At 61.2% G+C, this 56185-nt stretch carries 58 protein-coding genes (2 of these 58 only partly in view); 17 read left to right on the plus strand and 41 right to left on the minus strand.

Translation table 11 applies throughout. The features are described from left to right. The 9 genes from AC1D35_RS06355 to AC1D35_RS06395 all read right to left on the minus strand — a co-directional run. Window positions 1-748 carry the 5' portion of a DUF1513 domain-containing protein gene (locus AC1D35_RS06355; protein ID WP_113307707.1) on the minus strand. 353 nt of this gene lie to the left of the window's left edge, so 748 of the gene's 1101 nt are visible here — the first part of the coding sequence; its start codon is at window positions 746-748; the stop codon falls past the left edge of the window. A gap of 4 nt (window positions 749-752) precedes the next feature. Next, on the minus strand, window positions 753-1856 hold the full coding sequence (locus tag AC1D35_RS06360) for an imelysin family protein (protein ID WP_113307708.1): 1104 nt from the start codon (window positions 1854-1856) through the stop codon (window positions 753-755). Beyond that, a complete protein-coding gene (locus AC1D35_RS06365; RefSeq protein WP_113307709.1) occupies window positions 1856-3394 on the minus strand; it encodes a di-heme oxidoredictase family protein in 1539 nt (512 codons plus the stop codon). Before AC1D35_RS06365 ends, AC1D35_RS06360 begins: the two co-directional genes overlap by 1 nt. A gap of 47 nt (window positions 3395-3441) precedes the next feature. Beyond that, window positions 3442-4719: an imelysin family protein gene (locus tag AC1D35_RS06370; protein ID WP_113307710.1), complete on the minus strand. Its 1278-nt coding sequence runs from the start codon at window positions 4717-4719 to the stop codon at window positions 3442-3444. Window positions 4720-4947: 228 nt separating this feature from the next. Continuing rightward, complete coding sequence (locus tag AC1D35_RS06375; RefSeq protein WP_113307711.1) at window positions 4948-6237, minus strand: RsmB/NOP family class I SAM-dependent RNA methyltransferase; 1290 nt, start codon at window positions 6235-6237, stop codon at window positions 4948-4950. Between the two features lie 179 nt (window positions 6238-6416). After that, the gene (locus AC1D35_RS06380; protein WP_113298269.1) at window positions 6417-6779 is read right to left on the minus strand and encodes a septal ring lytic transglycosylase RlpA family protein; all 363 of its coding nucleotides are present in this window, start codon (window positions 6777-6779) and stop codon (window positions 6417-6419) included. Between the two features lie 409 nt (window positions 6780-7188). Further along, entirely contained in the window at window positions 7189-8058 is an 870-nt protein-coding gene (locus AC1D35_RS06385) for an SDR family oxidoreductase (RefSeq protein WP_113307778.1), read from the minus strand. Continuing rightward, on the minus strand, window positions 8058-9218 hold the full coding sequence (gene queG / locus AC1D35_RS06390) for a tRNA epoxyqueuosine(34) reductase QueG (protein ID WP_113307712.1): 1161 nt from the start codon (window positions 9216-9218) through the stop codon (window positions 8058-8060). The genes AC1D35_RS06385 and queG overlap by 1 nt, the downstream gene beginning before the upstream one ends. 12 nt (window positions 9219-9230) lie before the next feature. Then, the gene (locus tag AC1D35_RS06395; RefSeq protein WP_113298271.1) at window positions 9231-9923 is read right to left on the minus strand and encodes a glutathione S-transferase family protein; all 693 of its coding nucleotides are present in this window, start codon (window positions 9921-9923) and stop codon (window positions 9231-9233) included. A gap of 279 nt (window positions 9924-10202) precedes the next feature. Between AC1D35_RS06395 and AC1D35_RS06400 the strand changes: the two genes are divergently transcribed. Continuing rightward, a complete protein-coding gene (locus AC1D35_RS06400) occupies window positions 10203-11000 on the plus strand; it encodes an undecaprenyl-diphosphate phosphatase (RefSeq protein ID WP_113307713.1) in 798 nt (265 codons plus the stop codon). A 78-nt stretch (window positions 11001-11078) separates the two neighbouring features. Here the strand turns inward: AC1D35_RS06400 and AC1D35_RS06405 are convergent, their stop codons facing one another. The 7 genes from AC1D35_RS06405 to dnaN all read right to left on the minus strand — a co-directional run bounded on the left by AC1D35_RS06405 (window position 11079) and on the right by dnaN (window position 16026). Continuing rightward, complete coding sequence (locus AC1D35_RS06405; protein ID WP_477832425.1) at window positions 11079-11231, minus strand: hypothetical protein; 153 nt, start codon at window positions 11229-11231, stop codon at window positions 11079-11081. 284 nt (window positions 11232-11515) lie between these two features. Continuing rightward, the gene (locus AC1D35_RS06410) at window positions 11516-12496 is read right to left on the minus strand and encodes a complex I NDUFA9 subunit family protein (protein ID WP_113307714.1); all 981 of its coding nucleotides are present in this window, start codon (window positions 12494-12496) and stop codon (window positions 11516-11518) included. Window positions 12497-12605: 109 nt separating this feature from the next. Then, entirely contained in the window at window positions 12606-12893 is a 288-nt protein-coding gene (locus tag AC1D35_RS06415) for a DUF1330 domain-containing protein (protein ID WP_113307715.1), read from the minus strand. Window positions 12894-12906: 13 nt separating this feature from the next. Beyond that, complete coding sequence (gene pyrF, locus AC1D35_RS06420; protein ID WP_113307716.1) at window positions 12907-13614, minus strand: orotidine-5'-phosphate decarboxylase; 708 nt, start codon at window positions 13612-13614, stop codon at window positions 12907-12909. A 6-nt stretch (window positions 13615-13620) separates the two neighbouring features. Further along, window positions 13621-14202, minus strand: coding sequence for a histidine phosphatase family protein (locus tag AC1D35_RS06425; RefSeq protein WP_113307717.1), 582 nt, complete (start codon window positions 14200-14202; stop codon window positions 13621-13623). Next, window positions 14203-14796: a phospholipid N-methyltransferase PmtA gene (gene pmtA, locus AC1D35_RS06430; protein ID WP_113307718.1), complete on the minus strand. Its 594-nt coding sequence runs from the start codon at window positions 14794-14796 to the stop codon at window positions 14203-14205. Window positions 14797-14907: 111 nt separating this feature from the next. Next, window positions 14908-16026 (minus strand): DNA polymerase III subunit beta, encoded by a 1119-nt coding sequence (dnaN, locus tag AC1D35_RS06435; RefSeq protein ID WP_113298278.1) that lies wholly within the window; start codon window positions 16024-16026, stop codon window positions 14908-14910. Between the two features lie 248 nt (window positions 16027-16274). Here dnaN and rsmI point away from each other — a divergent pair, with 248 nt between their 5' ends. The 5 genes from rsmI to AC1D35_RS06460 all read left to right on the plus strand — a co-directional run bounded on the left by rsmI (window position 16275) and on the right by AC1D35_RS06460 (window position 21046). Next, a complete protein-coding gene (rsmI, locus tag AC1D35_RS06440; protein WP_477938360.1) occupies window positions 16275-17189 on the plus strand; it encodes a 16S rRNA (cytidine(1402)-2'-O)-methyltransferase in 915 nt (304 codons plus the stop codon). Then, complete coding sequence (locus AC1D35_RS06445) at window positions 17182-17550, plus strand: YraN family protein (protein ID WP_113307720.1); 369 nt, start codon at window positions 17182-17184, stop codon at window positions 17548-17550. Before rsmI ends, AC1D35_RS06445 begins: the two co-directional genes overlap by 8 nt. 153 nt (window positions 17551-17703) lie before the next feature. Next, window positions 17704-18207: a cupin domain-containing protein gene (locus AC1D35_RS06450; RefSeq protein WP_113298281.1), complete on the plus strand. Its 504-nt coding sequence runs from the start codon at window positions 17704-17706 to the stop codon at window positions 18205-18207. Between the two features lie 96 nt (window positions 18208-18303). Continuing rightward, the gene (gshB, locus tag AC1D35_RS06455; protein WP_113307721.1) at window positions 18304-19251 is read left to right on the plus strand and encodes a glutathione synthase; all 948 of its coding nucleotides are present in this window, start codon (window positions 18304-18306) and stop codon (window positions 19249-19251) included. Between the two features lie 262 nt (window positions 19252-19513). Further along, on the plus strand, window positions 19514-21046 hold the full coding sequence (locus tag AC1D35_RS06460) for a YifB family Mg chelatase-like AAA ATPase (protein WP_113307722.1): 1533 nt from the start codon (window positions 19514-19516) through the stop codon (window positions 21044-21046). Between the two features lie 126 nt (window positions 21047-21172). On the opposite strand, the gene cysK is transcribed toward AC1D35_RS06460, so the two are convergent. Continuing rightward, window positions 21173-22135 carry a cysteine synthase A gene (gene cysK, locus AC1D35_RS06465; RefSeq protein WP_477938361.1) on the minus strand — a complete coding sequence of 321 codons (963 nt, stop codon included), beginning with the start codon at window positions 22133-22135 and terminating at the stop codon, window positions 21173-21175. Window positions 22136-22266: 131 nt separating this feature from the next. Next, window positions 22267-22884 carry a LysE family translocator gene (locus tag AC1D35_RS06470; protein ID WP_113307723.1) on the minus strand — a complete coding sequence of 206 codons (618 nt, stop codon included), beginning with the start codon at window positions 22882-22884 and terminating at the stop codon, window positions 22267-22269. 231 nt (window positions 22885-23115) lie between these two features. On the opposite strand from AC1D35_RS06470, the gene AC1D35_RS06475 reads away from it, so the two are divergent. After that, entirely contained in the window at window positions 23116-23634 is a 519-nt protein-coding gene (locus tag AC1D35_RS06475; protein ID WP_113298286.1) for a Dps family protein, read from the plus strand. A 4-nt stretch (window positions 23635-23638) separates the two neighbouring features. Here AC1D35_RS06475 and AC1D35_RS06480 read toward each other — a convergent pair whose 3' ends face one another. After that, window positions 23639-24541 (minus strand): DMT family transporter, encoded by a 903-nt coding sequence (locus AC1D35_RS06480; RefSeq protein ID WP_477938362.1) that lies wholly within the window; start codon window positions 24539-24541, stop codon window positions 23639-23641. Between the two features lie 108 nt (window positions 24542-24649). Here AC1D35_RS06480 and AC1D35_RS06485 point away from each other — a divergent pair, with 108 nt between their 5' ends. After that, the gene (locus AC1D35_RS06485; protein ID WP_477832420.1) at window positions 24650-25117 is read left to right on the plus strand and encodes an Lrp/AsnC family transcriptional regulator; all 468 of its coding nucleotides are present in this window, start codon (window positions 24650-24652) and stop codon (window positions 25115-25117) included. A gap of 15 nt (window positions 25118-25132) precedes the next feature. Here AC1D35_RS06485 and AC1D35_RS06490 read toward each other — a convergent pair whose 3' ends face one another. After that, window positions 25133-26026, minus strand: a complete 894-nt coding sequence (locus AC1D35_RS06490) for a GNAT family N-acetyltransferase (protein ID WP_113307724.1) — start codon at window positions 26024-26026, stop codon at window positions 25133-25135. Beyond that, window positions 26023-26493, minus strand: a complete 471-nt coding sequence (gene dut, locus AC1D35_RS06495; protein WP_113307725.1) for a dUTP diphosphatase — start codon at window positions 26491-26493, stop codon at window positions 26023-26025. The genes AC1D35_RS06490 and dut overlap by 4 nt, the downstream gene beginning before the upstream one ends. A 90-nt stretch (window positions 26494-26583) precedes the next feature. Here dut and AC1D35_RS06500 point away from each other — a divergent pair, with 90 nt between their 5' ends. Beyond that, window positions 26584-28167, plus strand: coding sequence for a peptide chain release factor 3 (locus AC1D35_RS06500; RefSeq protein WP_477938363.1), 1584 nt, complete (start codon window positions 26584-26586; stop codon window positions 28165-28167). On the opposite strand, the gene AC1D35_RS06505 is transcribed toward AC1D35_RS06500, so the two are convergent. Next, window positions 28168-29064 (minus strand): LysR substrate-binding domain-containing protein, encoded by an 897-nt coding sequence (locus tag AC1D35_RS06505; protein WP_477938364.1) that lies wholly within the window; start codon window positions 29062-29064, stop codon window positions 28168-28170. It lies immediately after the preceding gene. 113 nt (window positions 29065-29177) lie between these two features. Here AC1D35_RS06505 and AC1D35_RS06510 point away from each other — a divergent pair, with 113 nt between their 5' ends. Then, window positions 29178-29885, plus strand: coding sequence for a glutathione S-transferase family protein (locus tag AC1D35_RS06510; RefSeq protein ID WP_113307728.1), 708 nt, complete (start codon window positions 29178-29180; stop codon window positions 29883-29885). Window positions 29886-29921: 36 nt separating this feature from the next. Here AC1D35_RS06510 and AC1D35_RS06515 read toward each other — a convergent pair whose 3' ends face one another. Beyond that, the gene (locus tag AC1D35_RS06515; RefSeq protein WP_113298292.1) at window positions 29922-30308 is read right to left on the minus strand and encodes a RidA family protein; all 387 of its coding nucleotides are present in this window, start codon (window positions 30306-30308) and stop codon (window positions 29922-29924) included. A gap of 82 nt (window positions 30309-30390) precedes the next feature. Here AC1D35_RS06515 and AC1D35_RS06520 point away from each other — a divergent pair, with 82 nt between their 5' ends. Beyond that, entirely contained in the window at window positions 30391-30918 is a 528-nt protein-coding gene (locus tag AC1D35_RS06520) for an Lrp/AsnC family transcriptional regulator (protein WP_113307729.1), read from the plus strand. Between the two features lie 68 nt (window positions 30919-30986). Beyond that, entirely contained in the window at window positions 30987-31490 is a 504-nt protein-coding gene (tsaA, locus tag AC1D35_RS06525; protein ID WP_477938365.1) for a tRNA (N6-threonylcarbamoyladenosine(37)-N6)-methyltransferase TrmO, read from the plus strand. 14 nt (window positions 31491-31504) lie between these two features. Here tsaA and AC1D35_RS06530 read toward each other — a convergent pair whose 3' ends face one another. From AC1D35_RS06530 to AC1D35_RS06555, 6 genes are all read right to left on the minus strand, one after another. Then, window positions 31505-31714, minus strand: coding sequence for a TOBE domain-containing protein (locus AC1D35_RS06530; RefSeq protein ID WP_025669386.1), 210 nt, complete (start codon window positions 31712-31714; stop codon window positions 31505-31507). A 61-nt stretch (window positions 31715-31775) separates the two neighbouring features. Continuing rightward, window positions 31776-33149 (minus strand): alpha,alpha-trehalose-phosphate synthase (UDP-forming), encoded by a 1374-nt coding sequence (gene otsA, locus AC1D35_RS06535; RefSeq protein WP_113307731.1) that lies wholly within the window; start codon window positions 33147-33149, stop codon window positions 31776-31778. A 37-nt stretch (window positions 33150-33186) separates the two neighbouring features. Then, window positions 33187-33984, minus strand: coding sequence for a trehalose-phosphatase (gene otsB, locus AC1D35_RS06540; protein ID WP_113307732.1), 798 nt, complete (start codon window positions 33982-33984; stop codon window positions 33187-33189). A gap of 48 nt (window positions 33985-34032) precedes the next feature. Continuing rightward, the gene (locus tag AC1D35_RS06545) at window positions 34033-35571 is read right to left on the minus strand and encodes a S10 family serine carboxypeptidase-like protein (protein WP_113307733.1); all 1539 of its coding nucleotides are present in this window, start codon (window positions 35569-35571) and stop codon (window positions 34033-34035) included. A 100-nt stretch (window positions 35572-35671) separates the two neighbouring features. After that, the gene (locus AC1D35_RS06550) at window positions 35672-36958 is read right to left on the minus strand and encodes a CynX/NimT family MFS transporter (protein ID WP_113307734.1); all 1287 of its coding nucleotides are present in this window, start codon (window positions 36956-36958) and stop codon (window positions 35672-35674) included. Continuing rightward, window positions 36955-37632, minus strand: coding sequence for a FadR/GntR family transcriptional regulator (locus AC1D35_RS06555; protein WP_113307735.1), 678 nt, complete (start codon window positions 37630-37632; stop codon window positions 36955-36957). The genes AC1D35_RS06550 and AC1D35_RS06555 overlap by 4 nt, the downstream gene beginning before the upstream one ends. 549 nt (window positions 37633-38181) lie before the next feature. Here AC1D35_RS06555 and AC1D35_RS06560 point away from each other — a divergent pair. Beyond that, window positions 38182-38994: a class II glutamine amidotransferase gene (locus tag AC1D35_RS06560; protein ID WP_113307736.1), complete on the plus strand. Its 813-nt coding sequence runs from the start codon at window positions 38182-38184 to the stop codon at window positions 38992-38994. Here AC1D35_RS06560 and coaBC read toward each other — a convergent pair. Then, on the minus strand, window positions 38981-40192 hold the full coding sequence (coaBC, locus tag AC1D35_RS06565; protein ID WP_113307737.1) for a bifunctional phosphopantothenoylcysteine decarboxylase/phosphopantothenate--cysteine ligase CoaBC: 1212 nt from the start codon (window positions 40190-40192) through the stop codon (window positions 38981-38983). The two genes, AC1D35_RS06560 and coaBC, sit on opposite strands and share 14 nt — an antisense overlap. 71 nt (window positions 40193-40263) lie before the next feature. After that, window positions 40264-41184 carry a DMT family transporter gene (locus tag AC1D35_RS06570; RefSeq protein ID WP_113307738.1) on the minus strand — a complete coding sequence of 307 codons (921 nt, stop codon included), beginning with the start codon at window positions 41182-41184 and terminating at the stop codon, window positions 40264-40266. 251 nt (window positions 41185-41435) lie between these two features. Between AC1D35_RS06570 and AC1D35_RS06575 the strand changes: the two genes are divergently transcribed. Next, window positions 41436-42299 carry an NmrA family NAD(P)-binding protein gene (locus tag AC1D35_RS06575; RefSeq protein WP_113307739.1) on the plus strand — a complete coding sequence of 288 codons (864 nt, stop codon included), beginning with the start codon at window positions 41436-41438 and terminating at the stop codon, window positions 42297-42299. Between the two features lie 63 nt (window positions 42300-42362). On the opposite strand, the gene AC1D35_RS06580 is transcribed toward AC1D35_RS06575, so the two are convergent. Together AC1D35_RS06580 and AC1D35_RS06585 are read right to left on the minus strand one after the other, a co-directional pair. After that, on the minus strand, window positions 42363-43112 hold the full coding sequence (locus tag AC1D35_RS06580; RefSeq protein WP_113298304.1) for an SDR family oxidoreductase: 750 nt from the start codon (window positions 43110-43112) through the stop codon (window positions 42363-42365). A gap of 131 nt (window positions 43113-43243) precedes the next feature. Next, window positions 43244-44008: an SDR family oxidoreductase gene (locus tag AC1D35_RS06585; protein ID WP_113307740.1), complete on the minus strand. Its 765-nt coding sequence runs from the start codon at window positions 44006-44008 to the stop codon at window positions 43244-43246. Window positions 44009-44133: 125 nt separating this feature from the next. Between AC1D35_RS06585 and AC1D35_RS06590 the strand changes: the two genes are divergently transcribed. Beyond that, on the plus strand, window positions 44134-45039 hold the full coding sequence (locus tag AC1D35_RS06590; protein ID WP_477938366.1) for a LysR family transcriptional regulator: 906 nt from the start codon (window positions 44134-44136) through the stop codon (window positions 45037-45039). Here the strand turns inward: AC1D35_RS06590 and AC1D35_RS06595 are convergent. Beyond that, window positions 45036-45911 carry a LysR family transcriptional regulator gene (locus AC1D35_RS06595; RefSeq protein WP_113307742.1) on the minus strand — a complete coding sequence of 292 codons (876 nt, stop codon included), beginning with the start codon at window positions 45909-45911 and terminating at the stop codon, window positions 45036-45038. The genes AC1D35_RS06590 and AC1D35_RS06595 overlap by 4 nt on opposite strands. 90 nt (window positions 45912-46001) lie before the next feature. Between AC1D35_RS06595 and AC1D35_RS06600 the strand changes: the two genes are divergently transcribed. Together AC1D35_RS06600 and AC1D35_RS06605 are read left to right on the plus strand one after the other, a co-directional pair. Continuing rightward, complete coding sequence (locus AC1D35_RS06600; protein WP_477938367.1) at window positions 46002-47255, plus strand: MFS transporter; 1254 nt, start codon at window positions 46002-46004, stop codon at window positions 47253-47255. 58 nt (window positions 47256-47313) lie between these two features. Next, window positions 47314-47715: a GFA family protein gene (locus tag AC1D35_RS06605; protein WP_113307744.1), complete on the plus strand. Its 402-nt coding sequence runs from the start codon at window positions 47314-47316 to the stop codon at window positions 47713-47715. A 9-nt stretch (window positions 47716-47724) separates the two neighbouring features. Here AC1D35_RS06605 and AC1D35_RS06610 read toward each other — a convergent pair whose 3' ends face one another. The 7 genes from AC1D35_RS06610 to ubiB all read right to left on the minus strand — a co-directional run. Continuing rightward, entirely contained in the window at window positions 47725-49386 is a 1662-nt protein-coding gene (locus AC1D35_RS06610; RefSeq protein ID WP_113307780.1) for a urocanate hydratase, read from the minus strand. Between the two features lie 47 nt (window positions 49387-49433). Beyond that, window positions 49434-49763, minus strand: a complete 330-nt coding sequence (locus AC1D35_RS06615) for a TfoX/Sxy family protein (RefSeq protein ID WP_113307745.1) — start codon at window positions 49761-49763, stop codon at window positions 49434-49436. A 3-nt stretch (window positions 49764-49766) separates the two neighbouring features. Then, entirely contained in the window at window positions 49767-50864 is a 1098-nt protein-coding gene (locus tag AC1D35_RS06620) for an S-methyl thiohydantoin desulfurase domain-containing protein (RefSeq protein ID WP_113307746.1), read from the minus strand. Continuing rightward, on the minus strand, window positions 50845-52125 hold the full coding sequence (locus AC1D35_RS06625; RefSeq protein WP_113298312.1) for a Zn-dependent hydrolase: 1281 nt from the start codon (window positions 52123-52125) through the stop codon (window positions 50845-50847). The genes AC1D35_RS06620 and AC1D35_RS06625 overlap by 20 nt, the downstream gene beginning before the upstream one ends. After that, the gene (locus tag AC1D35_RS06630) at window positions 52122-53489 is read right to left on the minus strand and encodes an amidohydrolase family protein (protein WP_113307747.1); all 1368 of its coding nucleotides are present in this window, start codon (window positions 53487-53489) and stop codon (window positions 52122-52124) included. Before AC1D35_RS06630 ends, AC1D35_RS06625 begins: the two co-directional genes overlap by 4 nt. 27 nt (window positions 53490-53516) lie before the next feature. Next, entirely contained in the window at window positions 53517-55100 is a 1584-nt protein-coding gene (locus AC1D35_RS06635; protein ID WP_113307748.1) for an aromatic amino acid ammonia-lyase, read from the minus strand. A 91-nt stretch (window positions 55101-55191) separates the two neighbouring features. Then, window positions 55192-56185, minus strand: partial view of a 2-polyprenylphenol 6-hydroxylase gene (gene ubiB / locus AC1D35_RS06640; protein WP_113298315.1) — the 3' portion only. Its footprint extends 581 nt past the window's final position; 994 of the gene's 1575 nt are visible here — the last part of the coding sequence; its start codon lies beyond the right edge, outside the window; the stop codon is at window positions 55192-55194.

The raw sequence follows: 56185 nt of genomic DNA on the forward strand, positions 1-56185 counted from the left end.
GGTGACCTTCGTATTGGCAGGCAAACCAGATGCGGCCGCTGGCGTCGATATCGACATGGCGTGTGGAGACTGACGACCATTGCGGCGGCAGCGTGTGTTTTTCGATCAGTGCGCCGGTCACCGCATCGATGAGCGCCAGCGACGGCTGCATATTGCCGAGATTGAGCTTGGTGCGGCCAAAGTCTGGATGGGTCTCGATACCGCCATTGGCAACTACAAGTATGCGGCCGTCATCGGAAACCGTCATGTCGTGCGGACCGACGCCATAGGTCTCATACTCGCCGATGCGGGCAAAACGGTTCGTCGCATCGTAGAGGCCGATCATGCCCCTGTTATTGTCGAAGTCGTTCTCACTGGCATAGAGCAGCCGTCCATCCGGCGAAAAGGCGCCGTGGCCGTAGAAATGCCGGTCCTCCGGCGAGGTGATGACGATGGGCTCTGCCTGGTTCCGGGGATCGAAGATCATGGCGAATGTGCCGGGCCGGCGCGCAAAGGCGACGGTGCGGCCGGTGGCGCTGCTATGGGCCATGCCGTGGGCGCGGTCGGGAAGCGTCACCTGATCGACAATCTCGCCACGCTCGGTGACCGTTGCCACGGCGAAGGAGCCGTTGGCGGCACGGATGCCGGAGGCATAGACGGCATCGGCGCGGTCGAGCGCCAACAGCGCCTGCGGCTTCAGCGCGGCCAGGAAGCCGATGCCGGCGGCCTTGATGAAACCGCGTCTGTCGATGGCGGCGCTGCGCCACACTGGCTCAGTCCCCGTCCGAGAAGGAGAAGCCGGCCGAAAGGCCGATCGCGGCGCCATACTGGTCGCTGATCGTGGTGATAAGGTCGCGGCTCTCGGTCAGCAGCGTATCGAGCTTGGCCTTTTCCGCATCGCTGACGGCGACTTCGATATCCGGGTTCAGCTTGGAGACGCTGTCGATGATCGTCTTGAGCTTGGTGTCGATCGCATCGGCAACCTGCTTCTTCTCCGGCGGCAACAGCTCGGCCATGCCGGCCTTCTGCCAGAGCGTCCGGATGCCCTCGAGATTGGCAGCCATGGACTTCCAGGTGTTCTTGGAGCGCCAGTAGATCGCCATGCGCGGGCGAGCAGGCGTATCCTTGCCCTTGTAGAACTGCTCCAGCCGCTGATCGCGGACATTCTCGGCGCCGTGGACGAGGATGCCGAGAAGGGCGGTGACGGCCTCCTTGTTGTCCATGAAATCGTCGCTCTGCGGGCCGGGATGCTTCCAGCTCGCCTGCACGCCGTCAGGCTTCTCCCAGGCGGCGACCACTTCGCCGGCCTCTCGCTGGATATTGCCGGCGACCGCTTGGCCGTAGAGGCAGCGGAAGCCGCCCTTCTGCTTGATGAGATCTTCAGAACCGCTGCCGTAAAGTACATATTCGAGCGCGGTCAGGCCCTGCAGGGCCACACTTTTGCCGGCGATGGCATCGACGGCCGTGTCCTTCGGATCGGCCTTGGCGATAAGCGCCTGCACCTGCTTGAGGCCGACGCCCTTGCGGTCGGGATAGAAGAGGATGTGTTCGAAGAGATTGTCCTGGATGACCGGGCCTGTCTGCACGATCTCGATGGTCGACCAGTAACGGATCGTATCGTCGAAAGTGGATTTGGCGCGGTCGAGCGTCTGCTGCGTGCCGGATGCGCAGAGATCGTTCATGGCGGTCGTCAGGCGTGCGGCCGATTGCTGCATGTTGCGGTAGCCGGGGCGGATGACCTCATCGACGGCGCGCTGCATGACTGAGGGCACGGCATCCTCGTTGAGGCCCGAAGCGGGCGGTGCGGCGCTCTGGGCGGCTGCCGATGTGGCAAGGCCGGTCAGGGCGAGGCAAAGGAGGGTATGCCAGGGGCGCATCAGAGTGACTCCAGGAATGTAATCAGGGCCTCTCTATCGTCTTTTGACAGCGAGGAGAATGCGTTACGGGCTTTTTCAGCTTCGCCGCCATGCCAGAGGATCGCTTCGGTGAGATTTCTGGCGCGGCCGTCATGCAGGAAGAAGCTGTGTCCGCTGACAGTCCGGGTCAGTCCTATACCCCATAGCGGAGGCGTGCGCCATTCACGTCCGCTGGCAAGTCCTACTTGCTGTCCGTCCGCCAGGCCATCGCCCATGTCGTGCAGCAGGAAATCCGAATAGGGCCAGATAAGCTGGAAGGATTGGGCCTTCTCAGCGGTATCGCGGCGGGTGACGAACTTCGGCACGTGGCAGGAAATGCAGCCGGATTCGTAGAAAAGCTGCTTGCCGCGCAGGGTCCCGGCAAAGCTCGCCTTGCGGCGTGCCGGCACGGCGAGGTTCTCTGAATAGAAGGTGACGAGATCAAGCACAGGGCCCGGGGCTTCCTCGTCGCCGAGGCGTTTCTGCACGCCATCAGGCATGCCGAGACATTTTGTCTCGGCCGCAGTGCAATCGCCATACGCATTAGGCGCGTCCGGCGTCGAAATGCCGATGTCGTTGGAAAAGGCGTCGGCGCTTTGGTCGCGTACCGTGGCGTTCTGCGCCTTCCAGCCGAAACGGCCGAGCGCAATCTTGCCATTACGGTGGTCGCGCACGATGGCCGCCTTGCCGGAGATTCCATCGTGATCGAGATCGGCAGGGTCGGCGTGAGCGAGAATATCTGCCTCGGGGATTGCCTGGATCAGCCCGAGGCCGATCATCGCCGGGGCAACGCGCGCAGAGATCGTCGTCGCCGGATCGAACGGACCATAGGCAAGGTCATCGGCGGAATAGACAGGCTTGCGCAGGCTCACCGTCCCGCCGCGGGCAAGTGCCGCGATCTCCTCTGTATAGCTGACGGCAATCTTGCCTTCGGCGGCAAGCCCGGGAACGGCAAGATCCTGAAGCTGGTGGCCGTAAACCGGATCGGGGAAATTGACGACATCGGCCCCGGCGATCGCTTTTTCTTCCTCAGGTGTTTTTGCCGCACGGGCTACGCGAAGGACCATCGACGTGGCGCTCGGACCACCCTCCGGTGGTTTGCCGCGGCCGTCATTGGCGTGACAACTCATGCAGGAGCGGGCATTGAAAAGTGGGCCGAGCCCGTCGGACGCCTGCGTCGAGGAGGGTGCAGAGACCCAGAGTTTGCGGAAGAGTGCATTGCCGAGTCGGAAACTCTGTTCTTCCTCGAAGGGAATATTGGCGGCGATATGCGAGAAGCTGTCTTCGGTGATCGGATCGATGGAGGTTGCTGCACCCGCTTGCATCGCCTCGTAGGGTTCGGCCTTGGTGAAATCGCCGGTCGGCCGCGTGACACCGGCGACGCGCTTCAAATCCGCATCGGAAAGATCGGTACGTCCAGCCGGAAGGTCGAAGGCGCCGGCTATGGCGACGGGAAGCCCGGCAACCAAAGCGCAGAAAGCTGCGCTGATAAAAAGACGTCCGGCCGGGTTATGCGACATTTCAAGGATCCGGGCCGCTCCGGGTTCGGAGCGGCCCGCCTTTTTGCTTATTTGAAGACAGCGTTAGGATTATCCAGGCTGTCGGAACCTTCAAGCTCGACGGTGCCGAGGTCAAGTGCGGCAATAACGCGCTGGACCGACTTTGTCTGGTCAATGAGGCCGTCGATGGCCGCTTGAACGACAGCGTTGCCTTCCTTGTTGCCCTCGCCGATCATCTGGTCGTACTTCTCGACCGTCTCGCCGCGCTTGGCCATGGCATGCATGGCATCCAGCGTCTTGTTGAGCTTGCCGGTCATCTCGGCGTCCAGAGCCTTATCCTTGGCTGAAACGAGGTCGTGCAGCGACGGGCCGGCCAGCTTGGTGCCGTCGACGCGGGTATATTCGCCCGTATAGGCGGCGGCGATGCCGATCGCGTCGTTCAGATGCGAGTTGTAGGTATTGTCGGAGAAGCAATCATGCTCTTCTTCCGGATCGTGCAGCAGCAGGCCGAGCTTCATGCGCTCGCCGGCAAGCTCACCGTAGGAGAGTGAACCCATGCCCGTGAGGATGGCGACGAGGCCAGCCTTCGGATCGGCTTCGACATGCTTTGCGGCTTCTCCATCCGGCGCCCAGTCGTCGGTCATTTCCTGCAGGTCGGAAACGAGCAGCGTGGAGGCCGACTTCAGATAGTCGGCGCGGCGGTCACAATTGCCGTGCGTGCAATTCTTCAGGTCGTAGTCGCTGGCTGGACGTTCGCCGGCGCCAGGCCCCGTGCCGTGCAGATCCTGGCCCCAGAGCAGGAATTCGATGGCGTGGTAGCCGGTCGCGACGTTGGCTTCGATACCGCCGGCCTCAGCAAGCGTGCCGGAGAGGAACTCCGGTGTCAGCTTGGAGGCGTCGACATCCTTGCCGTCGATCTTGATCGTCTTGTTGGCGATGACGTTTGCGACATAGAGGGAGTTCTCGTCGCTTTCCGTGCCATAGGAGGGATCGACATAATCGATCAGGCCTTCGTCGAGCGGCCATGCGTTGACCTTGCCTTCCCAGTCGTCAACAACAGGGTTGCCGAAACGATAGACTTCGGTTTGCTGATAGGGAACACGTGCCTTGATCCAGGCGTCCTTGGCGGCCTTCAGCGTGGCATCATCAGGCGACTTCAGAAACGCGTCGATGGCCGCGTCGAGCGCCTTGGCTGTTGTCAGCGAGTCTTCGTACTTCGCATGTGCGACTTCAGCATAATGCTTCACGACAGCCGCTGCGTCGGTTGCCGCATGGGCGGGAAGGGCGAGCAGGGTGGCGGGGGCAATCGCCAGCGCGGCTGCGCGGAATGTGCGGTTGAGCTTCATGATCCTCTCCTGTGACGGATTTCCGTCTGAATCCGGCAATCGTCTCTTCGCGCAAAAGCAAACTGGTGTCAAACACTCTAGTTTGGAATGGTTTTAAGGATGGATTTACTGTGTTCAACCTGGCTGGCGGAAGAACATTTGCCCGAAAATTCAGCGCGTTCTGCTGTTGTGTCATCTGGCACATGCCGGTCACGCCGCGTTTTCGATTTCCGCGGCAGACCGGCCCGCTCAGCCGTTCCTTTTGAGGCGGCAGAAGAAGAAGCCGTCCGTATCCGTCGAGGCCGGCGTCAGGGTGATCGTCTTGCCGTCGGAAGAGCGTGGGCGTGTGCTTTCCTTGCCGAACAGGCTGTCCCAGGCCGGCAGAGCATTGACGATTTCGAAATCGCCGTTGTCGGTAGCAAAGCGCCGCACCTGCTCTTCATTTTCCTGCGGCAGCACCGAGCAGGTAACATAGACCAGTTCGCCGCCGGGGCGCACAAAGCTGCTCGCCTGCGTCAGCGCGTCCTGCTGCTGGGCTTTGCGCTCGTCGAGGTTCTTGGTTGTCAGCCGCCATTTCGTATCCGGGCGTCGGCGCCACGTGCCCGTACCGGTGCAGGGCGCATCGACCAGCACCTTGTCGCAGCGGCCACGCAGGCTGGACAGGCCCCTGACATCGTCATGGACCTGAACGTTGCGCGTGCCAGCGCGCTTCAGCCGCTCGATGATTGGTGCCAGCCGCTTGCGGTCGGCATCATAGGCGTGAACCTGGCCCTTGTTGTGCATGGCGGCCGCCATTGCAAGCGTCTTGCCGCCGCCGCCGGCGCAGTAATCCAGTACCTGCTCGCCATCCCCAGCCAGCACAAGATCGGCAACGATCTGCGATCCCTCGTCCTGCACTTCGAACCAGCCTTTCTGGAACGAAAGCTCGGCAGTGACGTTTGGAAGACGTGAGGCACCTTCACCGGCGGCAATCCGGATGCCGTGGCGTGCGATCTTGGCCTCCTTCGCGCCGGCGCGTTCCAGCGCCTTGACGGCCTTTTCGCGGGTGGCCTTCAGGATATTGGCGCGCAGATCGAGCGTCGGGCGCCCGGCAAGCGCCTGCGCTTCGGTAAGCCAGCCGTCGCCGAAAGCTTGTTCGAAGGAGGATTGGACCCAATCGGGAATATCGCCCTGTACATGCAGGGGCGCGTCGGAAAGAGAGCGGCTCGTAAAGGCCGTGAGCGCCTCGGTCGAAAGCGGAGTCGGTGCGAACTTGTCGTCGGCAAGTTCGGCAGCCAGCGTTTCCGGCGTGAAGCCCCACTGGCGGAACATGACGGCGTGCCCAATGGCAACAGCACTGTCGTCGTCCATCAGGAAGGCGTGGGAGAGGCGCATGCGCAGCGCGTCATAAACGATGTTGCCGATCGCCGCCCGGTCGCCGGAGCCGGCGAAACGGTGGGCAAGGCCCCAATCCTTCAGCGCATCGGCGACAGGCCGTTTGCGGGCATCGATATCAGCCAGAACCGAAATCGCCCCTTCGAGGCGGCCGCCCAAACGCATTCAAACTTCTCCTATTGCCTTGGCTGGTGACGATCCGCGCAAATGAGTCCCAGGAAGCCTGCCAGGGAAACCTGAGTGACTGGGCGGATTGTTCACAAGTCCCAACCGCGTGGTTACCCGCGATTGACGGCAAGAGCAAGCGCCGCATCCGGCGCAGGGATTTCGCGGAGGACCTGGCCTCAGCTCATGATTTCGTAGCAGACCTTCGCAGTACCTGTAGAGACCATGCCGATGTTCTGCGCGGCAGCGCGTGACAGATCGAGCACGCGACCGCGGATGAACGGACCACGATCATTGATGCGAACGACGACGCTGCGGCCGTTGTTGCGGTTGGTGACCTTCACCTTGGTGCCGAACGCCAGAGAACGATGTGCGGCAGTATAGATGGCCGGGTTCATGCGTTCCCCGGAAGCAGTTTTGGAGCGAAGTGCGTACCACGAAGCACCGCCACATCCGTTACCAGCAAATCCTTCCGCCGGAAGGGCGAATGAACAGGCTGCAATAGCTGCGGTAGTGATTAGAGAACGGCAGATTTTCTTCAAAACGGATTGTCCCTCAACTGTTGAACTTGCGCCTTCGCAGGCGGTGGGGCTTCAATCCGGGGAAAAGTGGCGAAAAAGTGCCGCTCGCAATCACGGAACGTTACAGTCTGTAACATTTGTGATTTTGGTAACATTGCGGTAGCAGGGCACCGCATTGGCAGGTTTTGGAAAAAACCAAATGAAATCAGCTAAAATATGAACGATTTTTCCCGAAAAACGGTAAACATTTGATAGCCGTTGGAAATCACAAAAATTTTTTTCTCAGACTGCCATATTTGCTGCCACATTTGCGCAAATTTAGAGGCCGTTAACCATAATATGGAGCGAAATTCAGTTCGCCAAAATTAGAAAGTAGGAAATTTCTACTCTTTACGGGTTATAGCCCACTCACCCGAATGGGGTGTTTTCATCATCCCTTCCAATGGCCGTTTTGCCAGAGCTGGGCAAGCGACATCGGGTAGTGCGGAAAGGCGAAATGGAAACCCGCAGCCTTCAGTTTGGCATTCGAAACCCGTTTGTTCTCACCATAAAAGGAGCGGGCCATCGGCGTCATTTCTGCCGTCTCGAAAGCCTGTTCCGGTGGCGGCTCGACATTCATCAGCCGCGCCGCTTCGACGATGACGTCCTGCGGCGGGCCGGGCTGGTCGTCGGTGACATTATAGATGCCGCCGAGCGCATGCTCGGATAGAAAGCTGGCAGAAGCGCCGATATCCTCAACACGAATGCGGTTGAAGACCTGGTCTTTCTTGACGATGCGACGCGCCTTGCCGCGATCGAGATTGACGAAGGCGTTGCGTCCCGGCCCATAGATGCCCGAGAGACGCAATATCGCCGCCGGCACGCCGCGCCTGCGTCCGAGCGCAAGCCAGGCTTCCTCCGCTTCCAGCCGTTCTTTCGAGCGGCCAGAGACGGGCACGCAAGGGGTTTCCTCTGTCACCAAAGCGCCCCTGTGGTCGCCATAGACGCCGACTGTGGAGAGATAGCCGATCCATTCCAGCTTCGGCAAAAGCGCCGTGCTGTCCTGACCGAGCAATGCAAGCAGTGGATCGGCATCGCGAGGTGCGATCGATTGCACGAGATGAGTGACGCCGGGCATGGCCGCCCGCAGGTCGCCGCTCAAGGTCTCCCCGTCGAATATGAAGGCTTCGATCCCGGATTTCCTCAGCTCTTCCGCTTTCTCCTCCGAACGGGTCGTTCCCGAGATGCGCATGCCGCTGTCACCAAAAGCTCTGGCGATCGCCGTACCGGAATAACCGCAGCCAAAGATCATCACGTGCATCAGTTCACCCCCGCCAATCGCCATTCGTTGAGGACCTCTTCGTCCGACTCGTTTTCCCTTTGTGCGGCAAAGGCTTCGAATTCGCCAGCCTCCATGAGTCGCGACAGCGCCCAAACTGCCATGCCGCGCACGACAGGTGAGGCATCGACGGCGAGCGTACGACATCGTTCGATCAGCCTGCGCTCGCCGGAATTGCCAGCAGCGATCAGCACATTACGAATGAAGCGGTCGCGCCCGATACGCTTGACCGGCGAACCGCTGAAGAACGTGCGGAAGGTCGGATCGTCGAGCGTCAAGAGGAAGGCGATCGAAGGTTCCTTCAGATCCTCACGCGCCTTCAGCTTCATTTCTGACGCTTCGTTTGCAAACTTGTTCCAGGGGCATGCAGCGAGGCAATCGTCGCAACCGTAAATGCGGTTGCCGATTAGCGGCCTGAACTCGAGATCGATCGGCCCCTTGTGCTCGATCGTCAGATACGAGATGCAGCGGCGCGCATCGATCTGGTACGGTGCCGGAAAGGCGTCCGTCGGGCAGGCATCGAGGCAGGCACGGCAGGAACCACAATGATCGGTCTCCGAGGCATCTATGTTGAGATCGGCGGTCGTGAACATCGAGCCGAGGAAAAGCCAGGAGCCATGCTCGCGGCTGAGAAGATTGGTGTGTTTGCCCTGCCAGCCGAGACCAGCTGCTGCCGCAAGCGGCTTTTCCATCACGGGTGCGGTATCGACGAAGACTTTCACGTCTGCGCCCGCCTTGGCGGCAAAACGCGTCGCAATCTCCTTCAGCCGGCCCTTGATGACATCATGATAATCGCGATTGCGGGCATAGACGGAAATCGCGGCCCTATCCTTCTTGCCAAGAATACTGCGTGGATCTTCATCCGGCCCATAATTGAGGCCGAAGACGGCGACGGAGCGTACATCGCTCCAGAGCGTGCGCGGATCGCCACGCCGCTCGCGCGTCTCTGCCATCCATTCCATCGTCCCATGCCGGCCGGCATCGATGAATTGGCCAAGGCGTTCCTTTGCCTCCAGGATCGAGTCCGGACGGGTCACGCGACAGAGGTCGAAGCCGAGAGCGACCGCCTCCGCCTTCAGGAAGGCGGTCAAATTGTCGCGGCGCTTGCGCTCTTTTGTGTCCTCGGTTTTCGGCTCGGGCATCAAAAGCCCTCGTCAGAAATCCAGGTCGGCGTAATGGGAAACCGGCGTCAGACCGCGCACGCGCTCGGTGAGCAGTGGGCGGAAGGAGGGGCGCGATTTCAGCCGCTGGTACCAATCCTTGGCGAGCGGCGATTCCGACCAGTCGATCTCGCCAAGATAATCGAGAATCGAAATGGAGGCCGCGGCAGCAAGATCGGCATAGCTCATTCGGTCGCCGGCAAGCCATTGGCGCGAACCCGCAAGCCAGGTGAGATAGCGCATGTGCTGGCGGATATTCGCGCGCGCCGTGCGCAGCATTTTGGAATCCGGGGCTCCGCCGCCCTGATCCGCCGTCATCTGCAGCTTATAAACGCGTTCGCGCGCCAGCGGCTTGGTGACATCGTTTTCCATCTTCTGCATGAACCATTCCGTCAGGCGGCGGATCTCCGCACGCTGGAACGGATCTTCGGCAAGCAGCCGGCGGTCGCGTTTCAGCACGCCATGCGTTTCGTCGAGATATTCCGAAATGACAGTCGCGCCGCAGAGCGCCCGCATGCTGTCATCGACATAGACGGGCAGCGTACCAGCCGGGTTGAGCGCCAGGAAGTCGCGGCGTTTTTCCCAGGTCTGTTCCTCGATCAACTCCGCCTGATAGCCGTATTCCGCCAGAATGAGCCTGACGAAGCGAGATGCGGACGACATGGGATGATGGTAAAGCGTGGGCATCGATACTCGAACGTTTGATTGTGGTGCATGGGCTCAAGGGCGCGCCACTTATACCGCCCTAGTCATGACTCATTAGTTGAAGCTATAGGAGTTTGGCCCCTCTAATACAAGCGAATCGGGCCGCGCCCAGCTGACAAGGGACAAAACATGGCTGCCTGAATCATCGCAACTCCCCGCTCGCCTTTTCTTTCCTCCCGCTCTGGCGAATGATGATTGTGCAGTGCAATATAAACCTGACCGCCACTCCAGTCCGACCGAACCCCAAACCGGAGACACTTTATGGACTACATAAACTCTATAATTCTGGGCATTATAGAAGGGATCACCGAGTTCCTGCCGATTTCGAGTACCGGCCACCTGATCATTGCCGAACAGTGGCTTGGCGCCCGCTCGGATACATTCAACATCGTCATCCAGGCAGGCGCGATCCTCGCCGTTACGATCATCTACTGGCGTCGTTTGCTCGATCTGCTGCTCGGTTGGCGCGATCCGCAGAACCGCGATTATGCCCTCAAGCTGATCGTCGCATTTCTGATCACTGCGGTCCTCGGGCTTATCGTCAAGAGGTTCGGTTTTGAACTGCCTGAGAACGCAACGCCGGTTGCCTGGGCGCTGATCATCGGCGGCATCTGGATGATCGTTGCCGAATGGGCCGCCGCCCGCCGCCCGCCGAGCACTCACATCACCTGGCTCGTTGCCATTCTTGTGGGCATTGCGCAGGTTGTTGCCGGCGTCTTCCCCGGAACGTCCCGCTCGGGTGCCACGATCTTCGTCGCCATGCTCGCCGGCACGGCTAATCGGGCTGCCGCAACCGAATTTGCTTTCCTCGTCGGCATTCCGACCATGTATGCGGCAAGCGCATTTTCGCTGCTGAAAACCTTCAAGGACGGCAGCGCGGCAAACGAGGATTGGACTGCGCTCGGCATTGCCTTCGTCGTTTCCACCGTCGTCGCCTTTGTCGCCGTAAAATGGCTGCTGGCCTATATCAGGAGCAACCGCTTCACGGTGTTTGCGATCTATCGCATCATTTTGGGTGTCGTACTGCTCGGCATGGCGATGGCCGGCATTATTAGCTGAGTCGGTTAACCCGCGAGCGATCGAATATGCGTCGCTCGCGCCGGGATAAAATAAAGCCGGTTCGARAGGACCGGCTTTTTAGTGGCTGATGGAGGCCGTAGAGCAGGGATCGACGCCGTAAGCCGGCGCGCAACCGCCCTTCACCGCTGCGACGGAACCCGGCGCAATGAAGGAGCCTGCGAGGATTACCAGTGCCGCACACGCAAAAAGAAGCGCGATTGACTTGCCCATCAGAAATAGCCTTTCACAGTGATTGCCGCACGCCTGCGAGGCGCCTTGAGTCTTCTGGAGACGCGCGGGGGTGTTTAGTCAGTGGAATGGCAAATAGCAATAAACGTTCCTGCTAAATTTGGTGTTAATTCCACTAATTTTCCTATGCGTCTTTTATGCAACGTTACACATTATGAAACGCATCAAAACACGCCAGACTTGCGCCGGATTTACGCTTCGCGAAAAAGAAAAACGCCGTCCGCGGAAGTTCGCGAACGGCGTTTAAATTGTCGGCTATCGATCTATCAGGCAGCCTTGCCAGACCCCGTATACTGGCCATGCGGACGATATTGCACCAGGTAGGAGTCGAGCACCGAGGTGGCCATCGTCGGCGTGATGCCGAGGCCCTTCAGCGTGCGGCCTTCGGCTTCTGCTTCCTTGGAAACGATATTGTCGTGCTTGAGCAGCTTCACCTGGTCCGGCGTGATCGGTGGCGCAATGAAAGGTACCAGCGAGGCAATGCTGCCGATCAGCGATGCGATGCCGAAAGGCAGGGAAATGAACGGATTCTTGCGTACCGTAACCTTGAGTATGGTCTCGAGACATTCGCGGAAGGTCAGGACCTCAGGACCGCCGAGCTCATAGATCTTGCCGCCTTCGACCTTGCCGTCGATGGCACGGGCGACGGCCTCGGCAATATCCTCGACATAAACGGGCTGAAACTTCGTCTTGCCGCCGCCGACGAGCGGCAGGACCGGGAAGGTACGCGCCATATCGGCGAACTTGTTGAAGAAGCTGTCTTCCGGGCCGAAGACGACCGACGGACGGAAAATGATCGCATCCGGCTTGAGCGACAGGATGGCGGCTTCTGCGCGGCCCTTGGTGCGGCCGTAGTCGGAGTTGGAACCGGCGTTGGCGCCGATGGCGGAAATGTGCGTGAGTGTCGCACCGACGTTGCGGGCGGCCTCGGCTACTGCGCGGCCGCCAAATTCCTGCACCGCGTCGAAAGTGTTGCGGCCGCTCTCGAAGAGAATGCCGACACAGTTGATGACGTGGTCGGCGCCTTCGACGGCGCGGTCGATCGAGTTGCGGTAGCGCAGGTTGGCCTGCACGAAGGAGATCTGGCCGACATTGCCGAGCGGCTGCAAGAAGCCGGCGAGATCGGGGCGGCGCACGGCAACGCGGATGCGATAGCCGCGCTTGGCCAGCGCGCGCACGACGTGCCTGCCGACAAAGCCGGACCCTCCGAACACGGTGACGAGCGGCGGCAGGTTGGCAAGGGTCATGGCAGGCTCCTCGAAAGGCTTTGGAATGCTGTGATTGTTTCGTCTTAGCCCAATCCCGGCTCGACGAAAAGGGCCATTGCGCCGCAGTTCTTACCCGTTCGAAACTGGTTCAGATGCCTTCGACGACGACCATTTCGGCATCGGCCACTTCATGGCGGATTTTTGCGGCGATCTGGTATTCCGGGGAATTATAGCAGTCGACGGCATGTTGCATCGAGGGAAATTCGATGACGACGTTGCGGGCGCGTGCCTTGCCTTCAAGCTCGGTGATCGCGCCACCACGGGCGAGGAAATTTGCGCCATATTTCTCGAAGGCGGGCTTTGCGGCAGCGACGTAATCCTTGTAGCGCTCGAGGTCGCGCACATCGACGCGGGCGATCCAGTATCCCTTGGCCATCATTGCTCCTTTATCAGCGGTTCGCCGGCCAGAGCGCGGCGACCATTTCATTGAGGATTGCCCGAGCGGCTTCACGCGGCTCCGGCGCCTTGACGATCGGACGGGCGACGACGAGATGGGTGGAACCCGCCCTCAGTGCATCTGCAGGCGTCATCACCCGCTTCTGATCGCCCTTCTCGGCGCCGGCGGGGCGGATGCCGGGGGTGACGATCGCCATGTCAGCTCCGGCGATCTCGCGGACAGCAGCCGATTCCTCGGCGGAGCAGACGATGCCGCCCATGCCGGCGGCGCGCGCCTGTTCGGCGCGGCGCGCGACCAATGTTTTCGGATCGTACTGATAACCCGCATCGATAAGGTCTTCGGCATCCATTGAGGTCAGCACCGTGACGCCGAGCAGACAGAGGCCGGAACCCCTGGCAGCTTCGACGGCTGCCTTCATCGCTTTCGGATAGGCATGCAGCGTCAGCATCGACATGCCCATCCTGGCGATGTTCTCGACGCCGGACGCGACCGTGTTGTCGATATCGAGCAGCTTCATGTCGAGGAAGATTTTCTTGCCGCTTGCGGCAAGGTCGCGGGCAAATTCCAGCCCGCCGGCAAAGACGAGCTGATAGCCGATCTTGTAGAAGAGAATGTCGTCGCCGAGCGTGGAAACCAGTCTTTCCGCTTCGCCAATCGTTGGAACATCCAGTCCGACGATCAACCGCTCGCGTGCGTCCATCTCAATTCATCCCCGCCAGTCTTCGATGGGTGTCCAGTCGCATGATAAGCGCCGATCCGCAAGGCTGAAAGCATAGAGATTGCCGCCACCGCCTGGTTGGTCGCGATCACGCGCAATTGGCGAACCCATCAGGTGGCACTTGAGCAGAGTTCCGACGCCGCCATGGCCGACAAAGGCGATTGGAGCATTCGCCTCATGCGAGGAAAGGACTGCCTCGACTGCAGAGACGATGCGCGCCTGCGCATCGGCGGCCCGCTCCCAGCCCCTGAAGCTTTCCTGCGGGTGGGCGAAGAACCAGTTGGCGGCCTCCTCGAATTTATCAGGCGGCAGGAAACCGGTGGCGGAGCGGTCGTTCTCGTGCATGCCATGCACGATTTCGATTTTCACGCCCGAAGCCGCGGCAAGAATTTCCGCCGTCTCGATCGCCTTCGTCTCATCGCTTGAGACGACGCGGGTCAGCCGCTTGGCCCAGTCGCTCGTAGCAGCCTTGCGGGCGCGTTCGGCGCCGATATCGGAAAGACCCCATTTGGGGACGGGAACCTGCGGGTCGATCCTGACCTGAGGATGGGTGATATAAAGTCCAAACATTTATCCGCGCCGATAGATCCAGAGTTGAGCTGGAGGAATATTGCGCACGATGAAATCAAAATGATGAATGCTGTAACGATCGGCATTGGCGACGATCGGCGAAACCGCGCCATAAGAGATCTGCACGATCGGGCGGCCGGCCGGCATGCGGTCGAGCAGGCTCTCCAGCAGGGCGATGCGCGCCTGCATGGGGAAATTCAGGAGCGGTATGCCTGAGATTACGGAATCGAATTTCTGATCCTTGAGCGAGCCGAGCGTTTTATCGAGATCGAAGGCATCGCCGTTGATGAAGTTCACGCCCGGATAGAGGCGCATAAGATGTTCGTAGAAGTCCGTCGAATATTCGATGGCGACGAGTTTTTCCGGCTTCACGCCATGGGCAAGGATCGCCTTGGTGATGGCTCCAGTGCCGGGACCGAGTTCGAGCACGGGCAGGTCCGAATGCGGATTTGCAACGCTTGCCATCTTGCGGGCGGTGATCGAGGAGGTCGGAACGATGGAGCCGACGGTCTTCGGCCCCTGCATCATGCCCTTGAAGAAACGGATCTCCTCGTCAAATTTTCTGCCGAGTCGTTCCTTGAGCCGCAATGCCATGCCGTCCTCCCATGCCTGCCGTTCAATTTTCCCTTAATTGCAGGAGGGGGGAGCAAAAACAAGTGCAGATGTCGCGATCAGAAAGCTTTCGACAATAAATGCGACGCGCGCCTAGACGCGCATCGGCATCAGCACATAGAGGGCGTCATCGCCTGCGGTGTCGCGCACGAGTGTCGGCGAACCGGCATCGGCCAGCAGGAAGATCGCTTGGTCGCCAGAAAGCTGCGCGGTGATATCGAGCAGATACTTGGCGTTGAAGCCGATTTCCATCGGATCGGTATCGTAGCCGACGGCAACTTCTTCTGTCGCGCTGCCGGAATCCGGATTGTTGACCGTGAGCAGAAGCTGGCCGTCGGAGAGAGCGAGCTTCACGGCGCGACCGCGCTCGGAGGAAATGGTCGAAACGCGGTCGACGGCCTGGGCGAAGCTCGTGCAGTCGACGCGCATTTCCTTGTCGTTATTGGTTGGGATGACGCGCTGGTAGTCCGGGAAGGTGCCGTCGATCAGCTTCGAGGTCATGACGATGGAATTGAGGGTCACCCGGATCTTGGCATCGGAAACTTCGACGGTGACGATCGCGTCAGGCGTATCGACCAGCTTCTGCAACTCGCCAACCGTCTTGCGCGGAATGATGATGCCAGGCATGCCTTCCGAGCCGGAGGGGGCGTCGACATCCGCGCGGGCCAGACGGTGGCCGTCGGTTGCCACGGCGCGCAGCTTCAGGTCGCCGCTGCTCTCGATCGTGTGGAAGAAGATGCCGTTCAGATAGTAGCGGGTTTCCTCGGTCGAAATCGCAAACTGCGTGCGGTCGATCAGCATCTTCAGATCGCTTGCCTTCAGCTTGAAGGAATGCGTGAAGGTGCCGGCGGTCAGGTCCGGGAAGTCGGATTCCGGCAGGCATTGCAGCGAGAACTTCGAACGGCCGGACTGAACGGTCATCGAGCCGCCATCCTGGGAGGTGGCAAGCAGTACTTCCGCGCCATCGGGGAGCTTGCGCACGATGTCGTAAAGAAGGTGGGCGGGAACGGTCGTGGCACCCGGCTGCTCGACATTGGCAGGCGTCGCTTCGGTAATTTCGAGATCGAGGTCGGTCGCCTTCATGTCGAGGCTCTGGCCATCGGCCTTCAGCAGCACGTTGGACAGGATCGGGATCGTGTTGCGGCGTTCGACCACGCGGTGCACGTGGTTCAGCGACTTCAAAAGGTTTGACCGCTCAATAGTAATACGCATGGGATGCTACCGCTTTCGACCTTTATTGTCCGGGCGCCCGGAAACGCCACGTCACTGCTTTCCCCTTCGGGAGAGGGGAGTGGACGGGCAAAATGGCAGAACTTTGCCGGCGATTGCAAGAGGCATGGCCATCCACAGGCCAGCAAATGCCGTTTTGCAATGCAATGCTCACAGAAATTGCGGGCTCTTGTCGAAGCCGCACCGCTCGCCCATAAAGAGAAAAGCCCGGCGGGACGAAAGCGAATGACATGACGGAAGAGACGACAGTGGAAACCGGCGCCCGGCGCGGTTTTCGCCTGCACAATATCGCGGTGCCGGCGCGCCCGCTCGAACCGGCTCTCTATCTCGTCGCAACGCCGATCGGCAATCTCGGCRACATCACGCTGCGGGCGCTGGAAACGTTGGCTGGCGCCGATGTCCTGGCCTGCGAGGACACGCGCGTCACCCGTGTCCTGCTCGACCGCTACGGCATTCAGAACCGCCCCTTCGCCTATCACGAGCACAATGCCAACGAGGCCGGGCCGCGGCTATTGCAGGCGCTCGAAGCCGGCAAGTCGGTAGCGCTCGTCTCCGATGCCGGCACGCCGCTCGTCTCTGACCCCGGCTACCGGCTGGCGCAACAGGCAATCGAGGCAGGCTACCGCGTTATTCCTATTCCGGGCGCCTCCGCGCCGCTCGCGGCCCTTGTCGGCTCGGGTCTGCCAAATGACACCTTTCTCTTTGCCGGGTTCCTGCCGACCAAGGACAAGGCACGCCGCGACCGGCTCGCGGAATTTATGAGTGCGCCGGCGACACTGATCTTCTTTGAATCGCCGCATCGCATCGGCGCAACACTTGCTGCGGCAGCCGATGTGCTCGGCGGTTCGCGTGAAGCGTCGGTCTGTCGCGAACTGACGAAGACCTATGAGGAATTCCGTCGCGGCACGCTCTCTGAACTCGCTGTCCATTATGAAGAGCATGACAACGTGAAGGGGGAGATCGTGCTCGTCATCGGTCCACCGCAGGAGCAGCCGGTTGCCGAAGCCGACGTCGATGCGATTTTGACGGATCTCGTGAAATCGCTGCCGACCGCCAAGGCGGCGACCGAGGCTGCCCGCCTGACCGGCCTGCCGCRCAAGGTGCTCTACCAGAAGCTCCTCGACATGAAGGCTGCGAATGGCTGACGGCGAAGCCACGCTCCGCAGGAGAAAGGCGCTGCGTCGCGGCTCGGCCGCGGAATATATCGCTGCCATTTTCCTGATGCTGAAGGGTTATCGCATCCTCGCCCTGCGGCATCGGACGAAGCTCGGCGAGATCGATATCATCGCCCGGAAGGGCGATCTGGCCATCTTTGTCGAGGTCAAGGCGCGCGCCGACGAGACGGGCGCGGTGGATGCCGTATCCTACGCTTCACAAAAACGGATCCGGGCCGCAAGCGACCTCTGGCTCGCTCGTCAGCGGGACTATGCTCGGCTATCGCAACGCTACGATATCGTTGCGATAGTGCCAGGGAAGCTGCCGCGTCATTTCCCGGATGCTTTCTAAACCTTACTGAGTTTGTTCTTGTGATGGTGAGTGTCCAAGAAGTCGTCAGCGACGAACAACCTTCCATTAAAATTTTAGCATCTGCTTGAACGGGCTTTTACGACTTTTTTGCTATTCACGGCGCAGCTAGGGGTAGCAAATTGGGGGTAATTCATGGCCTGGAAGATGATGCTTGCAACCGCGGTCGCCATGGCTGCGCGGTCCGTGCCTTATGCCGCGCTGAAGTCGGCCAACAAATCCTTCATCGCACAGGCAAGCGGGGGCATGGTGCTGAAATCGACGCCGATCAATCCGGACTGGATCATCAGCGGCAATCCGCAGGCGCGCACGGCAGAACATTCCCGCGGCCATGACGAGGCGTCGCTGACGGCGATCTGGGATTGCACATCAGGCGAATTCCGCTGGCGTTTCGGTTGGGACGAGACGGTGATGATCCTCGAAGGCGAGGTGCATGTCACCACCGAAGACGGCCTGGAGCGAACGCTGCAGGCAGGTGACGTCGCCTTCTTTGCTGGCGGCACCTGGGCGAACTGGCGGGTCGATAATTACGTCCGCAAGGTTGCCTTCCTGCGCAAGCCTTTCCCGAAGCCACTCGCCATCGCCTACCGCCTGCGCAACCTCTTGCGTAACGGCGGCGGCACCGGCATTGCCGCCTGAAAATTGCGCTCGCGGAAACGTCCGAAGCCATTGATTGCCGTTGCGTTTGATGGCTGACCGACCTACATCTGGGCGGCATCAGCTCAAGGGACGGAAATGGCCAAGATCAAGAACGTAGCGGTCCAGATGGACCATGTCTCCGGCATCAATATCGCGGGCGATTCCACCTTTGCCATGAGCCTCGAGGCTCAGGCGCGCGGCTACAAGCTCTTCCATTACACGCCCGATCGCCTGAGCTTCCGCGACGACAAGCTCTATGCCGCCGTCGAGCCGATGGTGCTGCGCGACGTCAAGGGCGATCATTATGAACTCGGCGCGCCTGAGCGCATCGACCTGTCGACCATGGATGTCGTCCTGCTGCGCCAGGATCCGCCTTTCGACATGTCCTACATCACCTCGACGCATCTTCTGGAACGCATCCATCCGAAGACGCTTGTCGTCAACGATCCGGCCTGGGTGCGCAACTCACCGGAAAAGATCTTCGTCACCGAATTTTCCGACCTGATGCCGAAGACGCTGATCACCAAGGACCCCGGCGAGATCCGCCGCTTCCGCGACGAGATGGGCGACATCATCCTGAAGCCGCTCTACGGCAATGGTGGCGCCGGTGTCTTCCATTCCACCAAGGACGATCGCAATCTGTCCTCGCTGCTGGAAATGTTCGGCCAGCTCTTCCGCGAGCCCTTCATCGCTCAACAGTACCTGCCTGACGTGCGCAAGGGCGACAAGCGCATCATCCTCGTCGACGGTGAGTTTGCCGGCGCGATCAATCGCGTCCCAGCTGAGCATGACAGCCGCTCGAACATGCATGTGGGCGGCCGCGCTGAGCCGACCGAGCTGACGGCCCGCGAGAAGGAAATCTGCGGCCGCATCGGACCCGCCCTGCGCGAACGCGGCTTCCTGCTCGTCGGCATCGATGTGATCGGTGACTACATGACCGAGATCAACGTGACCTCGCCGACCGGCATCCGCGAAGTGAAAAAATTCGGCGGCGTCGACATCGCAAGCCTGTTATGGGAAGCCATCGAACGAAAGCGCGGTTAGAGCAGTCCCGTCAAAAGTGCGCAACGGTTTGCGTCCGGAATTGGGTGAAAACAGAGAGATAGGGCATCCCTCTGATTCGAAGAAAACGGAAACGCTCTCAGCGTTCCGCCTTTGATCGCCTTCGTTCCGGCTTTACAACCCGCTGCAATTTGATTGCAGCGAATAGCTGAATCTGTTCACTTATCGTTCTTGTTTTCTTCTAGGTTCCATGCCAGATTGTGACCGCCTTCATAGGTTGGGTTTAGAGGTTACGGGGCAAGGCATGGTCGCGCGCGTCAGCACGGTTGCGTTTCAGGGCATTGAAGGTGTGCCGGTCGAAGTCCAGGTCATGGTCGCTCCCGGCAAGATGGGAATCCAGATCGTCGGGCTGCCCGACAAGGCGGTTGCGGAAAGCCGCGAGCGAGTGCAGGCGGCCTTACATGCCTCTGGTCTGGCGTTGCCGTCCAAGCGCGTGACGGTCAACCTTGCGCCAGCCGATCTCCCTAAAGAGGGTAGTCATTTCGATTTGCCTATCGCGCTCGGCCTGATGGCAGCGCTCGGCGCCATTCCTGCGGATGCCTTGTCCGATTATGTCGTCGTCGGCGAACTCAACCTCGACGGCACGATTGCCGCCATCGCCGGTGCGCTGCCGGCGGCAATCGGTGCAAATGCGAGTGGGAAGGGGCTGATCTGCCCTTCCGAAAGCGGCCCGGAAGCCGCATGGGCAGGTTCCGGCGTCGACATTCTGGCGCCTCGCAGCCTGATCGCGCTCGCCAATCATTTCCGCGGCACACAGATACTCTCACGACCGGAGCCCTCCATCCGTCCGAACGCTGCCAATCTGCCCGATCTCTCCGAAATCAAGGGACAGGAAAGCGCCAAGCGGGCGCTGGAAGTGGCGGCTGCCGGCGGCCACAATCTCTTGATGGTCGGACCGCCCGGCTCCGGCAAATCGATGCTGGCCTCGAGGCTGCCCTCCATCCTTCCACCACTCTTGGCTGCCGAACTGCTCGAAGTCTCGATGATCCATTCCATCGCCGGACAGCTGTCCGGCGGCAAGCTCTCGGACCGCCGGCCTTTCCGCACGCCACATCATTCTGCGACCATGGCGGCGCTCATTGGCGGCGGCCTGCGCGCCCGGCCGGGCGAGGCCTCGCTTGCTCATCATGGCGTGCTTTTTCTTGATGAATTCCCTGAATTTGCACCGCAGGTGCTCGATGCCCTGCGCCAGCCGCTGGAAAGCGGCGAATGTGTCATCGCACGCGCCAATCATCGCGTCTCTTATCCGGCTCGGATTCAGCTCATTGCGGCCATGAACCCTTGCCGCTGCGGCATGGCGGGAGAGCCAGGCCACACCTGCGCCCGCGGCCCGCGCTGCATGAGCGATTATCAGGCTCGTATTTCAGGCCCGCTGATGGATCGCATCGATATCCGCATCGACGTGCCGGCCGTTTCCGCTGCCGATCTGATCCGGCCGACGGTCGCCGAAGCGAGCGCCGATGTTGCCCGGCGCGTCGCCCGCGCCCGCGACATCCAGCGTGAACGCTATGCCGTTGCCGGCGCTGCTGGTATTTCCACCAATGCCGGATGCTCGACGGCAATGATCGAGAAATTTGCCGAGCCGGATACGGCAGGATTGCAGCTGTTGCGGGATGCCGCCGACAAAATGAAGTTTTCTGCCCGCGGCTACCATCGCGTCCTCAAGGTCGCCCGCACGCTTGCCGATCTCGATGGCAAGGAAACCGTAGGCCGGATCCATCTCGCGGAGGCAATCTCCTACCGTGTTGCCGGCACGCGGCTGACGGCAGCGGCATGAGGTTGGGTGATTAGTGAGCAGTGATTAGTGAGTAGCGGTTCATAATCGGTGATTGGCCAGCCAAAGCGATTGTGGCAGGCACCGAAAGCAACCTCATTCACCACTCACTACTCACGAATTCCTCTCTCAGCTTCCCAGCCCTTCAAACAACGCCGTCGAAAGATAACGTTCGGCAAAGGATGGGATGATGACGACGATATTCTTGCCAGCATTTTCCGGACGGCGGCCGACCTCGATCGCGGCTGCAAGCGCTGCACCCGAGGAGATGCCGACCGGCACCCCTTCGAGCCTGGCGACGAGCCGCGCGTGCTGGAAGGCCTCGTCGTTGCTGACGGTGACGACCTCGTCATAGATGCTGGTATCGAGGATCTTTGGGGCGAAGCCGGCGCCGATGCCCTGGATTTTGTGCGGGCCAGGCGTGCCGCCGGATAGCACCGGAGAATCGGTGGGCTCGACGGCGACCACCCGGATGTCAGGCTTGCGGCTCTTCAACACTTGGCCGACGCCGGTGATCGTGCCGCCGGTGCCGATGCCGGCAACGAAGATATCGACCGTGCCGTCGGTGTCGTTCCAGATTTCTTCGGCCGTTGTCTTGCGGTGGATTTCCGGGTTGGCCGGGTTTTCGAACTGCTGCGGGATGACGGCGTCGGGCAGTGAGGCGGCGAGTTCTTCAGCTTTGCCGATGGCGCCCTTCATGCCCTTCGGCCCTTCGGTCAGAACCAGTTCGGCGCCGAGCAGCGCCAGCATCTTGCGGCGCTCGACGGACATGGTCTCAGGCATGGTGAGGATCAGTCGGTATCCCTTGGCGGCAGYGGCGAAGGCAAGCGCGATACCAGTGTTGCCCGAGGTCGGCTCAATCAGCACGGTCTTGCCGGGTGAAATCTTGCCCTGCGTTTCCAGGCTCTCGATCATGGCAACGCCGATACGGTCCTTCACCGAAGCGATCGGATTGAAGAACTCCAGCTTGGCGAGAATGTTGGCAACCACGCCTTTTTCCTTGGCGAGTTTGTCGAGGCGAACGAGCGGCGTGTCGCCGACTGTGTCCGTTATCGAGGAATAGATGCGGCCGCGGCCCGGTTTGTGCGACATGGGTGCTCTCCCTTTGAAATCTGCAGAGAGAATAGGGTCAAACTGGCGATGAGACCAGAGTGGCTTCATCCGCCGACTGTTCTAGCCAGAGAAAAAATCCTTTGAAAACCGTTCGTTGCCGAATGTTTATTTCAGGCAGCACGCGTGGCGATGAAGGCCGCCGTGCCTGCCAGGATGCTTGCTGCGACGCGGTTCAGCGCCTGCAGTGAGCGCGGCTGCTTCAGCATGATGCGGGCGCGGGACGCCAGCATCATGTAGGGAATGAGCACGATCATCAGCACCACGAAAGTGACGAAAAGCAGGGTGAGGTATTCACGCATGCCGATGCTGCCGAGATCGATCAGCGTCGGTACCAGTGCCACATAGAACAGCATGGTCTTTGGATTTCCGAGCGTTACCAGCAGGCCGGACAGGAACGACATGCCCGCATTGCTGGACCTCTTCGCGGCGATATCCTGCGGCAGCAGGCCGGCAGTCCAGAGCTTCCAGGCGATGTAACCGAGATAGAGCGCGCCGGCGATTTTGATGACGAGGAAGATTTCGGTGAAGGTCTGCGCCACGAAGGCAAGGCCGAGGATAACGGCTGTGAGATAGGTCATGTCGCCGAGCACGAGGCCGAGCCCCATGAAGAAGGTCTCGCGGAAGTTCGAGCCGAGCGCACGCGCCACGATCGCCGTGATCCCCGGGCCGGGAATGGCGGCAGCAATCAACAGGGCTCCGGCATAGGCGATCAGGACGGTGAGGCTCATCTTCGTATCCACTGATTTGCGCAGTCTCTCTATAGGCGCGTATCGCCGGCTCCATCAATCGCCTCACGCTGATCTGTCCATAACCATAAAGAATAGGTCGGCTGAACCATGATCTACTTGGAAAGCGATCCGGCCTTGCTATTTTCCCCTTGCATCCGGCCGCAAGCAGGCCAGCCGCGGTTATCCCCCGGCCAGCGGCGCAGAAGGTTTTCATCACCAAGGAGAGAATGTATGTCGCCTACCTCAGCTGAAGCCCGCAGACGTTCGCCGCTCAAGACACCGTCCGACCTGCCGACCAACGCGATCACCGATATTTCGGCCGCGTTGACGGCTTTGCTTGCCGATGTCTTCACGCTTTATGTGAAGACCAAGAACTTCCACTGGCACATGTCCGGTCCGCATTTCCGCGATTATCATCTGCTGCTTGACGAGCAGGCAGAACAGATTTTCGACATGACGGATGAGGTTGCCGAACGCGCCCGCAAGATCGGCGGCACGACGCTGCGCTCGATCGGCCAAATCGCCCGCCAGCAGCGTATCCCGGACAATGATGCAGATTATGTAACGCCTGAGGACATGCTCTCCGAACTGCGTGAAGACAATCTTCACCTCGTTTCAATCCTGCGCGCAGTACACGAAGTCTGCGACGAGCATAACGACGTCGCGACCGCCAGCTTGATCGAGAACTGGATCGACCAGAGTGAGCGCCGTACCTGGTTCCTGTTCGAAACGACCCGTCAGGCGAAGTAATGGCTCAGCTTCTGGCCTCGGGCTGGCGAATGAGCCTGCCCGGCGACCAGCCGAGATTCATGCCGGCGGCGGCGAGCAGAATGACCGCCGCCCCGGCAATCTGCATCGGCTGCAACGCGTGGCCGAAGGCGAAACGGTCGACCAGGATGGCGGCGACCGGATAGATGAAAGACAAGGCGCCGGTCAGATGTGTCGGCAGCTTCTGGATCGCGCCATACAGCAGCACATACATCAGGCCGGTGTGGATGACGCCGACGGTGATCAGGATCGTCCAGGAACCGGTATCGGCCGGAAGGTTCGAAAAATCGGTCATCGGAGCCAGCATGACGATGCCGGTCGAAACCTGGATCAGCGCGATCAGGTGCGGCGGCGTGCCTTTCAGCCACTTGGCGGCAAGTGCTGCCAGCGCATAGAAGAAGGCGGCACCCAGCGCCATTAGGATGCCGAGACCGTAGCTTTCGGAGACGGCATCGGTACTTGGCTTCGCCTCGACGATTACAGCCATGCCGGCGAAGGAAAGCCCGAGCCAGAAGAGCTTCGTGCTCGTGATCTTCTCACCGAGAAAGAGTGCGCCGAGCCCAAGCAGCATGAAGGGTTGAGTATTGTAGACCGTCGTCGCGATGGAGATCGAGGCATGCGAATAGGAGGCAAACAGCAGCAGCCAATTGGAAACGATCGCGATGCCGCCGAAGACAGCAATACCGAGCGAGCGCAGACTGATGATACYGGGCCTGAGCAGGCCAAGGGCGGTGCAGATGACAAGCAGGGTCAGCGCGCCGAAAAAGCAGCGCCAGAAGACGACGCCGCTGATCGGCTGGCCGGACATGACGACGAACCAGCCTATCGTTCCGGAGATCAGCATCGCCGCTGTCATCTCCGCTGTGCCTCTTCTGATCTCACCCTGCATCGCCATCTCCATCAGTTATCGGGAAATTGTATTGCGGCAAAGCAGCAATTTCTATAAGATAAAAAAGGGAAAGGCTGGATAAACCTAATCTTGTTAGGAGTTTTTGCCATGTTGGCTAACGAGATCCCGGCTGTCGACGATATTGACCGCGCAATGATAGAGGCGCTGGCAGGAAACTCACGTATTTCCCTAAAGGAACTCGCCCAGGCCGTAGGTCTTTCTTCGCCGAGCGCGGCAGAGCGCTTGCGGCGGCTTGAGGATCGCGGGGTCGTTACCCTCTTCACCATCGATCTCGATCCGGCGACGATCGGCTACCCGCTTCAGGCGATCGTGCGGGTGCGCCCGCTGCCCGGCCAGCTCCATATCGTCGAGCGCATCATCCAGGACACGCCGGAGTTCATCGAATGCGACAAGGTGACGGGAGATGATTGTTTCATTGCCCGTCTCGTCGTCCGCTCCATGGGTGAGCTCGACAACATTCTCGACAAGGTGGCCGAGCGGGCGGAGACCAATACCTCGATGATCAAGTCCTCGCCGGTCAAGCGCCGCCTGCCGCCGCTGATCCGAAAGAAATAGTCCGAAACAATAACCTCAGAAATCTGCCATCGGCGACAGCATCGCGGGACGATCGAGGCTCATCTCTTCCAGCCCGCGCAGCATCAGCCGTGTCCCGCCTTCGCAGGGAGCGGCCTCGCCGGACCAGCCGAGCCTGTCCGGGCGGAAGAGCGTTTCGACGGATGTCGCCTGAATGCCGAGACCGGCAAGGATTGCGGCAAGTGGAGGGATGTCTGTCGCGACCACATCGAGAAGAACGAAGTGGCCGGCGACCGGCATTTTCCATGCGATGGCCGCCGCACTCTCTTCAAGATAGCTCAAGCGGACATCGGCATCGAGTCGCGTGTTGATCAGAAACATCGCCGAGCTGCCGGCAACGGCGAGAGTTTCAGAAACCGGTTTGCGGTTTTTCAGCAGACTCTGGAGCAAAGCAAGATCGTCGACATCGCGCGGCTGAAGCGTCCGCGCCCCGGTGGCGCCGCTGACCGCTGGTGCAGGGCCAACGTACTTGTGAAGCGGGAGCGAACGGAAACCATAGGGCTCGTAGAGATCAGGCTTGTCCGTAGAGAGGATGACAACCTCGAAACCTTGCGTCTCGCACCAGACAAGTGCTTTCTGCGTCACATCGCGGTAGAGGCCGCGGCCACGCCATGGTGGACGGACCGCTCCGGATTGAAGTCCGGCCGCATTGACGAGCCTGCCGTTGAAGACGAAAGGCATGGCGAAGGCGGAAAGATTGGCGGCAAGCACGCCCTCATCGGTAAACCAGCCGAAGGGCATGCTGGTCGGGTCCGCACCGCCGAGTGCACGCAGTGGGTCGATATCGATGCCGAATGTATTGTCGAGGAGAGAAACGAGCGCGGCCCAGGCTGCCGGATCGCTGAAATAGTTCTGTCGGAAGGTAAGGCCGGTCGCATCCGCGGCGCTCATACGCCTGTGGAACCAAAGCCACCGGCGCCGCGCGCGGTTTCGGTCGTCTCCGAGACTTCGGTGATGCGGGTCTGGATGAAAGACGCGATCACCATCTGCGCGATGCGCATGCCACGTGTGATGGTGAAATCCTCCTCGCCGAGATTGATGAGGATGACTTTCACTTCGCCGCGATAATCGCAGTCGACGGTGCCGGGCGCATTGAGGCAGGTGACACCGTTCTTGGCCGCAAGACCGGAACGCGGGCGAATTTGTCCCTCGAAACCGTCAGGGATTTCAAAGACGAAGCCTATAGGAACAAGCGCGCGTTTGCCAGGCGCAAGCACCAGCGGCTTGTCCTCGTCGATGGCCGCGCGAAGGTCCATGCCGGCAGCCCCCCGCGTTTCATAGGCGGGTAGATCGAGGCCTTGGCCGTTCGGCAGGCGGACGAGATTGAGGGTCGGGCGGGTGTCTGTGTGAATGGTCATGCGGCATTACTTCGTGCCTCACGCCGCAAGGTCAATTGCAATGGCGCGCTTTAATCGCTAGATACGCCGCAATTCCACAGGATTCACACTATGGCCGAAAGTCTCGCCGAGGCGGTCTCCCGCCGCCGCACATTCGCTATTATTGCCCACCCGGACGCGGGTAAGACGACGCTCACGGAAAAGCTGCTGCTTTTCGGCGGCGCCATCCAGCTCGCCGGTGAAGTGAAGGCGAAGAAGGACCGCATACAGACCCGCTCGGACTGGATGAAGATCGAGCGTGAGCGCGGTATCTCCGTCGTCACCTCGGTCATGACCTTCGAATATGAAGGCAATGTCTTCAACATTCTCGATACTCCCGGTCACGAAGACTTTGCCGACGATACCTATCGCACGCTGACGGCGGTGGATGCCGCGGTCATGRTCATCGATGCCGCAAAGGGTATCGAGCCGCGCACGCTGAAGCTCTTCGAAGTCTGCCGCATGCGCGACATTCCGATCATCACCTTCATCAACAAGATGGACCGCGAAAGCCGCGATCCCTTCGAGATCCTGGACGAGGTCGAGGAAAAGCTGGCGCTGGACACGGCCCCGGTCACCTGGCCGATCGGTCGCGCCAAGACCTTCTGCGGTTCCTACCACCTGAAGGAAAACACCGTGCGCGGCTCCGATACGGAAGTCGAGGTCACTGCCGTCAACGGCCCGCAGAGTGTGGCCGACCGGCTGCCGGAAAACGAGCGCGATTCCTTCATCGAGGAAGTCGAGCTGGCGATCGAGGCCTGCCGTCCGTTCGATCGGCAAGCTTTCCTCGAAGGCCATATGACGCCGGTCTTCTTCGGATCGGCGCTGCGCAATTTCGGTGTCCGAGACCTCATCAACGCACTGGGTGAAGTCGCCCCGCCGCCGCGTGACCAGACGGCCGATATTCGCACCGTGCATGCCGCCGAAGACAAGATGACGGCCTTCGTCTTCAAGATTCAGGCGAACATGGATCCGAACCATCGCGACCGCATCGCCTTCGCCCGCATCTGCTCCGGCAAGCTGGAGCGCGGCATGAAGGCGCGCCTTTCGCGCACGGGCAAGCAACTCGGCCTCACCGCGCCGCAATTCTTCTTTGCCTCGCAGCGCCAGCTTGCCGATACGGCCTATGCCGGCGACGTGGTCGGCATCCCGAACCACGGCACGCTGCGCATCGGCGACACGCTGACGGAAGGCGAAAGCCTCGTCTTTCAGGGCGTGCCCAACTTCTCGCCGGAGATCCTGCGCCGCGTGCGCTTGGAAGACGCCATGAAGGCCAAGAAGCTCAAGGAAGCCTTGCAGCAGATGGCCGAAGAAGGTGTGGTCCAGCTCTTCTCTCCGGAAGACGGTTCGCCCGCTATCGTCGGTGTCGTCGGCGCGTTGCAGCTCGATGTGCTGAAGGAGCGCCTGATGGCCGAATACGGCCTGCCGGTCTCCTTCGAAATGTCGCGCTTCTCCATCTGCCGCTGGATTTCGTCCGATCAGGCTTCTGACCTCGACAAGTTCCTCACCGTCAAGCGTGGCGACATCGCCCGCGATCTGGACGGCGACCCGGTCTTCCTGGCGCAGGACGGTTTCTCGTTGCGCTACGAGGCGGAGCGCTATCCGGCGATCAAGATGGTGGCAATCAAGGAATATCATGCGGCCAAGGCCGCCTGATTACCGCGCCAGCCGCTCGGCAAGGAACTCGACGACGGCGCGCACTGAGGGTAATTGTCCCCGTCTGTGCGGCATGAGCATCGTCGTGCTGATGCTGCCGGCCGTCCAACCAGGCAAAAGACGCACCAGCCGGCCGTCATGCAGCGCATCGTTGMAGACGGAGGTGGGCAGAACAGTAATGCCCATGCCGGCCGCAGCTGCTTTCAGCAGTACCATTGGCTCGTCCGCCGCCATCACAGGCTGGGGCATTATCAACGCCTTGGTGCCGCCGTCCGAGATAAGGGACCAGTGTTCCTCCGTAAGACTGGGCATGATTGCCTTGTGACCGGCGATATCTTCGGGCCGCTCGGGCTTCCCATATTGCGCTATATAGTCCGGCGAAGCGACAATCAGGAACGGGTGAACCGCAAGCCGCCGCTGTACGAGCGCCGAGTCTGCCAGCGGAAAGCGGTGACTGCGCAGCGCGATGTCGAAGCCCTCCTGAACGATATCGACGAAGCGGTCGGTCACATGCAATGACACTTTCAGCTTCGGATAGCGTGCTGTCAGTTCGGCCAGATGATCGGCGAGCGAAAATTGCGCCGTAGGCACTGCTGCGGTCAGTCTGACCGTGCCGCTCGGCTCTCCAAGGCGGTTGCGCACGATGCTTTCGGCCATTTCCGCTTCGATGATCGAGGCTTGCGCATGTTCGAAGACATCCCTGCCGATATCCGTCAGGGCAAAGCTGCGTGAGGTGCGCTGGATCAGCCGTACGCCGAGCCTCTCCTCCAGTTCCGCCACGCGCTTGCTGATCGTCGATTTCGGGATGCCCAGATGGCGTCCCGCAGCCGTGAAGCTACCGCTTTCCACCGCTCGCACGAAGAGATGGAGGTCGTTGAGGTTAAAGGCGGCCGGCATTTTTCAGCCTCCATATCTGTGGACTTTAAGGCGCATTATTGCCGACTGCCGTTTGATCGTCCACGAAATCATATTGGCCGGGTCAACAAATTCCACCTGGAAAGGACCCGATAATGTCACTCATATTGTTCTACGGCGTACCGGAAGGCTGCTCCTTCGGTTCGATCGTCTCTCTGGAATGGTCCGGCCTGCCTTACCGCCTCTGCCGGATCGAAATGCCCGAGACTGTCTCTGGCGACGAATACCGGCGCATCAACACTGTCGGAGAGACGCCTTCGCTGCTGCTGCCGGACGGGCGGCTGATAAACGAAAGCATGGCAATCCTGAACCATATCGCTGCGCAGTCGCTCGCCAACGGGCTGGGTTTTGCACAGGGTACAGCCGAGTTCGACCGCCTGAACCAGATGCTCGCCTATTTGAATACCAGTTTTTTTGGCGCCTTCGGCCCGCTCTGGCACGCGGTCGAACATGAGCTTGGGCCTGCCGAGAAGGAGGTACTCGTCGCTTACGGTACAGCCAAGGTCGAAAAGGCCCACGGCACGCTGGAGCGTCTGCTCGCCGGCCGGAAATGGCTGCTTGGCGACAAGCCCGGCATTGCGGATGCCTATTTCACCGGTATCGCCCGCTGGAACGACTTTCACATGGTGGTCGACCGCCGGCAGTTTCCGGCGGTGAACGATCTCTATCAGCGCATGATTCAGCTGCCTGCCGTGCGCTTCGCCCACGCGATCGAGCATCGGGAGAAGGCCGGAAGCGCCGGCAACTTCCTGGGCGAAGTCGGCCTCGAAGAGGCACTCGGCCTGCTGCGTCAGGCTGCGTGACGCCATCTGCCGCCCCGTCTGGACGGGGCGGCAGTCTCAACCTGCTGCGATGATCTCGATTTCGACCAGCCAGTCATCCCGAAGTGTTTGCACCACAATCGCCGTCGTCGGGATAATGTGATCGCCAAGCGCTGCCAGCCGCGCATTCTGATTGGCTTCGGCATATTCCGCGTCGCGCAGATAGCTCGTGAGCCGTACGATATTGCCCACGCTCAAACCGGCATCGGCAAGGATTGCCCGCAGGTTCGACCAGATGAGATCCAACTGGCCAGGAAGATCATCTGCGGCCGCACCTGTGCCATCGAGCCCCATCGTGCCGCTGACGAAGAGCAGGCGGCTGGGATTCCGGACTTCCATCGCGTGAATATAATCCGGCGTTGCAGCATAGACGCCGTCCCGTGGATTGTGTCGTACCAGTTCCATCCAAGGTTTCTCCATATCGAACGCAGTGAAGCTTTCTGTTATTATCGCCGAATAAAATTCGGCAAGAGGGCAGATTTTCCGAATGGCAAAAGAAACGAAGGACGTTCGGCGCAGCAAGCGGGATGCCGTGCAGTTGGATCCATTCGACCGAAGGATATTAGGCGCGCTGGCAGTCGATGCCATGCAGAGCTATGCCAGCCTCGGCGAGAAGGTCAGCCTGTCGCCGCCAGCCGTGCACGAGCGTGTCAAGCGGCTGCGCCGATCCGGAGTGATGAAGGGTGCGCACGCCGCGCTCGACGGGGCATCACTCGGCAAGCCGCTGCTCGCCTTCGTCCATGTGGAGGCGGCCGGTTGGGGCAAGAGCGAGCGACTGATGCGGATCTGCCGTTTTCCTGAAGTGGAAGAGATGCATTCCGTGGCAGGCGACGCGAGTGTCATCTTCAAGGTGCGTACGGAAAGTCCGGTCGCGCTGGAGGCCTTTCTGTCACAGATCCATGCCGTTCCAGGCGTCACAGGGACCAAGAGCTATGTGGTGCTGTCCACCTATCTGGAGCGGCCGGTTCAGGCTGACCTGACGGAGGAATGGCCGGATAATCCGTTGCCTGCCTGATATCTGGGTCGCTATAGTCAACGCGACATACCGCGCGCCTGTGTTCGTTGCGGCTGGGAGAAGGAATTATGGTGYGAGAAAACGAGATCCGTGAAAATGAACTGGCGCTCGACAATCCGCCTGAAGCGACGGATGCCGGCCTCGTCTTCATCGGTCGCATTTTCACGCCCTGGACCTCGCGAATGGAAACCCCGCGCCAGGGGCGGCATGACGGACCGCTCTGCCGCATCGAAATCTTCGATCCCTGGACGCCTGCACTGCAAGGTGTCGCGGCCTACGAGCGGCTGGAAGTGCTTTACTGGCTGCATCAGTCGCGGCGCGATCTGCTGCTGCAGAGCCCGGCCAGCAACGGCAAGACGCACGGGACCTTTTCGCTGCGCTCACCCGTAAGGCCCAATCCGATCGGCACCTCCATCGTCAAGCTGGAAGCGATCGAAGGCAATGCGGTGCTGGTCCGCGGCTTGGATTGCCTCGATGGAACGCCGCTTCTCGACTTGAAGCCGGACCGCACCTTTTTCAAGCCCATAGCCCCGCCGCAGCCGGGCGATTTCCAGACCGGCCACGCATCGTAGCGAAACCGAAAAAATCAGTCGACACCCACCATCACATCGGAAGCCTTGATGACGGCATAGGCCTCGGAACCGACCTTGAGGCCGAGTTCGTCAACCGCCTCGTTGGTGATGGAGGCGGTGACGATAACGCCATTGCCGATATCGATGCGGATATGGGCGGTCGTCGCACCCTTCACCACATCCACGACCTTGCCCTTCAGGCGGTTGCGCGCACTGATCTTCATGAAAATCCTCCCTTGTTATGCTCGCGAAATTATCTGCCGGCAGGCTTCCGCGTCAAACCGTTCAGGCAGCGAGATCACCTAGGAAGTCGTCGCACCAGCGCGAGACGTCATGTTCCAAGAGGTGATCCATCATCCGTCGCCAGCGGTCACGGCGTTCGTCGAGCGGCATGTTAAGCCCGCGTGCCAGCGCATTGGATGTGCCGACGATATCGTAGGGATTGACGAGCAGGGCGCCGTTCAGCTCCCGCGCCGCGCCGGCAAAGCGGGAAAGAACCAGCACGCCCGGATCATCAGGGTTCTGTGCGGCAACATATTCCTTGGCGACGAGGTTCATGCCGTCACGCAGTGGCGTGACGAGGCCGACCTTGGCAAGCCGATAGAGGCCGGCGAGCACCGGCCGGCTGACGGAGCGGTTGATATAGCGGATCGGCACCCAGTCGACAGTGCCGAGCGCGCCGTTCACACGGCCGGCCTGTTCGGCGACCATGCGCTGCATTGCCTCGTATTCCGGTACTTCGGAGCGGGATTTCGGGGTGATCTGCAGATAGGTGACCTGGCGCTGATGCGCCGGATTGTTGGTGACGAAGTGCTCGAAGGCATCGATGCGCTGCGTGATGCCCTTGGAATAATCCAGCCGGTCGACGCCGATGATGAGGCTGCGGTCCTCGATGCTGTGGCGCGCCTTCAGTACCATGCTGTGGCTGTCGGCTCTCTTTGCGAATTCAGCGAAGGCGGCCGTTTCGATGGCGATTGGATAGGCTCCGCCGCGGAACGTGCGCTCACCGGCGGTAAAACGCCCTTCGCCGATCATGTCTCCCATCTCCTCGCGACGCAGGCAGCCTGCGAAATTTTCCAGATCGTGATCGGTCTGGAAGCCGACGAGATCATAGGCAGCGAGCCCTCGCATGATTTCCTCGTGGACGGGCATGGCGAAGAGCACGTCTGCCGGTGGCCAGGGAATGTGCAGGAAGAAACCGATCCTGTTCTTGATACCCATCTGCCGAAGCTCGGCGGCAAGCGGAATGAGGTGGTAATCATGGACCCAGATGACGTCGTCCGGCTTGATCAACGGCGCCAGTCGATGGGCGAAGAAGCGGTTGACACGAAAATAGCCGGCCATTTCCGTACGGCCGTATTCCGCAAGGTCCATTCGGTAATGACAGATCGGCCAGAGCATGCGGTTTGCGAAGCCGAAGTAATATTCGTCGACATCCTTGGATGTGAGATCGGTCAGTGCATAAGTGATGTTGCCCCGCTCCTCGATCGCAAGCGGGCCGGGTTCGCCTTCTTCGTTGATCTTTCCCGACCAGCCCATCCAGATGCCGCCACGTTTCTCAAGTGCGGCCTCCAGCGCCACGGCAAGCCCGCCGGCGGACGCGGCCCCTTTCTTTTCCTGGACGGGGACACGGTTGGAAACGACGACAAGTCGGCTCATGAAAAATTCCTTTCATTAGAAATAACTGCAAATGCAATCAGTTGGTGAAATGCGAGATGATTTCGCGGACCACTTGCGCAGAAGGCAGGGTGCCGCGAGCGGCGGTCTCGGCTGACGGCGGGCCGACGCGGACGGAATATCCACCGAGCCGGTTCGCCATGGCGAACATCGCCTCGTCGGTGACATCGTCACCAATGGCGATCGGATGGCGGCCGAGAAAGGTTGAAGTTGCGAGAAAGCTCTCCAATGCGTCGCCCTTGTTGGCTCTGGCGGGGCGGATTTCGAGAACCATCTTGCCATGCTGGAGGGTCCAGTCCGGTCTTGCGCGGTTCGCGAAACGCTGCATCAGTTCTGTAAGTTCCGCCTGCCGCGCCGGCGCAAGTCGGAAATGGGCGGCGACGGCCGCGCCCTTGTCCTCGATGAGGATGCCGGTCCAGCCTGCCGTCTCTGCCCGCAGTTCGATCTTCAGCCTCTCGAATTCGGCCGTAGACTCCACCTTGAAGATGCTGCCGTCGGGGCTGCGGCGTTCGGCTCCATGCAGGCCGGCGATAGGAAACTGGAAGGGAGCGAAGAGGCGGTCGGCATAGGATAGTCCGCGCCCTGTCACCAGCGCCAACGCGCCGCCGAGCCTTTTCGATAGCGCGTCGAGCTGCGCGGGAAGCGACGGTGGTACGAATATTTCATCCGGCGTCGGTGCGAGATCGAGAAGCGTGCCGTCAATATCGAGAAAGAGTGCGCCGTGCTGGAGATAGGAAGAGAGCGTGGTAAGGGTTTCGTCCTGCTGGGAAACGCTGCCGGATGGCGGCGCTTCTGATAGCTGATTGCTGTTTGCCATGCCCGGGAAACTAGGTCAGCACGGCTCTGCGGCAACCCTCGACCGTCCTCAATCTGCCGGCGGACCGGCGGGATGCTCGGCATAAAAGGCCTTCGCATCCGCCGTGAAGGCGGCGCGCTGGCCGGCCGTCGTGTAGAACATGTGGCCGCCGCGATAGAGCTTCAGTGACACGCGATTGCCCGCAAGCGACGGCGGAAGATGGTCAACTACGTAGCGGCTGACGCCATAGGGGGTCACCAGATCACTGTAGCCGTGCGCGACTAGCAGGTGAAAGGACGGGTTGGAGGCGAGCATCTGCCTGATATCGTCGGTGGCGCTTGCCTGGAAGCGCGAGCCGCCGCCACGTCCACCGCCCCAATCCCAGCGCCGGCTGATATCGTTCTCGAGCAGGGTGTAGGTCATCTCCGTCTTGAAGCCGAGTTCGTTGCGGGCATAATCGGCAAAGGCGCCACCATAGGCGCGGGCGAACCCGTCGAGGATTGGGTCGTTGCCGCGGTCGTAATCGGATTCCGGATAGGGATCGGGTGTTGCGAAGGAGGCGTCGTAGGGGCTCATCACTTCGCCGCCCTGCCGGTCGGAATGCTTGGCGAAAGCATCGCCGAGGAAGCCGCGATTGCGGATAACGACATCCTGCGGAATGCCGGTGAGACTGGAAATCTTGCCATAGAAGGCTGTTGCCGCATCGCCTGTGGGCGCGGCGCCAGCAAGCGTGGTGAGATATTCGCCAAGCGCGAAGGTCTCAATATCGCGCTGGCTGGACTCGCTGAAGCTCCTGCGGCGGTCGGCCTCGGCGGCTGCCAGCGAGGGAAATTCCAGCGCCGCACCGAGCGCGAACTGGTCGGCATTAAACATCAACTGCCCTTCAAGCAGCGGCGATAGCATGACAGTGCCTGCGATGATGATTCCCTGGCTCTCTTGCAACGTGGACGCCACCTTGGCAGCGCGGAAACCGCCATAGCTTTCGCCGAGCAGGTATTTCGGCGAATTGGCGCGGTTGTTATGAGCGACGTAGAGCGCGATCGTTTTCGCCATGGTCTGCGCATCGGCGCTGACATTGTAATAATTCGAAGCGTCGTCGGCCTTCACCGTGCGGCTCCAGCCGGTACCAACAGGATCGATCAGCACGAGATCGGTGAAATCGAGCCAGCTATGCGTGTTATCGACGAGCTTTGCATTTGCGCCGTCACGGCCATCTGGTCCGAAATCCAGCACCTTCGGGCCGACGAGGCCGAGATGCAGGAATGCGGAAGCCGCACCTGGTCCGCCATTGAAGGCGAAGGTGATCGGCCGGTCTTGCCTCGCATCCTTGGCGACATAGGCGGTATAGAAGATCGCGGCGTTCTGCCCACCATCCTGGCCGAAGAGATCGAGTGTGCCTGCGGTCGCGGTATAGGCGATCTTGCGCCCATCGGCTGTCGTCAGCTCGTGTTCGGTGACGGAATCTGCGGGCAGCAGCCTGAGCACGCCCTCGCGGGCCGAACCCTGTTGGGCGGGAGCACGACGTTCGCCGGCCTCTTGCGCGAAGGCGAGGGCAGGCGTGAGCGTGGCGGTCAGTGCGGCGAACAGAAGTAGGGATCGGAAGCGCAAGTATATCTCCTCCGGCGGGTGCGGGATGCGGCTGAGATAGGGTAGCAGCCGCACCCCTTCGATGGAGATCAAGAGATGGTGATGCGCAAGTGAGCTTTGCTCACTGGCCGCTCTCGACGGTCCGTGCGTTCACATGCCGTGCCCGGCCGGCCCGCCATCCGTTGAAGGCTGCACCGAGGCCGAGCGCGACGAACAGTACGGCGCACCAGGCGAAACTGCCGGTCCAGCCGCGGATCAGGCCGACAATGAACGGACCGATTGCGGCAAGCAGATAACCGATACATTGCGCCATGCCCGAAAGATGGGCTGCGACATGCGGATCGCGCGAACGCAGCACGATGGCTGTCATGGCCGCGGCAATGAGCCCGCCCTGGCCGATCCCCTGGAGGACGGCCCAGAACCAGACGGTGGAAAGTGGCGCGAAGAGCAGACCGAGAAGTGCCACGACGGCGAGGGCGCAGAGCGTAACATTGATAAGGCGCTGATCTTTGCCCCGCACGGCGATGTGCGGCACGACGAGGCAGGCGGCGGCCTGCACCATGACGGAGGCAGAGACGATGCCGCCAGCCGCAACGCCGTCAAGCCCGCGCTCACGCAAGATCGGCACCAGCCAGCCGAAGACGCAATAGGCGAGTGCCGACTGCAGGCCCATGAAAAGCGTGACCTGCCAAGCAAGCTTGTCCCGCCATAGTCCTTCGACGCGAAAGCCGCTGCGTCGCGCCTGTCGACCGCTCGCAATGACCTGCGGCAGCCAGATCAACCCAACGATGAGGGCGGGCAAGGCCCAGACGGCGAGCGCGCCTTCCAGCGAGCCGCCGAGCGCCTGTTCGATCGGCAGCGTCAGGCCCGCCGCACTGGCGGCACCCGCACAGAGCGCCATCGTATAGAGGCCGGTCATCAGAGCTGTGTTCGCGGCGAAGTCGCGCTTTATCAGTCCGGGTAGCAGCACGTTGCCGACGGCGATCGCAGCACCCGCAAGCGCGGTGCCGAAAAACAGCAGCGGAATGGAGGAAAGGCCGCGCAGCGCCGTGCCGAATGTCAGCAGCAGGAGCACGCCGAGCAGCGTCCGCTCCGAGCCGATGCGCTGGGCAAGCCGCGGAGCGAGCGGTGAGAACGCGCCGAGACAGACGACGGGCAGTGTCGTCAGAAGACTGGCGCCGAGTGGCGACAAGCCGAGTTCCGTGCGGATTTCCGGCAGCAGCGCGGAGGCGCTGGAAAACACCGGCCGCAGATTAAACGCGATCAGCACGAGGCTGGCACCGAGCAGGAAGCGGGCGGTCGTGCTCAGCTTCTGCGGCGGCAGCGGTGCCGGCACACTGTCGATTTCGGCATCGATCATCGTCTCGTCAACGGCGTCGAACGAGGGTGTGGCATTCTGTATGGTCATGAAAGAAGCATCCGGTCGAGGGCGGAAAGGATGGGCGCCATGAAATCGCGCACGGCGGTATCGGCCTTGTCAGGGCTGCCGGACTCGATGGCGTCGACGATTGCCTGGTGTGCCTGCATATCGGGTTCGGGAATCGCCTTGTCGAGCGTGGCGGCAATGGTCTCCGCAATCGAGGTGGAGAAGAAATCGTAGATCTCGATCATCGCCCGGTTACCGGAGGCGGCAATGACCGCCTTGTGGAAAGCAAGGTCGCATTCGATAAACCTTGCCGGATCGCCGCCTTGATAATTGCCGCGCGCGACAAGCAGTGCGCGAAGCCCGGCGATGATGTCTGGCGTCTTGCGGGTGGCGGCAAGCCGCGCGCCTTCTACATCGAGCGCGCAGCGCGCCGCGAACTGGTCGCGCAGGCTGGCGCGCCGCGCCATGGTGAGCGGCCGGCTGCTGTCGGTGGTCGAAAGCACATAGGTGCCGGAGCCCTGCCGCGTTTCCAGGAGGCCCTGCGAAACAAGAACGCGCACGGCTTCGCGCACAGTGCCGCGGCTGACCGACAGCATGGTCGAAAGCGAGGCTTCGTTCGGCAGTTTCTCGCCGACAGCCCAGCGCTTGGCGAGGATCTCGCTGCGGATCGCTTCAGTGGCCGTGTCGGCAAGGTTGGTCTTGTTAAGAGGTTGCATCAACACTATTCGTAAAGTCATCTGATGACTTTACGAATAGTGTTGTTCCTTTCGAGCGTCAACGGCTGAATGAAGGCAATAAAAAAGGGCCGCTTTCGCGACCCTTTCCATGAGGTTTGGCCTGTAACTGGCCCGGACCGTCTTATGCGGCCCCAGGAAGGCGGGTTTAGAACGAGGGCTGCCTCGCCTTCATCACCACTTCCATGCCCGTTACGAAGTCCGAAAACTCATTAGACATTGGATCACCTTCCTTTCGTTACGTTGTCGATGAATTAAAGGTAGCTCGATTCCTTCGAGATGCAAGAGGAAAACGCATGGCTGTTTTTTAGCCGGCGTCGGGGCTATGTCGTTCTAATGCCTGATTTTCGGCCGTTCCGATCACGCAAATCCATATCGCATTTGCGGAAAGTGATCTTGACCATTGTCAAGAATTCGTCACCTGCGCCTTGCAAATCGGGTGGCGGTTAAGCCCTTATTAGCCGTAGCGTCAGACAATCCAGGACGTTTTCAGCATTCCTGCCGCAGCAGGCGGTGGGCCGGAGCAAGAGCATGTGTCGTTGGGCAGCCTATCGCGGAGATCCCCTCTATCTGGAGGAGCTGGTATCTTCACCCGCCCATTCGCTGATCGAGCAATCCCATTGCGCCACCCGCGCCAAGACGGCGACGAATGGCGATGGTTTCGGCATAGCCTGGTATGGCGACCGGTCTGAGCCGGGCCGCTACCGCGATATCCTGCCGGCATGGTCCGACTGTAATCTGAAGAGCCTGGCGCGGCAGATTCGCTCGCCCTTGTTCCTTGCCCACGTGCGGGCTGCGACCGGCGGGGGCACGCGGCGCGACAACTGCCATCCCTTCACGCATGAAACCTGGTCCTTCATGCATAATGGCCAGATTTCCGGCTTCGAGCGCCTGCGCCGGCCAATGGAAACCATGCTTGATGATGATCTGTTCAACGCCCGCAGCGGCACGACGGATTCCGAGCTTCTGTTCCTGATCGCCCTGCAGTTCGGCTTGCGTGATGCGCCGATCGCTGCGATGGCGCGGACCATCGCCTTCGTCGAAGGCTTGGCGGAGAATATTCTGGGTTCCGTGCTGCTGCGCTTTACGGCAGCCTTCTCGGACGGCAAGTCGCTCTACGCGGTTCGTTATGCCACCGACCGCAAGGCGCCGACGCTCTACGCCTCGCCGCTTGCCGGCGGCTACTGCCTTGTCTCCGAACCATTGAACGATGATGGCGATGCCTGGCGGGAAATTCCTGACGGCAGCGCCGTGATCGTCAGTGCCGATGGCCTTGATATCACGGCGTTCCACCCGGAAAAGCCCATGCTTGAAAGGCCGAAGCCCGTCTCTATCCCTGCGTAAGCCGCTCGGCGATCACGGCGGCCAGTCGCTCCGCAACCTCCGCCTTGGAAAGATCGGGCCACTGTTCGACACCGTCATGGCGGATGATCTTCACGCTGTTATGCGTGCCACCCATGATTCCGGTTGCCGGCGAGACGTCGTTGGCGACGATGAGGTCTGCGCCCTTGCGCTCCAGCTTCGCCTTGGCATTGGTCTCGACATCCTGCGTTTCTGCCGCAAAGCCGATCACCAGCTTCGGCCGCGTCGTATGATGCCCGACAGTCTTGAGAATATCGGGGTTTTCGGTCAGCGCCAGCGTCGGGATGGATTCGCCCGGGTGCTTCTTGATCTTCTGGTCGGCGGCCGAGGCGACGCGCCAGTCGGCCACTGCCGCCACCATCACGGCGACATCGGCCGGAAGGGCGGCGAGCACGGCGTCGCGCATCTCCTCGGCCCGCTCGACATGGATCATCTTGACGCCGGCCGGATCGGGAATGGTAACCGGACCGGACACCAGCGTCACATCGGCGCCGAGCCGCGCAAGCGCTGCGGCGATGGCATGTCCCTGCCGGCCGGAGGAACGGTTGGCGATATAGCGCACCGGATCGATCGGTTCATGCGTCGGGCCGGAGGTGACGATGGCCCTCTTGCCGGCAAGCGGTTTCGGCCCGTCGTCCAGCAGGGCTTCGGCTGCAGCGACGATTTCCAGCGGCTCGGCCATGCGGCCGGTGCCGGCCTCGCGGCTTTCCGCCATCTCGCCGGCGACAGGGCCGATGAAGCGGAGGCCATCGCGCCGCAGCGTCTCGACATTACGTTTCGTCGCCGGGTGCGCCCACATTTTCGGGTTCATTGCAGGCGCGGCAAGCACTGGCCTGTCGGTGGCAAGCAGCACCGTGGAGGCGAGGTCGTCGGCAAGTCCATTGGCCATCTTCGCCATCAGGTCGGCGGTGGCAGGCGCGATCAGCACCAGATCGCAATCGCGCGCCAGCCGGATATGGCCGACATCCTGCTCGTCCTGTCGCGAAAAGATGTCGGTGAAGACATGATCGGCGGCCAATGCGCCGACCGCCAGCGGTGTCACGAATTCCTGCGCCCCCTTGGTCATGAGCGGACGCACCGAGGCGCCGCGTTCGCGCAGGCGGCGGATCAGATCGAGGCTCTTATACGCCGCGATGCCGCCTGAGATGATGAGGAGGATGCGTTTGCCGCTGAGAGCCATGGTTTTTTCCCGCCGCTTCTTTGACTGGGCAAAACCCTAAGCCTTTGGTGGAAAACATGCAATCGCGACACTCAGGCTTGTTTGATCCGCTTGGGCGTAAAGAGCGCAATTGCCATGCCGACGCCGATCAGCTGCAGGACCGCACCACCGGCTTCGGGCACCGTCGGCATGCGCTGTTCGAACAGAAAGCCGTAAAAAAGGCCGAAGACGGTTTCTGCGACGATCAGCTGGGCGGCAAGCGCGAGCGGCAGAAGGCGCGAGGCAATCATCCAGCACAGCGTGGCAAGCCACGAGCCGGCAGTGCCCATGATTGTCGCCCAGAGTACGAAGTGAAAGGTCTGCGTGCCGGTGAAACTGACAGTCTCCCAGAGCGAGGTGAAGGGCAGAAGGACGAGTGCACCGATGCCGGCGCCGATCCCCTGCAAGGCGGTCCAGTGCATGGCGCTTGGCGCATCCTGCGACTGCATGACCGCAGCGCTCATCATGCCATAGGCGACCCAGAGCGCCAGTCCGATCAGCGCGGCGACGATGCCGAGCAGGATTTCCGGCTGATCGCTGGCGGATGTCGTGGCGAAGATCGAGACATTCACCCAGCCGATGCCGACGGCTATCAGGATCAGCGGTATTGCCAGTGTTTTCCAGTCGATGGACCGGTCCTTGAGATTGGCGATGATGGCAAGCAGTACAGGCATCGTGCCGATGACGAGCGGTGGAATGGCGGTGCCTGCGTAACGCACGGCATAGGAAATACTCATGAAATAACCGACATACCCGATGCTGCCGAGCGCAATGCCGGTCAAAACAAGCGACCGCCGCAAACCCACCGGACGAAAGCGCGGATTGATCATCAGGGTAAGGCTGACAACGGCAAAAAGCCCGTAGCGCGCCACGGTCAGGTCGATCGCCGTATAGGGCTCGACGACGCGCGGGGCGACGAAGCTCAGCCCCCACAGCGCACAGGTGGCCAGACCGCAGAGGATGCCGATCAGCATGTGAAACTCCGAAGAGATGGGACTGGGCTCCGGTGGGAAAGGGGATGTGGAGCGGTCGCGAAGAGCTATCGCCTAGCCGATATGCCCTATCACGGGCGGAAACAAGAGTCGGCCCGCGACATAGCGGAGACGGGTTTCGCAGAACGAGTCGAAATTGCTGCCTTTGTGTCATCAATCATGTGACGTAAGCGCACTTCAGTCAAAAATAGTGCGGCAGCATAGTGGGCCAACCCAAATAAAGGAGTTGCCCCATGTTTGCTGTAACCGGAATGACAGGCCAGGTCGGTGCCGCCGTTGCCGATCACTTGCTGAAGGATGGCGCCGAGGTTCGTGCCGTCGTGAGAAATCCCGAAAAGGCCGCCGGCTGGAAAGAGCGGGGCTGCAAGATCGCTGTCGCCGACATGAACGACGCGGTATCGCTGACATCAGCGTTCAGAGGTGCGGAAGGTGTCTTTCTCGTTATCCCTCCGCTTTTCGATCCCACACCGGGCTTCCCGGAGGTGAAAGGCATGCTGGCAACGCTGAAGACCGCGCTTGAGGCGGCAAGGCCCGGAAAGCTCGTCTGCCTGTCGACGGTCGGCGCACAGGCCACGCAGCCGAACCTGTTGAGCCAGCTCGGCATCGTCGAGAAGGAGCTTTCGACACTATCAATACCGGTCGCTTTCCTGCGCGCCGCCTGGTTCATGGAAAACGCCGCCTGGGATGTAGCGCCTGCACGCGAAGCCGGGGTCATTCCGAGCTTCCTTCAGCCGCTCGACCGTGCCGTACCGATGGTTGCTGTGGATGATATCGGTGTGATTGGTGCGAAGATGCTGCGCGAGAACTGGCAGGGTGTACGCGTGGCAGAGCTGGAAGGTCCCGAGCGTGTCAGCCCGGCCATGATTGCTGCTGCCTTCGCCAAGGCGCTTGGCAAGCCGGTGACCGCAGAAGTCGTCCCGCAGGAGAGCTGGGAAGAGCTGTTCCGTGCCCAGGGCATGAATAACCCCGAGCCCCGCATGCGCATGCTGGATGGCTTCAACGAAGGCTGGATCGAATTTGAGGCTGGCCGCGGGAAATCGCTGAAGGGCACGACGACGATCGAAACGGCCATTCGCCGGCTTGTCGCCGGCGCATGAATATAAAGGCCGCGGCGGAGAGGAGCCGCGGCCTTTAGCTGATATCTCTGAAGTCCAGGGGTCTCAGAGATTGCTCATGCCCCCGTCGATGATCAGTTCGCTGCCGACGATGTAGGCAGCCTCATCCGAGGCGAAGAAGACGATGGTCTTGGCGACTTCACTGACGTCGCCGAACCGACCGGCCGGAATTTGCGACTGGATCTGGGCCGCCATCGCCTTGGAGTCGGCCTCCGACATGCCGAGCTTGCCGTAGAGCGGCGTGGCGATCGGGCCGGGGCTGATGGCGTTGACCCGGATGCCGCGGCCGATCAATTCTCCCGATAGCGTCTTGGCGAGTGTCAACAATGCGCCCTTCGTCAGCGCATAGACGCTGGAATTCGGCATGCCGATATGAGCGTTGATCGAGGTGTTGAGCACGATCGAGGCCTTCTTCGAAAAGATCGGCAGCAATGCCTGGATCAGGAAGTAAGGACCTTTGACGTTGACCGCGAACGACTTGTCGAATGCGGCTTCGCTCCAGCCTTCGAGCGGGCCGAATTCGGCAATACCGGCATTGACGAAGAGAATGTCGAGCGTGCCAAAGGCGTTCCTTACAGCTTCGCCAACAGCCGCCTGACCGGCAACATTGCCGGCATCGGCTTGGATGACGAGAACCGTGTCGCCGAATTCGGCTCGGGCGGCTTCCACGCTTTTTGCGCTGCTGCCGGTAATGGCGACGCGTGCGCCCTCGGCGATGAATTGGCGGGCGGTCTCAAGTCCGATGCCGCTGGTGCCGCCGGTAATCAGGGCTGTTTTGTTTGCAAGACGGGTCATTGTGTTGTTCCTTGGATATGGGACGGGCGTTTGCCCTTTGATGATCGGACCGCGCTGTAGAATGCCGGCACGATAACCTGCTGATTTCAGGAGGGTTCATCAAGCTGCAGCAGATACTCGCACCGTTGCCGTCAGGTGCGGGTGATCGAAGCGCCCCCATCGACCAGCGTGGCCGTGCCGGTGACGAAGCTTGCGTCGTCGGATGCAAGGTAAAGCACGGAGCGGGCGAGCTCTTCCGGTGCTGCGACGCGTTTGAGCGCGTGCAGGTTGGTGATGAAGGCCTGCTTGTCCGAGGTGTCGTTCATTTCGCGATACATGTCCGTATCGACGGCGCCTGGCAGGATCGCATTGACGCGGATGTTCTGCGGGCCGTATTCGGCGGCGAGCGCCTGCGTCAGCCCGATGAGGCCGGACTTGCTCGCGGCATAGGCGGCAACACCGGGGAAGGCGAAGCTGTAGCCGACGAAGGTCGAAGTGAAAATCACCGAGCCGCCGCCGTGCCTGACCATTTCGGCGACCTGATGCTTGGCGGCGAGGAAGGATGCTGTCAGGTTGATCGCCAGCGCGTCGCTGAAGCCTGCTTCCGAGACTTCGGTGCTCGGGCCGGCTTCTCCAAGCGTGCCGGCATTGTTGAAGGCGATGTCGAGCTTGCCGTAATTCTCGACGGCGGCTGCGACCAGTGCCTTGTGATAGTCTTCCGACCTGACATCGCCGGCAACGGCAACGGCGTCACCTCCCGCGGCCTCGATTTCATTGACGAGGCTGTCGAGCTCAGCCTGGCGGCGGGCACCGACGACGACCTTGGCGCCTTCGGCGGCAAAAAGTTTTGCGGTGACGCGACCGATACCCGAGCTTGCGCCGGTGACGATTGCGACTTTGTCGATCAGACGATTCATTGTTCCATCTCCTATCTTTGGGTTGGATCGGCGTGGCTGCCGGTTTCGATGACTGGAAGATGGCACTCTTCCTTCGTTCGGATTAGTCTCCTAAATGCGGAGCTCGAATTCGGAAAAGCCGAACGATGATGAAGATTGAAGGGATTGCGGCTTTTGTCGCCGTGGTGGAGGCCGGATCGGTGAGCGAGGCCGCCCGGCGGCTACGCCTGTCCAAGTCGGTTGTCAGCGAAAGGCTGGCGGAACTGGAGAAGACACTGGGCGCCATGCTCGTCCACCGCACCACGCGCAAGCTGACACTGACGGAAGATGGAGCAGCCTTTTTGGAGCGCGCCGGGCGCATTGTCCGCGAGATGGAAGACGCTGCGGCCGATATGGCGGAGCGCCGAGGCACGCTTTCTGGGCCACTGCGCATCGCGGCCCCCGTCAGCTTCGGCCGCCTGCATCTCGGTCCGGCCCTCTATCCGTTTTTGAAGGCGCATCCGCAGATCGCGCTGACGCTCGATATGGATGACAGACGCGTGGATCCGGCCTCGGATGGCTATGATGCCATCATCCGCCACGGCGCTATCGCCGATACGAGGCTGGTCGCCTGGAAGCTCGCCCGTAGCCGCCGGCTGCTCGTCGCCTCGCCCGAGTACATCGAGCGTCACGGCAAACCCGGCTCGCTGTCCGATCTCAACGATCATCGCGGTGTCTTCTATACGAACCGCGGTGCCGCGGACTGGCGCTTCCAGACGGAGGATGGCACCGTCGTTATCCGAGCGATGCTGGGTCTCGGCATCAACAATGGCGACATGCTGCATGATGCCGCGATCGAGGGCCTCGGCATCGCGCTGTTGCCAACCTTTATCGCCGGTCCGACAATTCGGGACGGTCGGMTGATAGAGATTGATGTCGGCGCCAAGCCCGAACCGGAATTCATCTATATGGCCCATCCCGAAGGCCGAAACCCCTCGGCCAAACTGCGCGCCATCGCAGATCATTTGAAAAAGACCTTCGGTGATCCGCCCTATTGGGATCCGGATTTCTAATTCAGAAGGCTCATCAGGTTTTCGGTTACGGGAGATCGCTGGCTACGCAGCACGGCAAGTGCCAGCCGTGCCACAGCGGGCGGTCCGTCGATCGGCCGGTAGGCAACGCCGGCAAGTTTGATCTGCGAAATCGAGGCCGGCACGATAGAGACGCCGAGATCGGCCGCGACGAGATTGACGACCGAGGAGATTTGCGGTGCCTCCTGCGCCACCATCAGTTCGAAGCCCGCCTCGCGGCAGGCGCGCACCACATCGTCATAAAGGCTGAGACCGACCAGCCGCGGGAAGAGGATGAAAGACTCTTTTGCCAGCAAGGCAAGCGGCAACGTCTTCTGCTTTGCCAAGGGATGGTTTGCCGGTAGGGCGACGACCATCGGTTCGTCCGGTAAGCGCTTCAGCCTGACGCCATTGGGATCGTCGAGGCCCGGTCGCATGAAGGCCGCATCCAGTTCGCCGCGTTCGAGCTTCTGCATCAGGCCGAGCGTGTTCATCTCCGTCAGTGAAAGCTGCACGTCCGGCCAGCGGGCCTGAAAACGGCGGATCGTCGTGCTGACAATGGGGTTGAAAGCGGAAGAGGCGGTGAAGCCGAGCGACAGCCGGCCGGTCTCGCCGCGATTGGCGCTCTGCGCCGCCAAACGCGCCTTTTCAGCCGCTGCCAGCGAGGCCTTTGCTTCCGGCAGGAAGGCGGCGCCAGCCGCCGTCAACTCCGCACCATGCGGCACGCGATGGAAGAGCATCGCGCCGATTTCCGTTTCGAGATCGCGGATTTGCTGGCTGAGCGGTGGCTGGCCGATGCCAAGGCGTGCGGCTGCCCGCGTGAAATTACCCTCCTCAGCCACCGCCAGAAAATACCTCAGATGCCGCAGTTCCATCGCTATCTCCAAAACATATCAAGATCGTCTATTTCATATATTGGACAAATGGAGGCGGTCTGACTAGATCGGAGACAGGAAGGAATTGATATGTCCGACTCTGCAATCCAAGACGTTGCCGGCCTGCAAACGGCCGATGAAGACCGTCAGAAACTCTATCTGACACGCGGTACCGGCGCCTATCGCCGCGCCAGCCTGGCTCTCTTCCTCTCAGGCTTCGCTACCTTCTCGCTGCTATATTGCGTGCAGCCGCTGCTGCCGATCTTCGCTCAGGAATTTTCCGTCAGCCCGGCCGAGAGTTCGCTGGCTTTGTCGCTCTCGACCGGATTCCTGGCGATCGCGATCGTCTGTGCCRCTGCCGTCTCGGAAGGGCTTGGTCGTCGCAGCCTCATGTCGATCTCGCTGGTTGGCGCAGCCGTGCTGACGATCGCCACCGCCTTTGCGCCCGACTGGCATCTCATGCTGGTCATCCGCGCCCTGCAGGGCTTCGTGCTCGGCGGTGTTCCGGCCGTCGCCATGGCCTATCTCGCGGAGGAAATAGATCCGCGCGGCCTTGGCGCCACCATGGGCCTTTATGTCGGCGGTACGGCCTTCGGCGGCATGTCGGGGCGCGTGCTGACGGGCATCTTCGCCGAATATCTTTCCTGGCGACCGGCTCTGTTCCTGATCGGCGCCATCGGCCTTGCCGCGGCGATCGGCTTCATCGCTCTACTGCCGCCGTCACGCAATTTCGTGCGTCGTGCAGGCTTCGATCCGCAGTTCCATCTGAAGGCCTGGCTCGGACATCTCGGCAATCCGGCTCTGCCCTTCATCTTCGCCATCGCCTTCTTCGCGATGGGTTCCTTCGTGACGATATACAACTATGCCGGCTTCCGTCTCGTAGCGCCTCCCTACGACTTGAACCAGACCGAGCTCGGCCTGATCTTTACCGTTTATCTTTTTGGGATCGGCGCATCGTCGGTCGGCGGCATCCTTGGCGACCGGCTCGGTCATTTCAACGTTCTTCTGACGGGCATCGGCATCACCGCAGCCGGCTGCGCGCTGACGCTTTCAGCCTCTCTGCCGCTCATTGTCCTCGGCATCATCATCCTGACGAGCGGCTTCTTCACGACGCATTCGGTGGCGAGTGGTCTGGTCGGCAAACTTGCGGTCGGTACGAAAGGCCACGCCTCCTCGCTTTATATGCTCGCCTATTACATCGGCTCCAGCATCATGGGCTCGGCCGGAGGCTGGTTCTGGTCGATGGAGGGATGGGCGGCGATCGTGGTCTTCACGCTGGTCATGATGGCATTCGCGTTTCTGTCGGCACTCGCGGCACGCCAGCTCGCCCGGCGCCCGTCTTGACTTCCGATCCGTAGTGACTAATTTAACTAACAGGTTAAATACGAGTCGGAGGATCATCGTGAAGAAAACCTACCATGGAAGCTGCCATTGCGGCGCCATTGCCTATGAGGCCGGGCTTGACCTTTCGGCCGGTACCTTCAAGTGCAATTGCTCGATCTGCCGCAAGAAGCGCAGCTGGCTGGCGATCGTGCAGCCGGCCGATTTCCGTCTGGTGTCAGGCCGCGATCATTTGCGTGAATACCTCTTTGGCTCCGGGTCGATCCATCATCTCTTCTGTGAGACCTGTGGCGTGGCTTCCTTCGCCCGCAACGACAACGAAACGATCGGCCCCTTCATCGCCGTTGCAGTCAACTGCCTCGATGATGCGGGTGCCGAAGAGCTTGCCGCGGCACCCATTGCCTATTTTGATGGCCTGCATGACCGCTACGACGCCGAGCCCGCGGAAAAGCGGCTTCTCTGACAACGGCTTTCAGCCGAGCCGGATATAGGGCACATCCTTCTTCGCCACCTCGTCCAGCGCCTCGTCATAACCGGCGTCGGCGTAGCGCATGACGCCGAGCGCCGTATCGTTGGTAAGCGCATGGTCGAGGCGTTCGTCGGCGGCTTCCGAGCCGTCGGCAACGACGGTGACGCCGCAGCTCGTCATGTAGCCGGCATAGCCGCCGCCGCCCGAATGGACGACGACTAGGTCGGCCATTGACGAGCAGAGCATCATCGCATCGATGAGCGGCCAGTCGGCGATGGCGTCAGAACCATCCTTCATGCGCTCGGTCATGATGTTCGGATGCGCCATGGCGCCGGCATCGAGATGGTCTCGCGAGAAGGCGACAGGCCCCTTGAGCTCGCCATTCGCGACGAGTTCGTTGACGCGCCGCGCCAGCGCCGTGCGTTCGCCATGACCCAGCCACGCGATGCGCGCCGGCAGCCCCTCGAACGGAATGTGCTCACGCGCCAGCCGAATCCAGTTGGTGATGATCTTGTTGTCGGGGAACATCTCCAGCAGCAGGTCGTCGATTCTGGCGATATCGCTCTCCTCGCCCGACAGCGCCATCCACCGGAACGGGCCGATCGCGCGGGCAAAGAGCGGCCGCAAGTAGGCTTCGGTGAAGATCGGAATGTCGAAGGCATTGGCAACGCCTCCCTCGCGGGCTTGCGTGCGGATAAGGTTACCGTTGTCGAAGACTTCCGATCCGCGCTTCTGGAATTCCAGCATCGCGGTGACATGCTCGACAATCGAGGCGCGGCTGGCGGCCATGAGCTGGCCCTGGCCGTCGTCGCGCAGTCCCTTCACCTGATCGAGGCTCATGCCCTTCGGCACATAGCCGTAGACGAGGTCATGCGCCGAGGTCTGGTCGGTGACGATATCGGGCACGATGCCGCGCCGGGCAATTTCCGGATAAACTTCTGCCGCATTGCCGACGAGACCGACGGAAAGCGCACGCTTTTCCTTGACCGCCGCATCGATCATCGAAAGCGCGCTATCGAGATCGGGTGCGATTTCCTGCAGGTAGCCGATCTGCTGGCGCTTGTGGGCGCGTTCCGCATCGATATCGACGCAGAGGATGGCAGCCCCCGCCATGCGACCGGCAAGCGGCTGCGCCCCACCCATGCCGCCAAGCCCTGCCGTCAGTACGAAGCGCCCATGAAGATCGCCACCGAAGCGGCGCTCGGCAATGCGCATGAAAATCTCATAGGTGCCCTGAATGACGCCCTGGCTGCCGATATATTGCCAGGCGCCGGCCGTTAGCCCGCCCCAGCAGATCAGGCCCTTGCGCTGCAGTTCGTAGAAGACTTCGGCTTTCGCCCACTGGCCGACGATATTGCAGTTCGCCATGATGACGAGCGGCGCCTTGGCGTGGGTCTTCACGAGGCCGATCGGCTTGCCGGACTGGATCAGCAATGTCTGGTCCTCGTCCATTTCGGTCAGCGCCTTGACGATGCCCCGATGTGCCGGCCAGTTGCGGGCGGCCTTGCCGAGCGCGGCATAAACAACGAGATTATCCGGATCTTCGCCGACCGAGAGCACGTTTTCCAAGAGCCGCAGGAGCGCTTCCTGCCGCCAGCCCTTGGCGCGCAGCTCCGGCCCGCCGGGGATCGGAAATTTCGGATGGCGTGGATTGGCCTTGGGCATCTTGGGTTCCTCGTCTTTTGTCGCCGGCGCCTGAAGCACCTGTTCATTCACTTCGCTGGAATCGGTTCCACAAAGGCAAGCGCCGCATCGATAAGGCGCCGCCGCATGGCATCGTCGCCATAGACATCGGCATTGGCTCGCACCCAGCCATGCATGATCCGCTCGCCCGACAGCATCTGGATTATGCCGGGCAGGGCCAGCGCCCAGCCATCTTTGCCCTTGCCGAGACGGAGAAGCATGCCGTCATGGCGCGCGCAGCAGAGCAGGTTGCCATTGAGCATAAACGCCCAGCCGCCGAACATGGATTTCTCGCTCAGGCCCGGCCGGTCGCCGAGCTCATCGCGCATCAGTTCTTCGAGACCAGGGTCGCGCGCCATAGCTCAAGCCCTCGTCTCCAGCGCATAACGGGCTATCTCGATGCCCATCGCCTTTTCAACGGGCGGATAGACGGTCGGATCGAGCACGCTGGCCGAGAGCGGAATGATGTCCTTCGGCACATGCAGGATGAAGACATGCATGCCGCCCTTGAGCTGGCCGACGGAGAGCGGCACGCCCTCCTCGGAGAGCGTGGTGATGACGGCCGGGAAGGTCGCGACACGCGTGCCGTTGGCATCATCGACAGCCATATATTCGTTCATCACGTGCAGGGTGACAGCCTTGTCGCCGGCGCCGACCGTGATCGTACCGATGTCAAAGGCTTCCTTGGTATAGACGACATCCTTCTTGGTGATCGTACCCTCGGCCAGGATATGGCCGCCCGTCGTCTTGCAGATCGCGTCGATGATCGCCGATCCACCTCTCTTTTCGGCTTCGATGATTGCTTCGCCGAGCTTCAGTGCCATCGAGATGCCGCCAAGCGCAGCATTCTTGCGCACATAGGAAGCACGCAACGGATTGCGGCAGCTGGCGATGAAGCCGCCGGACTGGTCCGCGGCTGCCCGCAGCACCGGCGAGATCTTCGCCGTTGCGCCTTTGACGACCAGCTCGATGTAGCGGTTTTCAGCGCGGTTGCCGCCAACGGCGGTCTGGATCATCTGCTCCGGCGAACCCGCCATGCCGATCGAGCCCATATCGCCGGTCGGATGGGCGCGGATATCGCCGACCGCGTCGACGACCTTGGTTCCGAGAATGGCGGAAGGCAGCCAGCCGTTCAGCGTCGAGGATTTGCCGTTCTGGCCGATGATCAGGCCGGACAGTTTCTCGCCAAGGGCCTCCTGCAGAAGCTGAACGGATTTCACGTAATCGATGCCCTGCATCTCCCAGGGCGTGGTGGAGGCCGGCGCGCCGATTGCCGCTGCCGTGGCGATCCAGTCACTGTCGCCGAGTTCTTCGACGGAGACGAGCTCAGGTTTGCCGACATTGACGGCAGCATAACCGAGCATGCGGCCGTGATCGGCCCAGCCGCCGCCACCGGCAGCGTAGACGGAACCGCCTTTGACGGCGGCTTCCACATCCTTCTCAACCAGTATGCGTCCCATCGCCCATCTCCTTGATCACGTTCTGGTCCATCTCAAGCACCGCTTCAAAAAGTACGGCGGCGCCGAGCGCTATGTCGTCATTTTCAGCCCATTCATCCGGCGAGTGGCTGCGGCCTTCCTTGCAGGGCACGAAGATCATCGCAGCCGGTGCGACACGCGCGATCCAGGCTGTGTCGTGGCCGGCCCCGGAAGCCATGCGCCGGTGTTTGGCGCCAACCGTCTCGCAGGCCCGCTCCAGCTTGGAGAGCAGGCCCTTGTCGCTCGGTGTCGGAAGATTGTCGGAAATGCGGTTTGGCGGCGCGATTGTCACGCCAAAGGCGAAGGCGAGCCTTTCGGCGTGGCCGGTGAGCCAATGGCAGAAGGCCTCCATGTCGTCGCGGATTTCGGCACGCCCGTCGACCAGCAGAACGACACGCGACGGCACGACATTGGCGGCATTCGGCTCGATCCGGAACTCGCCGACGGTGGCCGCAAAATGGCCTGGCGTCTTGGCAAGCTCGCTTGCCGCATTGCGGATATCGATCACGAGCTGCGCAGCAGCGACCAGCGCATCGGCACGCGAATCCATCGGGGTCGTGCCGGCATGGTCGGCCCGGCCTTCCACGGTGATTTCGATGCGGGTGATGCCCGAAATTGCTGTGACGATACCGATATCCTTGCGCTCGTTTTCAAGCACCGGGCCCTGCTCGATATGCAGTTCCAGAAAGCCGGCGATATCGGGTTTGTTCTCATGGGTCAGGACGCCGGGCGATCCCCCGACCTCGGCAATAGCTTCGGCAAGGTCCCGACCATCGACGCTGCGAGACAGCCACGCCTGCGGCAATTGCCCGGTCATGCCGCGGCTGCCAACGCAGGAAACGCCGAAGATGCTCACTTCCTCAGCCAGGAAGTCGACGATTTCCAGATCATGGTCGAGGTGGATTTCCCGTTCCCGCAGCGACCGCGCAACTTCAAGTGCTGCGGCAACACCGGCAATGCCGTCGAAGCGACCGCCGTCAGGCACCGTATCGGAATGCGAACCGAGCATGATGATGCCGGATCCCGGTTTTAAGCCTTCCCGCCGACCAATCAGATTGCCCGACGCATCGATACGGGTTTCCAGGCCGATCGCACGCATACGCGCCTCAAGATAGGCGCGACCTTCGAGAAAGAGCGGCGAAAAAGCCCGCCGCGTCCAGGGACGATCGGGTTCGGTGATGGCGGAAAGAGCCTCAATATCAGCAGAGATCCGGCCAGGATTGACGGGCAGGTTGCGGCTCATGCGAGCACCTGGCGTGGCAGCGGGCGCACGAAGCGGCCGGAACCGGGTTCGGCCATAACCTTCGCTCCTTCGGTGATTTTCTGTCCGCGCAGCCAGGTGGCTGAAACCGTCCATGGCAGGCGGATACCATTATAGGGGCTCCAGCCGACGACATTGTTGCCGCTCGCAGAAGCGTCATAAACCCTCTCGTTGGGTTCGAGCACGACGATGTCGGCATCCTTGCCTGGCATCAGCGCGCCCTTGATGTGGTCCAAACGGAAATGTTTTGCCGGATTTTCGGCCATCAGCTTTGCCGCCCAGGTCAGGGGAATGCCACGCTCCAGCGCGCCCTTGACGAAGAGCGGCACCATCACCTCCAGGCCTGGAACGCCGGATGCATTCGCCAGCATGTCGGGATTGGTCTTGCGGTTCTCCGACCAGCTCACGTGATCGGTCGACACCAACCAGACATTGCCTTCGGCGACCTTGCGCCACAGCGTTTCGACTTCGGCGCGCGGACGTACCGGCGGATTGATCTTCGCCTTGCCGCCGAGCCGCTGCACATCATTTTCCTCATCGAGCGTGAGGTAGTGGATGCAGCATTCCACAGTCGCCTCGAAGCCATCGCGGCGGTAGGCGCGGGCGATATCATAGCCGCGTCCGAGCGAGCAATGCACGACATGGGAGGGACAGCCGCTATTGGCGCCGGTCTCGAAGATCGTATGCATGGCAAGCAGTTCAGTGATCGGCGGGCGCGACAGGCCATGAGCGCGCCAGTCGGCAATGCCGCTTGCCTTCACCTGCTCCATGTAGGTGCGAACCGCTTCGTCATCCTCGTTATGCACGCCCGCCGTCAGCCCGGTCGGGGCAATCGCCGCAAAGCAGGCGTCGAGCAGCGCAGGCGGGATGCGTGGGAAGCGTTTGGGATCCGTGCCGAAAGTGGAGAATTTGAAGGCGGCGACGCCCGCCTGCACCATTTCGGCGATGCGCGCAGGACCTTCCTCAGGATCGATTGTGCCGTAGAGCGCAAAGTCCACACGTGCCTGCGGGCCGGCGTGATCAAGCTTCTTCTTTACCGCTTCGGCCGAGCAGACGAGATTGCCTTCGTCATAAGGCATATCGACGATAGTGGTCACACCGCCGGCCGCCGCCGAGCGCGTCGACCAGATGAAGTCCTCCTGATCCTTCTGCGACAGCGAATGAACCTGGGCGTCGATAGCGCCCGGCAAGATCAGCGCCTTGCCGAGAAGATGCCGTTCCCTGGCCGCCGGCGGCACGCCGAGGCCGACTTCTGCGATCTTCCCGTCACGAACGGCGACATAACCGCTTTCGAGAATGCGCTCCGGTAGCACCACCGTGCCCTGCAGAACGAGATCGAAATCCATGCCGCGTCTCCCTCGATAGGTCGCAATTCAGATGATGGCCGGTTCCTGCGTCAGCCGCTCCTCGATGCGCTCGAGTGAACCAAGCGCAAAGAAATCGTCGAAGGAAGCGATCGGCACTTGCTCGATCAGCTTCGAAATGAATTCATCCGAGCCGAGTTCTTCCTCGATCGCCTCGACCTCGGCCGAGAGCGGCCGATCGACCGTATAGAAGGCTGCGTGTTTGCGCACGACCCCATAGAGCATGCCCGCAACACCCTTCGGCGTATCGCCGATAATATCGATCGCCTGTGCCGAAAGCAGGGCTTCCAGAGCGGCGAGACGTCTCAGCGCCCGCATCTGCCGGTCGAAACGCTCGATGACGAGCGGCAGGAAAGCTGCCTCGTCTTCAAGGCCGGCTGCAACGACGAGCGACTGCGCCGAAACCGGATTCGACATGGAGAGTACGCGCGAGAAGATTTCCCCCGCAAGCTTGATGATCGGTCCAAAACCGGTGGCAATGCGGCCGGGAGGTACGAGATTGACCGGCAGGCCGCGCCGCTGGCCGTTGCCGAGCAGAACGCAACGGTTGAAGGCATTGCGCGCCGCATGTGCCATGCAGAGTGCGGCCGATTCCAGGAGGATCGTCACGTCGAGCGGCAGGGAACCGCCCGATGTCATCACCCGTCCTTCCACGACGACGGGATTGTCGTCGGAGCGGCCGGTGGCGGCAAGGATCTTATGGCCGGTCGAAAGCAGGTTCTCGATAACCGCACCGAAGACCTGGGCGATCATGCGGAGACTGAGCGCGTCCTGCACGTGGGTGGCGACCGGCCATTCCCATTCGTCCGAGGCATTGCAAAGCCAGGCGCCGATCAGCGCTTCCCGTGCCGTGCCGACATGGCGCACGGCCCGCCAGGGATCACGCGATGCGCCGAGCGCGCCTGACGCCATCATGCCGGTCGCAAGCAGGACGCGGATCGAGGCGGCGGCATTGCGCGTCGTCTCGGCGGCTGCAGCAAAACTGACGGCATTGACGCTGAGTGAGGCGAGGCTGTCGCGCGGCGCCATCTTCACCGGTTCCATGCCGGCTGCCTGGAAGGCTTCGGCGGCCTGCATGCGATTACCGCGATAAATCGCTTCGCCGACCCCGGTCAGCACAGCGCCGATCTGGCCCATCAGGCCGATATCGGCGCAGCCGATCGAGCCGGTGCGACGCACGACTGGAATGACGTCCGCCTTCAGCATCCGCATATAGGCATCGATGAGGTCAGGAGTGCAGCCGACCTGGCCGGTCAGCGCCGTATTGACGCGCATCGCCATGGCATTGCGCACGACATTGCAGGAAAAGGGCGTGCCGGTGCCGAAGTGATGGGCGCGTACGAGGCCAAGATTAAAGGCGTCGAGATCCTCGGGCGACCATTCGACATCCTTCATGGCGCCCACACCCGTGGTCGCGCCGTAGACCGGCATCCCGGTTGCAATGGCATCCTCCACGATCGTGCGCGCAATCTTCACACGCTGCATGCCGATCGCCGAAGCCGAAAGTGCTGCCTTGCCGGAGCCGATCCTCACCATCTCGGCAAAGCTCAGGGGCTGGCCGCTCAGTTCGATTCCGGGACGCTCGTGCTTCATATGCTCATCTCCATGGAGGCGAGACTAAGCGAGCCTCACGTCTGGCGGGATATCCCAAATGCCGAACACATCATGCATTTGTTGGTCCCGGTCAGCTCAGTACCCACGCAATATAGAGAAGTGTGAGCGCAATGATCCAGAGGGCCACTTTGGCGGAGCGGTTGTGGCGTGCTTCCGCCTTGCCGATGGCTTCGGCCGTCTGCTCGTCGAAGCGCAGGCCGTGCTCGCTCATATGCACAAGCTGGTGATGGAATTTCTCGGTCTGGGCGGCGATTTCGGGCGCAGCTTCGGCAAGCTTCACGGCTGCCTTCAGCCCGTCCTTGAGATCGGTGACGATGCGCTTCGGGCCGAGATTGTTCTTGATCCAGTCGCCGACCACTGGCTCGGAGGCCTTCCACATGTTGAAGCGCGGATTGAGCATGCGCGAGACGCCTTCGACGACGACCATCGTCTTCTGCAGCATGACGAGCTCGGGCCGCGTCTGCATGTCGAAGAGTTCGGTCACTTCGAAAAGCAGCGTCAGCAGCTTGCCCATGGAGATCGTCTCGGCCGGCTGTCCATGGATCGGCTCACCGATCGCCCGGATCGCCTGGGCAAAGCTCTCGACATTGTGATGGCCGGGCACGTAACCAGCCTCGAAGTGCACTTCCGCCACCCGGATATAGTCGCGGGTGATGAAGCCGTAGAGGATCTCGGCAAGGAAGCGGCGCTCCTTCTTCCCAAGACGCCCGACAATGCCCATGTCGACAGCGACGATCATGCCGTCGGGATCGACGAAGAGATTGCCCGGATGCATGTCGGCATGGAAGAAACCGTCGCGCAGCGTATGGCGCAGGAAAGACTGGATCAGCGTGTCGGCAAGCTGGTTGAGGTCGTGGCCGGCAGCCCGCAATCCCTCGACGTCAGACATCTTGACACCGTCGATCCATTCCATGGTGATGACGTCGCGGCCCGTTCGCTCCCAGTCCACCTTCGGCACACGGAAGCCTGGATCCTTCTCGGTATTCTCGGCAATCTCCGAAAGAGCGGCTGCCTCGAGACGCAGGTCCATCTCCACCTTGGTGGTTTGTTCCAGCGTCTTTGTG

The sequence above is a fragment of the Rhizobium sp. P1_E6 genome, from assembly GCF_056405875.1.

Coding starts and splice junctions, on each gene's coding strand:
- AC1D35_RS06360 (WP_113307708.1), bottom strand. CDS start 1,856: ATGCGCCCCTGGCATACCCTCCTTTGCCTCGCCCTGACCGGCCTTGCC.
- AC1D35_RS06365 (WP_113307709.1), bottom strand. CDS start 3,394: ATGTCGCATAACCCGGCCGGACGTCTTTTTATCAGCGCAGCTTTCTGC.
- AC1D35_RS06370 (WP_113307710.1), bottom strand. CDS start 4,719: ATGAAGCTCAACCGCACATTCCGCGCAGCCGCGCTGGCGATTGCCCCC.
- AC1D35_RS06375 (WP_113307711.1), bottom strand. CDS start 6,237: ATGCGTTTGGGCGGCCGCCTCGAAGGGGCGATTTCGGTTCTGGCTGAT.
- AC1D35_RS06385 (WP_113307778.1), bottom strand. CDS start 8,058: ATGCACGTGATGATCTTTGGCTGCGGTTATTCCGGTACGGCGATCGCC.
- queG (WP_113307712.1), bottom strand. CDS start 9,218: ATGCCCGAGCCGAAAACCGAGGACACAAAAGAGCGCAAGCGCCGCGAC.
- AC1D35_RS06395 (WP_113298271.1), bottom strand. CDS start 9,923: ATGCCCACGCTTTACCATCATCCCATGTCGTCCGCATCTCGCTTCGTC.
- AC1D35_RS06400 (WP_113307713.1), top strand. CDS start 10,203: ATGGACTACATAAACTCTATAATTCTGGGCATTATAGAAGGGATCACC.
- AC1D35_RS06405 (WP_477832425.1), bottom strand. CDS start 11,231: ATGGGCAAGTCAATCGCGCTTCTTTTTGCGTGTGCGGCACTGGTAATC.
- AC1D35_RS06410 (WP_113307714.1), bottom strand. CDS start 12,496: ATGACCCTTGCCAACCTGCCGCCGCTCGTCACCGTGTTCGGAGGGTCC.
- AC1D35_RS06415 (WP_113307715.1), bottom strand. CDS start 12,893: ATGGCCAAGGGATACTGGATCGCCCGCGTCGATGTGCGCGACCTCGAG.
- pyrF (WP_113307716.1), bottom strand. CDS start 13,614: ATGGACGCACGCGAGCGGTTGATCGTCGGACTGGATGTTCCAACGATT.
- AC1D35_RS06425 (WP_113307717.1), bottom strand. CDS start 14,202: ATGTTTGGACTTTATATCACCCATCCTCAGGTCAGGATCGACCCGCAG.
- pmtA (WP_113307718.1), bottom strand. CDS start 14,796: ATGGCATTGCGGCTCAAGGAACGACTCGGCAGAAAATTTGACGAGGAG.
- dnaN (WP_113298278.1), bottom strand. CDS start 16,026: ATGCGTATTACTATTGAGCGGTCAAACCTTTTGAAGTCGCTGAACCAC.
- AC1D35_RS06445 (WP_113307720.1), top strand. CDS start 17,182: ATGGCTGACGGCGAAGCCACGCTCCGCAGGAGAAAGGCGCTGCGTCGC.
- AC1D35_RS06450 (WP_113298281.1), top strand. CDS start 17,704: ATGGCCTGGAAGATGATGCTTGCAACCGCGGTCGCCATGGCTGCGCGG.
- gshB (WP_113307721.1), top strand. CDS start 18,304: ATGGCCAAGATCAAGAACGTAGCGGTCCAGATGGACCATGTCTCCGGC.
- AC1D35_RS06460 (WP_113307722.1), top strand. CDS start 19,514: ATGGTCGCGCGCGTCAGCACGGTTGCGTTTCAGGGCATTGAAGGTGTG.
- AC1D35_RS06470 (WP_113307723.1), bottom strand. CDS start 22,884: ATGAGCCTCACCGTCCTGATCGCCTATGCCGGAGCCCTGTTGATTGCT.
- AC1D35_RS06475 (WP_113298286.1), top strand. CDS start 23,116: ATGTCGCCTACCTCAGCTGAAGCCCGCAGACGTTCGCCGCTCAAGACA.
- AC1D35_RS06485 (WP_477832420.1), top strand. CDS start 24,650: ATGTTGGCTAACGAGATCCCGGCTGTCGACGATATTGACCGCGCAATG.
- AC1D35_RS06490 (WP_113307724.1), bottom strand. CDS start 26,026: ATGAGCGCCGCGGATGCGACCGGCCTTACCTTCCGACAGAACTATTTC.
- dut (WP_113307725.1), bottom strand. CDS start 26,493: ATGACCATTCACACAGACACCCGCCCGACCCTCAATCTCGTCCGCCTG.
- AC1D35_RS06510 (WP_113307728.1), top strand. CDS start 29,178: ATGTCACTCATATTGTTCTACGGCGTACCGGAAGGCTGCTCCTTCGGT.
- AC1D35_RS06515 (WP_113298292.1), bottom strand. CDS start 30,308: ATGGAACTGGTACGACACAATCCACGGGACGGCGTCTATGCTGCAACG.
- AC1D35_RS06520 (WP_113307729.1), top strand. CDS start 30,391: ATGGCAAAAGAAACGAAGGACGTTCGGCGCAGCAAGCGGGATGCCGTG.
- AC1D35_RS06530 (WP_025669386.1), bottom strand. CDS start 31,714: ATGAAGATCAGTGCGCGCAACCGCCTGAAGGGCAAGGTCGTGGATGTG.
- otsA (WP_113307731.1), bottom strand. CDS start 33,149: ATGAGCCGACTTGTCGTCGTTTCCAACCGTGTCCCCGTCCAGGAAAAG.
- otsB (WP_113307732.1), bottom strand. CDS start 33,984: ATGGCAAACAGCAATCAGCTATCAGAAGCGCCGCCATCCGGCAGCGTT.
- AC1D35_RS06550 (WP_113307734.1), bottom strand. CDS start 36,958: ATGACCATACAGAATGCCACACCCTCGTTCGACGCCGTTGACGAGACG.
- AC1D35_RS06555 (WP_113307735.1), bottom strand. CDS start 37,632: ATGCAACCTCTTAACAAGACCAACCTTGCCGACACGGCCACTGAAGCG.
- AC1D35_RS06560 (WP_113307736.1), top strand. CDS start 38,182: ATGTGTCGTTGGGCAGCCTATCGCGGAGATCCCCTCTATCTGGAGGAG.
- coaBC (WP_113307737.1), bottom strand. CDS start 40,192: ATGGCTCTCAGCGGCAAACGCATCCTCCTCATCATCTCAGGCGGCATC.
- AC1D35_RS06570 (WP_113307738.1), bottom strand. CDS start 41,184: ATGCTGATCGGCATCCTCTGCGGTCTGGCCACCTGTGCGCTGTGGGGG.
- AC1D35_RS06575 (WP_113307739.1), top strand. CDS start 41,436: ATGTTTGCTGTAACCGGAATGACAGGCCAGGTCGGTGCCGCCGTTGCC.
- AC1D35_RS06580 (WP_113298304.1), bottom strand. CDS start 43,112: ATGACCCGTCTTGCAAACAAAACAGCCCTGATTACCGGCGGCACCAGC.
- AC1D35_RS06585 (WP_113307740.1), bottom strand. CDS start 44,008: ATGAATCGTCTGATCGACAAAGTCGCAATCGTCACCGGCGCAAGCTCG.
- AC1D35_RS06595 (WP_113307742.1), bottom strand. CDS start 45,911: ATGGAACTGCGGCATCTGAGGTATTTTCTGGCGGTGGCTGAGGAGGGT.
- AC1D35_RS06610 (WP_113307780.1), bottom strand. CDS start 49,386: ATGCCCAAGGCCAATCCACGCCATCCGAAATTTCCGATCCCCGGCGGG.
- AC1D35_RS06615 (WP_113307745.1), bottom strand. CDS start 49,763: ATGGCGCGCGACCCTGGTCTCGAAGAACTGATGCGCGATGAGCTCGGC.
- AC1D35_RS06620 (WP_113307746.1), bottom strand. CDS start 50,864: ATGGGACGCATACTGGTTGAGAAGGATGTGGAAGCCGCCGTCAAAGGC.
- AC1D35_RS06625 (WP_113298312.1), bottom strand. CDS start 52,125: ATGAGCCGCAACCTGCCCGTCAATCCTGGCCGGATCTCTGCTGATATT.
- AC1D35_RS06630 (WP_113307747.1), bottom strand. CDS start 53,489: ATGGATTTCGATCTCGTTCTGCAGGGCACGGTGGTGCTACCGGAGCGC.
- AC1D35_RS06635 (WP_113307748.1), bottom strand. CDS start 55,100: ATGAAGCACGAGCGTCCCGGAATCGAACTGAGCGGCCAGCCCCTGAGC.